Raw genomic sequence first — 57,671 nt, 5'->3', positions numbered from 1 at the left:
CGGCTCACCACCACCGAAGCTGCCCTGGATATCATGGGAAAAGCACACGCTCTCTTGGAATCACTTTCCGAGAGAGCGGACTCGGACGACAAGCCGACCACGCGTTGACAGCGGCGTGGAACGAATTGACCGAGGCAGGGGTGTCGACGAGAACGGCCAGCGCGTTGACCGGTGTGGTCCGTTCAACGGCGGTCCGGCACCGCACTGCCGCGACCGCACCGACACCGCCGGCGACGCCCACACCCACACCCGCAGTCGAGCCGCCGAACAAGCTCACCGCACTCGAACGCCTGCGCATCCTCGAGGTGCTCAACAGTGATCGGTTCGTCGACCAGGCGCCGCTCGAGATCTACGCCCAGCTACTCGACGAGGGCATCTACCTGTGCTCGGTGTCGACGATGTACCGCATCCTGCGTGAGAATGCCCAGGTCAACGAACGTCGCAGGGTTGCCAGGCATCCAGCGAAGGCATGCCCCGAACTGGTCGCGACCGCGCCCCGGCAGGTGTACTCGTGGGACATCACGAAACTCGCCGGGCCGGTGAAGGGCCAGTACTTCGACGCGTACGTGATGATCGACATCTACTCGCGTTACATCGTCGGCGTGCACGTTCACGCGCACGAATCAGGTGTACTGGCAAGAGAACTGATGGAACAGATCTTTGCGGTACACGGCATCCCGCAGGTGGTGCACGCCGACCGCGGTACGTCGATGACCAGCAAGTCCGTCGCGACGTTGCTCGCGGACCTCGAGGTCACCCGATCGCATTCACGGCCACGGGTCTCGAACGACAACCCGTATTCGGAGGCGGTGTTCAAGACCCTCAAGTACGGTCCCGGTTTCCCGGAACGGTTCGGATCACTCGGTGCGGCAAGGGAATTCATGATGCAGTTCGCCGAATGGTACAACCACGAGCATCGCCACAGCGGTATCGGGCTGCATACCCCGGCCGACGTCCATTTCGGTCTGGCGGCCGGCAAGGCCGCTGATCGCCGGCAGGTGCTCGATGCGGCCCGTGTGCGGTACCCGCACCGCTTCGGCACCACGGCGCTGCCGAAGATCCTGGCCCTGCCCGATGCAGTGTGGATCAATCAGCCGGCCGAGGATTCTCTGGCCGCTGTGGAGGCTGAAATGACAGTCGCGTAACACCTGCTGGACTCAACTCCCTTGACAAGTTCCGCGACAACGTCAACACACCATTATCGACAGCCACATCTATCGAACCAGGATCCGCACCAGGAAGATCAGCGACCAACATGTAGTGATCGTCGACCTTGTACAGATCCAACGGCATGAATCGTGGCGTGCGCGCTGTACCGGCAACAGCACCGGTCATCAATCCACGAGCCAGAGCATCGACATCGTTGAACGGATCAAAACGAAGCACAGCTACTCACCTCCTGAACATCAGGCTGCCCGCCACCCGTTGACGAGCAGCTCACGCTGTACGACACCAAAATAGCACCACAATCCCCCGTGCGCTAGCACTCAGCCACATCGAGTGCTAAAACAGGGGTGCCTGCTTCTGATGGCCGAGTCACGTGTCAAATACCAAGGAGGGCAGCATGACTGGACACGAAGACCCGACTCTTGACATGGTGGTCACCTGGCCAGAACCATCGCCATTGCATCACTGGTGGGCTACTGTGATGGCCACCAGCGACCCGGGCCAGTTGGGCAGAGATCACCGACACCACACCCACGATCTGCGGCACGGAGCGATTCGATGAGGCCAGCCCTGGCTACCGTTTCCCCACACCGAACACATCGGTTCGCGCTACCGCGGCGTCGCCTACTGCCGGCGAAGTCGCGCCGCCACGCGCACCCGCCGTACACCCCGCCGTGGGAGAAGCGGCAACGGTGGGACCCCCTGGATGCGCTCCTTGCCGCACTCCTGGCGACCATCGGATTCGCCGTCACCGTTCTTCTCATCCTCACCGGCTCAACCCCCGCTGCGGTGCTCACCGCGATTGCCATCGCATTCGGCTCCACCGCTCTGGAAATCTATATCCTGCACCGACTCCCCTAGCCTCGATGTTTCGTCGGGGGTCGCCCGGTGTTTGAGCGGGCCCGGAGTGGTGGTCTGAGGACCGGATTCCGGACCGGGGCCGTGAGTGGGTGGCCGAGCGTCGGTGGGCGTCGGGGTTCACGGCCCCGAAGTGCGTTGTCCTTTCAGTCGGTGGGTCAGGCTGGCCGGGGGTCAGCCGGGGTCGGGAAGTGCTGCGAGTCGGGTGAGTCCGTCGAGCAGTAGCTGCCGGTGGGGTGCGGTGGCGGCGAGTGTGAGTCGGGTCCGCCGCGCGTGACGGGTCAGGCGGGCAGCGATCGAAAACAGTTGTAGTCGTATCCGTTTGGGTTCCCACCGTCGGGCGGGGGTGGTGTCGAAGGCGAGCATCTGCGTCCAGGCGATCACCTCACACGCCACCGCGACGATGGCACACCAGATGCGGTTCTGATCAAAACCGTGCAGCGGAAGGTTCGTCAGGCCGCAGTCTTTGGCGGTGCGGATGCGGTCCTCACAGCGGGCCCGCCGCCGGTGGCGTAGTTCGAGTTCGGCGAGCTGGCCGCGGGGTGTGTTGGTGGCGAACGCGGTCAGCCGCATCCCGTTGCAGTCGGTGAACCGCAACTGCGCTCCCGGATGCGGTGTCTCTTTCCGGACGATGACCCGCATCCCGGCGGGCCAGCCCGACAGGTCCAGCATGCCCGTCAGTTCCGCGACCCACGCCCCGTCACGCTCGACACCGTCGGCGTCGTAGGCCGGGGTCCACGCCTCGGGTAGTAGTCGGTCGACGATCTCGGCGATGGCCTCGGTGAGTCCGAACCCGACCGAGTAGGCCAACCGCCGCCTGGTCAGATACTCCAGGAATTCGTGGGTACCGCCAGCCGAATCGGTACGGATCAACACCGTCTTGCCGATCCGATAGCCATCGACGCCGGGTACCTGGACCAGGGCCTGCTCGACGACGGCGATGTGATCAGCAGCGGTGTTCGACCCGGCATTACCGGGCCGCAACATGATTGCGAGGGGTTCGCCGGTGCCGGCGGCTTGGTGGTCGGCGAACGCGCACAGCGGGTGAAATCCGTAGCCTTTCTTCCAGTTTGGGGTGGCGTGTTCTTTGTCGGAGTGTGCGGTCACCAAGGTGGCGTCGAGATCGATGATCAACGGATGACGCGCATCGCGGTCGTGGTCGGGGGCTGCGGTGCCGGCCGCGGTCCACGCCTGCGCCCGGGCGGCGGCGCGGGCGGAGTTGATCGCCGACAAGGCTGCCGGTGCTTCGGTGGCCAGTGTGGAGATCAGCCGCGACACCGTCGGATCCGAGGCCACCGGCCCGAACACGCCCGGGTCGGCACGGATCTGGTTGATATCAGCCAGACAGTCGCCGCCCAAGGCGACCGCGACGGCGAGGTCGAGCAGGATCTTGCCCGGATCGTGAGTGGCCAGAGGCTTGCGCCACGGCGTCAACCCGGTCGACAAGTGCCTGCTCAGACCGGTTTTCTCGGCCGCCCGCAGCAGGACCGTCGCCCCGGCGTGCGACACCACCCCGGTTCGGGAACCATCTACAGACAACGACGGGTACCACGACGTAGACTTACTCACCTGAATGGTGCTCCTCGAACTGGTCCGATTGAAACTGTGGTAAGTCCAATCATCCCAGGTCAGGGCACCATTCTTCATTCACGACACGGAATCAGCGTGAAAGCCCGAGGCTAGACGGTATCGCGAGGACTGCTAGCGAGGCCGACCGTCCGTCGAAACCTCTGCAACGTCACGCCGGAACGCACCCACCCCCGACCTGTGCCCACCACCCGACATCAGCCGCCGGAGATTTCGACACGCCTCGTCGCTCCGCTCCTCACCGGCTCAATCGACGTAGTTGGTGCGCGGCACTCGTCGCTACGCTCCTCATCGGCTCAATCACCCACAGCCACACGATGGTTGAGCAGGCCGTCCTCGCACAGCGAGGCCGACCGTCCACGGCACGCGACGATGGAGTCGGCGCCGACAAACACCGTTGTCTCACAGTGAGACGTATGTGAGCCACGTCACGCGATTGTATGAATGCGCCTGAAGTCCACCCGGTCGGCAGTCCCGCCGGCTTCATCTGAGGAGGCGCACATTGAGCAGGCAGAGCTTGACCAAAGCCCATGCGAAGATCACCGAGTTGTCGTGGGAGCCCACCTTCGCCACCCCCGCCACCCGGTTCGGCACCGATTACACCTTCGAGAAGGCCCCCAAGAAGGACCCGCTCAAGCAGATCATGCGGTCCTACTTCCCGATGGAGGAGGAGAAGGACAACCGTGTGTACGGTGCCATGGACGGCGCGGTCCGCGGCAACATGTTCCGGCAGGTCCAGGAGCGGTGGCTGGAATGGCAGAAGCTGTTCCTGTCGATCATCCCGTTCCCGGAGATCTCGGCGGCCCGTGCGATGCCGATGGCCATCGACGCGGTCCCCAACCCGGAGATCCACAACGGTCTTGCGGTTCAGATGATCGACGAGGTCCGCCACTCGACGATCCAGATGAATCTCAAGAAGCTGTACATGAACAACTACATCGACCCGGCCGGTTTCGACATCACCGAGAAGGCCTTCGCCAACAACTATGCGGGCACCATCGGCCGGCAGTTCGGTGAGGGTTTCATCACCGGTGACGCGATCACCGCGGCCAACATCTATCTCACCGTCGTCGCCGAGACCGCCTTCACCAACACCTTGTTCGTCGCGATGCCCGACGAGGCCGCGGCCAACGGCGACTACCTGCTGCCCACGGTGTTCCACTCGGTACAGTCCGACGAGTCGCGCCACATCTCCAACGGCTACTCGATCCTGCTCATGGCACTCGCCGACGAGCGCAACCGTCCGCTGCTCGAACGCGACCTGCGCTACGCCTGGTGGAACAACCACTGTGTGGTGGATGCCGCGATCGGCACGTTCATCGAGTACGGCACCAAGGACCGCCGCAAGGACCGAGAGTCCTATGCGGAGATGTGGCGTCGCTGGATCTACGACGACTACTACCGCAGTTACCTTCTGCCACTGGAGAAGTACGGCCTGACCATCCCGCACGACCTGGTCGAGGAGGCCTGGAACCGGATCGTCAACAAGCACTACGTCCACGAGGTGGCCCGCTTCTTCGCCACCGGCTGGCCGGTCAACTACTGGCGGATCGACGCGATGACCGACGCCGACTTCGAGTGGTTCGAGGAGAAGTATCCCGGCTGGTACAACAAGTTCGGGCGCTGGTGGGAGGCCTACAACCGCCTCGCCTACCCGGGTCGTAACAAGCCGATCGCCTTCGAGGAGGTCGACTACGAGTACCCGCACCGGTGCTGGACGTGCATGGTTCCGTGCCTGATCCGCGAGGACACGGTGATGGACAAGGTCGACGGCCAGTGGCGGACCTACTGTTCGGAGACCTGCGCCTGGACCGACAAGCTGGCCTTCCGTGGCGAGTACGAGGGTCGTGAGACGCCGAATATGGGTCGGCTCACCGGCTTCCGCGAATGGGAGACCCTGCATCATGGCAAGGATCTCGCCGATGTCATCACCGATCTCGGCTATGTCCGCGACGACGGACAGACGCTGATCGGTCAGCCCCACCTGAATCTGGATCCCGACAAGATGTGGAAGCTCGACGACATCCGCGGCATCACCTTCAACAGCCCCAACGTGCTGCTGAACGAGATGGGCGACGCCGAGCGCGAGGCCTACATGGCGGCCTATCGGGCCAACCGCAACGGTGCAGTGCCGGCCTGACGCCGACCACCGCACCGCACCCGGCGCCGGCCGGGCGGCCACTCACCGACACCTCCGCGTCGGTGAGTGGTCGGGGCCGGCGCGCCCACATCCCGGAGATCCCACACCCGTAGGAGACATCGTGGCCGACTCCCACCGCATCACCTTCGAACCCGTCGACATCGAGATGGAGGTCGACGAGGACGAGACCATCCTCGACGCCGCCTTCCGGCAGGGCATCCACCTGATGCACGGCTGCCGCGAGGGCCAGTGTTCGGCCTGCAAATCCTTTGTCCTCGACGGCGACATCCAGATGGACGACTATTCGACGTTCGCCTGCAACGACGCCGAGACCGAGGAGGGATATGTCCTGCTGTGCCGTTCGTATGCCTACGGCGACTGCGAGATCGAACTGCTCAACTTCGACGAGGACGAGTTGCTCGGCGGTGCCCCGATCCAGGACATCACCACCACCGTCACCGCGATCGAACCGATGACCGCAGACATCGTGTCGCTGCAACTGCAGGTGTCCGGGACCGACGGATTCCAGTTCAAGGCCGGACAATACGTCGATCTGAGGATTCCCGGCACCGATCACACACGGTCGTTCTCACTCGCCACCACGCCGGCCACCCCGGACCGGCTCGAGTTCCTGATCAAGAAGTACCCGGGTGGGTTGTTCGCCGGAATCCTCGACAGCACACTGCAAGTCGGTGACGAGATCGGTCTGACCGGACCGTTCGGGAACTTCACCGTCAAGGACGGCCGGGTCCTGCCGATCGTGGCAATCGGCGGCGGAGCGGGCATGGCCCCGGTACTGTCGCTGCTACGGCACGCCGCACAGACCGGCCTGTCCCGACCGATGCATTTCTACTACGGTGCACGCACCGCGGCAGATCTGTTCTATCTCGACGAGATCGTCTCTCTCGGTGCACAACTCGAGACCTTCTCGTTCACCGCGTGTCTGTCGGAGTGCGCCGACGACGCCCCGGCCGGGATCACCGTGGAAAGCGGCAACGTCACCGACATCGTCGCCCGCACCCAACCCGACCTGGCCCGTACCGAGGTGTACTTCTGCGGTCCCCCACCCATGGTGGACGCCGCCCTGGCCCTGGCCGATTCCGCCGGGGTGCCCAAGGACCAGGTCTTCTTCGACAAGTTCAACAGCCCGGCGTTCTCCACCCCCGCCGTCTGACCCAGCCCCGCGATCACCGGCACCAGCCATCACCGGTGATCACCGAAGAGAAGGAACGAAAGGCATGTCTGCACCAGCACAGCCGCGGGAGCGCAGCTTCCCCTCCATCGAGTTCACCGACGCCGAGGCCGGCGCCGCGGTGTTCCCGAGTTCCACCAGCCGCAGGTACAGCTACTACACCCCGGCCCGCAAGCGGTCCACCATGTACGAGGACGTCACCGTCGACGTCCAGCCCGATCCCGAACGTCACCTGACCCAGGGCTGGATCTACGGCTTCGGGGACGGCCCCGGCGGCTACCCCAAGGAGTGGACCGTCGCCCGCTCGAGCAACTGGCATGCCTTCCTCGACCCCAACGAGGAGTGGGACCAGACCATCTACCGCAACAACTCTGCGGTGGTGCACCAGGTGGACCTGTGCCTGCAGAACGCCAAGCGGGCACGTGCCTATGACTCGTGGAATGCGCCGTGGCTCAAGTTCATCGAACGCCATCTCGGTGCCTGGATGCACGCCGAGAACGGCCTGGCGCTGCATGTGTTCACCTCGATCCAACGGTCGGGGCCGACCAACATGATCAACACCGCGGTCGCGGTGAACGCCGCCCACAAGCTGCGGTTCGCCCAGGATCTGGCCCTCTACAACCTCGACATCTCCGAGGCCGAGGACGGATTCGACGGCTCGGCACACCGCGACACCTGGATGAATGCCCCGGAGTGGCAAGGGGTCCGGGAGACGGTGGAACGGTTGACCGCGGTCGGCGACTGGTGCCAGCTGCTGTTCGCCTCCAACATCGTCTTCGAGCAGCTCGTCGGCTCCCTGTTCCGCTCGGAGCTGGTCATGCAGGTGGCCGCACCCAACGGCGACTACATCACCCCGACCATCGTCGGCACCGGCGAGTACGACTACGACCGCGACCTGGCCTACACCCGCAACCTGTTCCGGATGCTCGCGCGGGACGAGGAGTTCGGCCAGGCCAACCGGGAACTGTTCGGCGAGTGGATGTCGGAATGGGTTCCCCGTTGCCTGGACGCCGCCCGTGCGCTGCAACCGATCTGGTCGCAGCCGGCCGACAAGTCGGTGACCTTCGCCGCCAGCCTCGACGCCGCCACCGCCAAGTTCCGCAGCGTCCTGGAATCCATCGAAACCGAGATCCCCGAGGAGTTGAACCAGTGAGCACCATGCAGTTCGGCGCACAGACCGAGTTCTCCAACATGTGCGGAGTGACGCTCATGAACACCCCGATCGGCCGGGTCGTCGCCGATGTCATGGGGGCCAAGGAGGGCGTCTCCCTCACCGAGTACCCGTCGATGATCCGGGTGGACGGGGTCAACCGCCTCGACTTCGACTACGACGAGCTCACCGACGCCCTCGGACAGGACTTCGACGGCTCGATCTTCGAGGAGATCAGCTCCACCCACTACGGACGGATGGTCCACCTCGACGACCGGACCATGCTGTTCGCCAGCCCGGAGGACGCCGCGGAGTTCATCGGCTTCGACCTCACCGCCTCCTCCTGAGACCACGCCGCCGGGACTGCGCCCCCACGGTCCCGGCGGCGTCTTCCAACCCCGCACAACCCGCACCACCAGCCCAGCCCAAACAGCACCACCACAGCCCAACAGCGCCATCGCTGCCATCGGAGAAAGCGAGCGAGAGATGTACGAGAAGAACGGCGAGCAGTACTTCATCGTCGATGCCCATGTGCACCTGTGGGACGGACGCGAGGCCAACCAGCGCAACATCCACGGCAAGCAGTTCATCGACTGCTTCTACGACTATCACCGCAATCTCAGCCCCGAGAACGAGGTCTGGGACTACGACACCTACTGCTACTACGGCCCCGACCGCCTCATGCGCGACTTGTTCGAGGACGGCCCCGCCGACCACGCCATCTTCCAGGCGACCATCCTGAAGGACTTCTACGTCAACGGATTCGCCCAGGTCGACGACTCGCTCAAGCTTGCCGCCGACAACCCGGACAAGCTCACCTACAACCACGCCTACGATCCGCGTGACGGCGAGGACGGCCTGGTACAGCTGCGCAAGGACGCCGACGCGATGCAGCTCAAGGGGGTCAAGCTCTACACCGCCGAATGGCACGGCGACTCCCGCGGTTACAAACTCGACGACCACTGGTCGCGGCGCTACCTCGAGGAGTGCATCAACCTCGGGATCACCAACGTCCACGTCCACAAGGGCCCCACCATCCGCCCGCTCGACCGGGACTCCTTCGACGTCGCCGACGTCGACAAGGTCGCCACCGACTACACCGAGCTCAACTTCATCATCGAGCACGTCGGCCTGCCCCGGCTGGAGGACTTCTGCTGGATCGCCACCCAGGAGTCCAACGTCTACGGCGGTCTGGCCGTGGCGATCCCGTTCATCCACACCCGCCCCCGGTACTTTGCCCAGATCATCGGCGAGCTCATGTACTGGATCGGCGAGGACAAGATCCTGTTCTCCAGCGACTACGCCCTGTGGACCCCGCAGTGGCTCGTCGAGAAGTTCGTGGACTTCCAGATCCCCGAGGACATGACAGAGTACGCCCCGCTCACCACCGAGGCCAAGAAGAAGATCCTCGGCCTCAATGCGGCGAACCTGTACCCGCACATCGAGGTTCCCGACCATCTGCGGCTGCCGGGCGAGAATCCCGATCCCGGTGCGGAGGTGGCGGCCGGCGCGCCGGAGGCGGTGACCGCATGACCGCCCTCATCGACCGGGGGCGTGACCCCGCCGGTACCGCCGATCCGACACATCCCTCCGACACGGCCGTCGCCCTCACCGACGCCGTGATGGCCGCCCTCGACACCGTGTCCGATCCGGAGCTCGACCAACCGATCACCGAGTTGCGTTTCGTCCGTTCGGTTCTCGTCGACGACGAGGGGGTGACCGTACACCTGCGGCTGCCGACGTCGTTCTGTTCCCCGAACTTCGCCTATCTGATGTGTTCGGATGCGCTGGACGCACTCGAGGACATCGACGGTATCGGCCGGGTGCAGGTGATGCTCGACGACCACCACGATTCGGACAAGATCAACGCTGGTCTGGCGGCCCATGCAGGCTACAAGGGCACGTTCACCGTCGAGGCCGAGCAGGATCTCGACGAACTGCGGATGACGTTCCTGCGCAAGGCCCACACGGCCGCGATGGAACGCGCGGTGAGCCCGATGATCGCCGCCGGCACCACCTGCGTCGACGACTGTGCGCAGCTGCTGCTGCGGGATCTGCCGGAGAACCCCGCCAAGGTCGCGCTGCTGCGCCGGCGCGTGCAGATCGGACTCGGCGTCTGCCCCAACTGCCGGGTGGTGGTCGACGAGGACGGCAGTCCCCTTCCCGCCGAGGCCATCCCGATGCGCCTGCGATTCGCCCGGTCGGTGCGGATCTCGATGGAGGGCAACGGCCACTTCTGCCGGGGGCTGCTGGCCACCCGCTATGCCGACGACACCGACTGCGACGGCACCTCCGGACCGGTGGTCACCGATCTGCGGATGCTGCCCATGCCCACCACGCGCACCGCACACACCCCGGAACCGGCCACCCCCGGCGCCCACACCGGAGTCCCGGACCCACACACAGAGAGGTCAGCATCATGAGAGCCGTCCAGGTGGTCGGATACCACGACAAGTTGCAGCTCAACGAGGTCCCCGACCCGCAGATCACCGGACCGTTCGACGTGATCGTCCGGATCGGCGGTGCCGGTGTGTGCCGCACCGATCTGCACATCCTGGAAGGCCAATGGGAGGCCAAATCCGGTGTCGCCCTGCCCTACACGATCGGCCACGAGAATGCCGGCCGGGTGGAGGCGATCGGCGACGAGGTCACCAACGTCGCCGTGGGCGACAAGGTGATCCTGCATCCGCTGATCACGTGCGGGCTGTGCCGGGCGTGCCGCGCCGGTGACGACGTGCACTGCGAGAACAGCAAGTTCCCCGGTATCGACACCGACGGCGGATATGCCGAGTTCCTGAAGACGTCGGCGCGCAGCGTGGTCCGGATCGACGACTCGCTCGAACCGGCCGACGTCGCGGCCCTCGCCGACGCCGGACTCACCGCCTATCACGCGGCCGCCAAGGTCGCCCGGATGACCCGGCCGGGCGACACCTGTGTGGTGATCGGCGCAGGTGGACTGGGGCACATCGGAATCCAGGTCCTGGCCGCCATCTCGGGGGTCCGGATCGTGGTGGTCGACCGCAACCCCGACGCCGTCGCCCTGGCCGTCGAGGTGGGTGCGCACGTCGGGATCACCGCCCCCGCCGGCGAGAGCGAGGCGAACGGCCCGGTGGAACAGGTCCTCGAGCTGACCGGCGGACACGGTGCCGAGGCGGTGCTCGACTTCGTCGGCGAGGGCGGGGCGACCGCCGAGGGCGTGGCGATGCTGCGACGGGCCGGCAACTACTTCGTGGTCGGCTACGGCGAGAACATCGACGTCCCCACCATCGACATCATCTCCACCGAGATCAACTTCATCGGCAACCTGGTCGGCTCCTACAACGATCTGAACGAGCTGATGATCCTCGCCGCGCAGGGAAAGGTGAAGCTGCACACCGTGACCTATCGCCTCGACGACTTCCAGCAGGCGCTCGACGATCTCGACGCGGGCCGGGTCAGGGGGCGCGCCATCCTGATCCCCTGACCGCAGTCCACCCGATCATCGTCACTCGATCCCGCCCGGCGCCGGCACATCCGGCCTCGCGGACCCACTCGGAGAACCACACCTTCCCCACCGGGAAGCACCAGAAAGGTTGGAGAACATGGCCAAGGAGTTGCGCTACAACGCCGAAGCGCGGCTGCGACTGGAGCGGGGCGTCAACGCCCTCGCCGACGCGGTCAAGGTGACATTGGGCCCGAAGGGCCGGAATGCGGTGCTGGAGAAGCTGACCGGACCACCGACCATCACCAACGACGGTGTGACGATCGCCCGTGAGATCCAGCTGCGCGATCCGTTCGCCAACATGGGTGCCCAGCTGGTCAAGGAGGTGGCGATGAAGACCAACGGAGCGGTCGGCGACGGCACCACCACCGCCACCGTCCTCGCCCAGGCGATGGTGCGGGAGGGATTGCGCGCGGTCGACCAGGGCGCCAACCCGATGCGGGTGCGTCGCGGGATCGAACGTGCGGTGGCCGCGGTCGTGGAGTCCCTGGGTTCCCAGGCGGTCCAGATCGGCGGCCGCTCGGATCTGGAGCGGATCGCCGGACTGGCCGCCAGCGACGACGAGGTGATCGGCGAGGTGATCGCCACCGCCGTCGAACACGTCGGCAAGAACGGGGTGATCACCACCGAGGAGAGCGACACCATCGGTCTCGCCGTCGACGTGGTGGACGGCATCGAGTTCGACCACGGCTACATCTCCGGCTACATGGTCACCGACCACGACCGGATGGAGGCCGTCCTCGACAATCCGGTGGTGCTGCTGACCAACAAGAAGATCACCGGCGTGCAGGAGATCATGCCGACGATCGAGGTGGCCAAGCGTGCCGACCGTCCGCTGCTCGTGCTCGCCGAGGACGTCGACGGGCCCGCGTTGCAGCTGCTCGTCGGCGGCAACATGCACAAGACGATGCAGTCGGTCGTGGTGCGCGCACCGGGATTCGGGCATCGGCGGGTGGCCGAGCTGGAGGATCTCGCGGTCGCGCTCGGCGGGCATGTGATCGCCCGCGACACCGGGATCGAACTCACCGAGGTGAGCATCGACCACCTGGGCACCTGCGATCGGGTGACGGTCACCGAGAACCAGACCACCCTGGTCGGCGCCCACGGCGAGCAGTCGCTGGTCGACGCCCGGGTCCGGCATCTGCAGGCACAGCTGGACCGCGCGCGGATCGACGCCGACCGCGACAGCCTGGAACTGCGGATGGCCCGGCTCACCGGCCGCGTGGCGGTGATCCGGGTGGGCGGGGTGACCAGCGTCGAACTCAAGGAACGCATGCTCCGCGTGGAGGACGCGCTCGCGGCCACCCGCGCCGCGGTGGAGGAGGGCATCGTCTCCGGCGGCGGCACCGCCCTCGCCCAGGCGCACCGGGTGCTGACCCCACTGGAGGCCACCGGTGACGAGCAGGTGGGCATCCAGGTGGTCCGCAACTCGCTCGCCGAACCGCTGCGGTGGATCGCCACCAACGCCGGCTTCGACGGCGACGAAGTGGTGGAGGTGGTCGGCGAGCTCCCCCTCGGCCACGGTTTCAACGCGCTGACCGGCCGCTACGGCGACATGTTCGACGAGGGGGTGATAGATCCGTGCAAGGTCACCAAGGCCGCACTGGTCAGTGCCGCGTCGATCGCCGCACTGCTGATCACCACCGAGACGGCGATCGTCGAGGAGGTGGCCGGCAATCCCGGCGCGATCCCCGCCCCCCGGTTTCGGTGATCTGGCCGAGGGGATGGTCCGTCCCTCCAACATCTACTGATCGACGGCGGGGGACCGGACTCGTCAGCCACCGGTCCGGCCACGATCTGGGCCGGTCACGATCCGGGCGACTCCGACGCCCACGGCGTTGATCGTGACCGGCCCTCCCCCGTACACTCGGACCAGATGTGAGACCCACATCACACAGGAGTCGTTTGCTCGGTGACCTCACAGCCCATCACCCCGACCGTCCACCGACGGGTGTCGTCCACACCTCCCGCGATCGCGCGTGCGCGGGAGGACTTCCTCGCCGACAACCGTCTCGACGATGCCGTCCGTGACCCGATCTCCACGTCATGGCAGCGGTCACGCGCCTTCAACGTCGACGCCGACCGTCTGCAGTTGCCGTTCGTCCGCGAACCCAACCTGGAGAGCCCCCTGGTCAGCGCCGCGCAGCCGGTCATCGACCAGCTCGCCGACGACCTGGCGGCCGAACCGGTCAGCATCGTCCTGACCTCCCCGGACGGCATGGTCTTGTCCCGGACCACGGCACACCGGCGGCTGCGCACCCTGCTCGACGACGTGAGTCTCGCCCCCGGTTACTGCTACAGCGAGGAGTTCGTCGGCACCAACGGGATCGGCACCGCACTGGAGAGCCGGCAGCCGACCCTCGTGATCGGCGCCGAACACTACGCCGAGGCCCTCAACCGGCTCTCGTGTGCCGGTGTCCCGATCGTGCACCCGATCTCGGGCGCGGTGGTCGGCGCACTCGACCTCACCTGCACCGAGGAGCATCCGTCGAGCCTGCTGCTGTCGCTGGCCAAGTCGGCGACCTCGCAGATCGTGCAACGGATGCTCTCCCAGGCCAGTGAACGCGAATCGCGGCTGCTCAACGCCTACCTCGCATCGTGTCGCCGGGCGCCGCAGACCATGGTGCTCGGGATCGCCGGCGACGTGGTGCTGATGAACCGCAGGCTGCGCCACAGCGTCGACGCCGCCGACCAGCTCACCCTGCTCGAGTGCGCCGTCGACCCCTCGCCCGGACCCGCGGGCAGCCGGATCGGCACGCTGCCCTCCGGCCGGGTCGCCCGGCTGACCCCGGTGACCGATCACTGCGATCCCGAGGGCCAGGTGTCGGTGTTCCGGGTGCACCTCGTCGATCCGGGTCCGACGCCACCGTCGGCGCCGGTCCGCACCGAGGACTCCGTCCTGCCCGGCATGGTGGGCCGCAGTTCGTCGTGGCGGCAGTGCTGTGCGCGCGTCGTCGGACATGTCCGCGCCGGACATTGGATCGCGGTGTCGGGGGAGGCCGGATCGGGCCGCACGGCGATCCTGCGTGCCGCCGCAGAACGCCTGCTGCCCAACACGGTCCGGGTGTTCGCCGCCGAGGACTTCGATTCCGACGACACCGTCGACGCACTGGCCGCCGAGCTCGAGCGGGACGGTTTCGGGGTGATCATCCGGGATCTGGACCGCCTCTCCCCGCAGACGCAGGAGGCCATCGCCGACCTGTTGCCCGGCCGTGAGCATGCCGGTCTCCTCGGCGTGACGACCCAGGCCGCACATGGCGATCCGTCGTCGATGCTGCTCCCGTTCTTCGGTCACACGGTGGAGGTCCCGCCGCTGCGGCACCGGATCGAGGACCTGCACGAGCTGGTGCCGACCCTGTTGCGGCAGTTGACCCGTGGCCGTGAACTCACCGTGGCCCGCGAGGCGATGACGGTGCTCGGCAAGTACTCGTGGCCGGGCAACGTGGCCGAGTTGCGCCAGACGCTGCGCGAGGTGGTCACCCATCAACGGTCGGGGGTGATCGGCGTGGGGCAGTTGCCACCGCGGTGCCGCACCACCGGACGCCACACCCTCACCCGTATCCAGGCCCTCGAACGCGACGCGATCGTGCGCAGCCTGGAGGAGAACGGCAACAGCAAGGCGGCCGCCGCCGAGGCGCTCGGCATCTCCCGGGCGACGGTGTACCGCAAGATCAAGGAGTTCGGGATCGTCACCTGACCCCGTGCGAGGCGTGACACGACCACCGCTAATATAAATGACAACCACTTTCACTAAGGAGTTGTCATGAAGGTTCGTTCGTCCCTCCGCTCACTGAAGAAGCAGCCGGGCTCACAGGTCGTGCGCCGCCGTGGACGTGTCTTCGTCATCAACAAGGGGAACCCCCGTTTCAAGGCACGTCAGGGCTGAGGGTTCGCACTTCGTGAATCAGGCAAACGGTCTACCGTCGGATGGGTGGACATCGACGATCAGCGGGCCTCCCTGTGTGCGGCAGCCCATCAACTCGCCGCCGCCGGGCTCGCGACCGGGACCAGCGGCAACCTGTCGGTGCGCGTCGGCGACCAGGTGCTGATCACCCCGTCGGACTCACGGCTGAAGTCCCTCGATCCCGAGCAGCTGGTGGTGGTCGATCTCGACGGCACGGTGTCCGTGCCGACCCGGTACCGCCCGAACTCCGAGCTGCACATCCACCTCGGCATCTACCGCACCTCGTCGGTCGCCGCGGTGGCGCACGCCCATCCGGCGTCGTCGGTGGCCGTGGCCAACATCGTCGACGAACTGCCGCCGATCCACTACGCCGCGGCCACCCTCGGCGGATCGGTGCGAGTGGCCCCGTATGCGGTCTTCGGCAGCACCGAGCTCAGCGAGGTCATCCAGGTCGCACTCTACGAGCGCACCGCGGCACTGATGCGTAACCACGGGTCGGTGGCCGTCGGCGGAACCATCGAAACCGCCTGCGACAACCTCGAACTCGTGGAGTGGCTCTCGGATGTGTACCTGCGTTCGGTGGGCGGGGGCACACCCGCCGTCCTCGACGGCGCCGCACTCACCGAGGTGGTCGCCGCCGGCGCCCGCCGCCACTACACCCCGTTCCCCGGTCGGAATCGGTAACCCCGTCCGATACCGACGCCCTCACCCAGAGCGCGCGGATCCGCCGACGATCCGCTCGGCCGTGCGGGCATAGGCCTGCCCCAGCGCGACCGGATCCCGGTGTGCGCGACTGGGAAACCATCGGCACACGTCGACGCACAGCGACGAGATGGCGAGCACCGCGTCGTCGGCGTCGTCGACGGTGAACTCCCCCGTCTCGGCACCCCCGCGCACGATCTCGTCGAGCCGCGCGGTGATCTCCCGGCGCAGCCCCGCGATGACGCGGAAATGATCGGGGGTCAGGGCGCGCATCTCGTACTGCACCACCCGGGCGAGCGCGTGATGCTCGGCCTGCCAGCCGGCGAAGGCCGCAACCACCAGTCGCAGGCGATCCCGGTACGTCCCGGCCGGGTCGTCGACCGCGGCGATCGCATCGTTGACCTGATGATGACCCTCGAGTGCGATCGAGTAGAGCAGTTCTTCTTTGGACCGGAAGTGCGGATACATCGCCGCAGCACTCATGTTGAGCCGCGCGGTGATCTGACGCGTCGAGGTCCCGGCGTAGCCGTGCTCGGCGAAGGACTCGATCGCCGCGTCGCGGATACGTTGCGCCGCAGCAGATCCGGCCGCACCGGACCGACCCGGTCCGGCATTGCGCACCTCGGTCACCCGACCACCTCCCTCGTCCCGACCCCTGCGTCGGTATCCGCATGGTTGACGTCACACCACCGTCGAGGCAGTATAAGCGAGTGCTCATAAAATGAGCACTCGCTTAGGAAACGCATCACCCTCGGAGGAGAGTCATGGCCGACGCCCTGTCCCGTCGCGATCTGGAGTTCCTGCTCTACGAATGGCTCGACGTCGAATCGCTGACCACCCGGCCGCGCTTCGCCGAACACTCCAAAGAGACCTTCGACGCAGTCCTCGAGCTCTCCGCCGACATCGCGACCAGCCGCTTCGCGCCGGTCAACCACCTCGGCGACGCCAACGAGCCCTACGTCGGCGACGACGGACGCGTCGTCCTCCCCGAGGAGATCACCTCCGGGATCACCGAATTCCTCAAGGCCGGGCTGATCGCCGGCACCTTCGACGAAGAACTCGGCGGCATGCAGCTGCCGGCCGTCGTCGCCCGCGCCTCCCAGGCCTGGTTCCAGGCCGCCAACGCCGCGATGTCGTCGTATGCCTTCCTCTCGATCGGCAACGCCAACCTGCTCACCGAGTACGGCACCCCCGAACAGATCGACACCTGGGTCAAACCCATCGTCGAAGGCCGCTACTTCGGCACCATGTGCCTGTCCGAGCCGCAGGCCGGCTCCTCACTCGCCGACATCACCACCAAGGCCGTCCCCGCCGACGACGGCACCTACCGCATCACCGGCACCAAGATGTGGATCTCCGCCGGCGACCACGAGATCGGCGAGAACATCGTGCATCTCGTGCTGGCCAAGGCACCCGGCGGCGGCCCCGGCGTCAAGGGCATCTCGCTGTTCATCGTCCCCAAGTTCCTGCCCGACGGCACCCGCAACGACGTCGCCCTGGTCGGCCTCAACCACAAGATGGGCAACCGCGCGACCACCAACTGCCTGCTCAACTTCGGCGACGGCACCTTCGCGCCGCCCGCTCACTCCGTTCCCGGCGCGGTCGGCTACCTCGTCGGCGAAGAACACCAGGGCCTCTCCTACATGTTCCACATGATGAACGAGGCGCGGATCGGTGTCGGCTTCCTGGCCACCACGATCGGCTACGCCGGCTACCTGGCCTCCCTCGAATACGCCAAGGTGCGCACCCAGGGGCGCCCCGTGGACCAGAAGGACCCCGAGTCCAAGCCGATCCCGATCATCGAACACGCCGACGTCAAGCGCATGCTGCTGGCCCAGAAGTCCTACGTCGAGGGCGCCCTGGCACTCGGGCTCTACTGCAGCAAGCTCGTCGACCTGCAGCAGACCGGTGACGACGCCGAACGTGAGCGGGCCGGCCTCCTGCTCGACGTACTCACCCCGATCACCAAGTCGTGGCCGTCGCAGTGGTGCCTGGAGGCCAACAACCTCGCGATCCAGGTGCACGGCGGCTACGGCTACACCCGCGAGTTCCCGGTGGAGCAGTACTACCGCGACAACCGGCTCAACCCGATCCACGAGGGTGCGCACGGCATCCACGGCCTGGACCTGTTGGGCCGCAAGGTGATCATGCGCGGTGGCGCGGGCCTGCAACTGCTGGTCGAGACCATCGGCGAGACCCTCACCCGCGCGGCCGCACAACCGGCCCTGGCCGCCTACGCCGACGACCTGCGCAGCCGCGTCGAGACCCTGGTCGCCACCACCGCCAAGGTCTGGTCCACCGGCGACCCGGCACTGGCGCTGGCCAACGCCACCGCCTACCTCGAGGCCGCCGGACACCTCGTCATCGGCTGGATGTGGCTCGAGCAGCTACTGGCCGCCGGCGACAAGTCGGGCGACTTCTACGACGGCAAACGCGCTGCGGCCCAGTACTTCTTCCGGTACGAGCTGCCCAAGACCGCCGCCCAGTTCGAGCTGCTCGCCGCCCTCGATCGCACCACCCTCGACACCGATCCCGCCTGGCTGTGATCGGCGAGCAGGGTCCCGACCGAACGCACGCTCGGTTCTAGTACTCTGCATGTCACGCAGGGTGCCGCACGTCACAGATGTGCCGCACCACTCCACACACGACCCAAGGAGCTCCACCAGTGTCCGTGCTCGACATGTTCTCCCTGACCGACAAGGTCGTCGTGGTGACCGGCGCGTCGTCGGGCCTCGGCGTCTCGTTCGCCACCGCCTTCGCCGAGGCCGGCGCCGACGTGGTGCTCGCCGCCCGCCGCACCGATCGGCTCGCCGAGACCGCGGCCAAGGTCGAGGCCCTCGGCCGCACGCCGCTGTCGGTGGCCACCGACGTCGCCGACCCGGATGCCTGCCGGCGCGCCATCGACTCCGCGATGGAGACCTTCGGACACGTGGACGTGCTGATCAACAATGCGGGCGTCGGGACGGCCGTGCCCGCCACCAAGGAGACCCCGCAGCAGTTCCGCGACGTCGTCGACATCAACCTCAACGGCTCGTACTGGATGGCCCAGGCGGCCGGGCGGGTGATGCAGCCGGGTAGCGCGATCATCAACATCTCGTCGATCCTCGGCATCACCACCGCCGGGCTGCCGCAGGCGGCCTACAGTGCGTCGAAGGCCGCGATCATCGGTCTGACCCGTGACCTCGCCCAGCAGTGGGGCACCCGCCGCGGCATCCGCGTCAACGCCCTGGCCCCCGGCTTCTTCAAGTCGGAGATGACCGACGGCTACGCCCCCGGCTACCTCGACTCGCAGATGCCGCGACTCCTGTTGGGCCGCACCGGCGATCCCGCCGAACTCGCCGCCACCGCGGTGTGGCTGGCATCGCCGGCCGGTGGGTACATGACCGGCCAGACCATCGTCGTCGACGGCGGACTCACCGCCACATAGCCGCCAGACCGTCCACAGTTCCACAGAAACGCCGCCCCGGAGGCGGCGTTTCTGCGTATGTGTGGAGGGTCTGTGCGAATCAGACGCGTGCGGTGGCGATGAGGGTGTCGCAGTTGACCTCGGTGATGTGTTCGGCGGCAAGGCGTTCGACGAACCGGTCCCGGATTCTCCGGCGCGTCTCGTCGTCGAGCTCGGTGAGCGCACCCCGATAACCACTGCCCAGCACCAGCTTCCACGCGAACTCCGGGGTGCATGCCACCCGCAGCCGCACGGTGGTGACCTCCACGTCGTGTCCGCCGACGTCGGACAGCCACGCGGCCAGCGTCTCCTCGGTGTTGATGCGGTCGATCGGTCGCGGGCCGCTGCCGGGTGCCCTCGGCCCCTGATGCCCGGTGTCTCCGGCGATCTCGCCCACCGTGGCGAAGTAGGCGGCGGCGAAGTCGGCCATCGCATCGGCGTGCCACACCGACACACCGACCTTGCCGCCGGGACGGACCAGTCGGAGCAGTCCCCGGGCGGCGTCGTCCATCTCCGGCAGGAAGAACACCCCGAAGGCACATGCGAGGACGTCGAAGGCGTTCTCGCAGGGCGCGATCCCGGGTTCGAGGGTGGTCACGTCCGCCACCGCGACGTCGACGTTGCCCAATCCCTCCGCACCGGCCTTGGCGCGGGCGACGTCGAGCAGCGCGGCGGAGAAGTCCACCGCGAGCACGCGGCCGTCGGGCCCCACCGCCTTCGCCGCGGGCAGCACACTCGCACCGGTCCCCGAGCAGATGTCGATCACTGCCTCGCCCGCACGGGGGTCGAGTGCGGCGATCAACGCCTCTGCAGCCGGACCCCAGACCTGCGGGGTGACCGCGTCGAAGTCGTCGGCGGCGGAATTGAACACGCCGGCCAGCCGTGATCCGGGGTCCTCGATCTCGGTGTGCGTCACGTCGTCGAGCCTAGCGACGAGCCGGGTGAGCAATTCCACCTGCGCCGGATTGAGCTTGACGGCGGCATCGGCCTGCCCGAACCATTCGGCGCGATCGACCTCCGGGAACTGCGCCAGTTGTCGCGACCGCGGTGGCCACACCATCTCGAAGGTGTTCGACGTGATGGTCGAGACGTCGAGGTCGCCCTCGACGGCGAACCCGGTGACCCGCTTGCCGCTCTTGAGCCGGACCTCACCGAGTTCGACGACGGGGCCGTCGGGGGCCGGGGAGCCGATCTCCTCGGCGAACTCCCGCCGGGCCGCGGCCAGGAGGTCCTCGCCGGGTTCGACGAGCCCCTTGGGAATCGTCCACGCCCCGTCGTCCTTACGCGCCCACAGCGGGCCACCGGGATGGGCGATGAGGAACTCGAGGGAGTCGTCGCGCCACCGGTAGACGAGCATGCCCGCGCTGATCTGTGCCCCTCGGGAAGAGGAATTTCTGCCTGCCATGCTCATATATTCTTGCGGAAACACGACCGACACACGGTTGGCGCAGGACCGCAATGTCGGACTCATAGACACTGTGCATGTCCTTTCTCCAGACGATCAAGCACGGCCGGGACGCCGACCACCCCGTCGACGACATCCCCCCGTTCCTCAAGCTCTTCCCGCTCGGGCTCCAGCACGTCATGGCGATGTATGCCGGTGCGGTCGCGGTTCCGCTGATCGTCGGCGGCGCGATGGTCGGTGCCGGGCAGATGCAGAGCAACGAGATCGTCCACCTGATCACCGCCGACCTGTTCGTCGCCGGTATCGCGACCATCCTGCAGGCGGTCGGGTTCTGGCGGTTCGGCGTGCGCCTGCCGCTCATGCAGGGCGTCACCTTCGCCGCGGTCGGCCCGATGATCACCATCGGACTCAACCACGGGATCACCGCCATCTACGGCTCGGTGATCGCCTGCGGTGTGTTCATGATCCTGGTGGCACCGATCGTCGGGAAACTCATCCGGTTCTTCCCGCCGCTGGTCACCGGCACGATCATCCTGATCATCGGCGTCTCCCTGATGCGTGTGGCCGCCGGCTGGTTCGGCGGCGGCACCGCCAAGGGTGAGGACTTCGGCGCCCCCAAGGCCATCGCCTTCGGTTTCCTGACACTGCTGCTGATCATCCTGATCGAGCGGTTCGCCCCGCCCACCATCAAGCGTGTGTCCATCCTGATCGGTCTGGTCCTCGGCACCCTCATCTCGATCCCGTTCGGGATGGCCGACTGGAGCAGCGTCGGTGAGAGCTCCTGGGTGGCGATCCCCGAGCCGTTCTACTTCGGTTTCCCGACCTTCGACGTCAGTTCGATCATCGCGATGATCATCGTCGCCCTGGTGATCATGACCGAGACCACCGGCGACATCGTGGCCGTCGGCGAGATCGTCGACAAGAAGATCACCCCGCGCAGGCTGGCCGACGGTATGCGCGCCGACGGTCTCGGCACCGTCCTCGGCGGCATCTTCAACACCTTCCCGTACACCGCCTTCGCCCAGAACGTCGGACTGGTCGCGATCACCGGTGTCAAGACACGTCACGTCGCCACGTGCGCCGGCGGCATCCTGGTGGTGCTGGGACTGCTGCCCAAGATGGCCGCAATCATCGAGGGCATCCCGCTGCCCGTCCTCGGCGGCGCCGGTGTGGCACTGTTCGGCATGGTCGCCGCGAGCGGCGTCCGGACGCTGAGCAAGGTGAAGTTCAACAACACCAACATCCTGGTGGTGGCGATCTCGGTGGGCGTCGCCATGCTGACCGAGGCCAAGCTGTACTACACATCCGACGGCGTGAGCGTCTCGCTGGATCTCTACCACCAGTTCCCGGACTGGTTCCAGACCATCTTCCACTCCGGTATCTCCGCCGGTGCGCTCACCGCGATCGTGCTGAACCTGCTGCTCAACACGCGCAGCACCTCATCCGATCCGGCCGACTACCACAACACCGGTGAGATCGACGTCGTCACCGCCGAGGGACTGGCCAGTTCAGAGGGGATGTCGGCGGCCGACGGCCCGCGTGGCGGCGCCTTCGATCCGCGCGATGCCCTCGCCGCCGCCGACCCGGCCACCCCGCCGGAAACGCTCAAGCTGCTCGCCGAGCACGATGCCGGACTGCACCGGTTCATCGTCACCAATCCGTCGGCGCCCAGCGAACTGTGCGACTGGATCAAGGAGCAGGGCGATCCCACCGTGACCCGGCTGCTCGACGTGTGGGACGACAAGACCGAGGGCCGCTTCTCCGCCCGCGGCCCCCGGTCCCAGTCCTAGCGCTGACGGTCCACGACCTGGGCGTCCACCGGCCGCACCGACATGGGCGTCCGCACCGGGTGATCGTCCCCGGGGCGGACGCCCACGTCGTGTCCCCAGGAGACGCCCGCACCGTGCCGGCAACCGGGTTCTCCCTGCCGGGTTCTCCCAGCCGGGTTCTCCCTGCCGGGGCCGTGCGGTGTCTCGGGTTGTCGCGCCCGGGCGGCCCGACGCTCCTATCGTGGAGGTATGTCCCACAGCCCCAAGCCCGAAGAGCTCGATCCCGCCGTCGACGACCCCGACATCCCGACCGAACCACCGCGTCCATCGGCGTTCGCATTCGGTGATGCCACACCGATCGGCGAGACCGACCGGATCGTGCGGGAGACCGCCGCCTACGACGCCGCACGCCACGACATCGAGGTGACCCGCGGGCACGCCGTCGGCGGGAGCGACGGCAGCACCGAAGGCCAGTGACCGACCCGCTCACATCCCGACATTCCCGACGCGCCGACGCGGTTGTCCCACGCGGTCGGCCGATGGACGTGTAGACACTTCAGGCATGGAGGTCCTCACCAGCCGCGTGCTGCTCCGGTCCGGCGATCCCGAGCGACTGCAGCACTTCTACCGTCATCAACTGCGTCTGGCCGTGGCCCGGGAGTATCCGGGCGGTGTGGTGTTCTACGCGGGCAACGGGCTGATCGAGGTGCCCGGTCATCTCACCGCCGACACCGACCCGGCCGTGGAACCGTCGGGGGCACTGTGGCTGCAGGTCCGCGACATCGCCGCCACCGAACGCGAACTCCGGCAGGCCCGGGTGGAGATCGCACGCGAGCCGCAGACCGAGCCCTGGGGTCTGATCGAGATGCACGTTCGCGATCCCGACGGCCGGCTGCTCATCGTCGTCGAGGTGCCCGCCACGCATCCGCTGCGTCTCGACAACCGGTGAGCGCCCACCCACCGGGCTACCAGAGCTGATTGGCCGCCCGGTCGAGCCGTCATGACAGACTGGACGCCATGAGCACGTGGAATGCGCCCGTTTCCGGGCCGGTGGACGCCGTCGTGGATCTCCCCGGCTCGAAGTCGATCACCAACCGTGCCCTGCTGCTCGCCGCCCTCGCCGACGGTCCGTCGACCATCACCGGCACACTGCGCAGCCGCGACACCAACCTGATGCTGTCCGCACTCACCGGCCTGGGCACCGGCGTCGCCGTCGACGCCGACGACCCGACCACCGTCACCATCACCCCGAATCCGATGCACGGCACCGACGTCTACTGCGGACTCGCCGGAACGGTGATGCGCTTCCTGCCGCCGGTCGCCGCACTGGCCGACGGGCGCGTCGCCTTCGACGGCGACGAGCAGGCCCGGCATCGTCCGCTGGCCACCATCCTCGACGCGCTGCGCGGTCTCGGGGTCGAGATCGACGGTGACGCCCTGCCGTTCACCGTCACCGGCACCGGATCGGCCCGCGGTGGCCAGGTGACCGTCGACGCATCCGGGTCGTCGCAATTCGTGTCCGGGCTGCTACTCGCCGGTGCCCGGTTCGACGAGGGCATCACGGTGGCCCATGTGGGCCCGCCGGTTCCGTCGATGCCGCACATCGAGATGACCATCACGATGCTCGCCACCGCCGGGGTCGTCGTCGACGTCTCCACCCCCGACGTGTGGCGGGTCCCGCCCACGCCGATCCGTGCCGTCGACTGGGCGATCGAACCGGATCTGTCGAATGCGGCGGCCTTCCTCGCCGCCGCGGCAGCCACCGGTGGCCGGGTGAGCGTGCCGCGCTGGCCGTCGATGACCACCCAGCCGGGGGCACAGATCGCCGACATCCTCGCCGAGATGGGTTGTGCCGTAGAGCTCGTCGACGGTCTGCTCACCGTCACCGGCCCGGAACGACTGAAGGGCATCGACCGCAATCTCAAGGAGATCGGCGAGCTCACCCCCACCATCGCCGCGCTCGCCGCACTGGCCGACACCGAGTCGAGACTGACCGGCATCGCCCATCTGCGTGGACACGAGACCGACCGGCTCAAGGCGCTGACCACCGAGATCGGACGCCTCGGCGGCGACGCCGAGGAGATCGAGGACGGACTGATCATCCGACCCGCGAAACTTCATGGCGGACAATGGGAATCGTATGCCGATCACCGGATGGCGACTGCCGGTGCGATCATCGGCCTGCAGGTACCGGCGGTACTCGTCGACGACATCGAGACCACGTCGAAGACGCTGCCCGACTTCCCCGGCATGTGGCAGCAGATGATCGGTCGCCCGTGAGCCGACGCGCGGAGAGCTACGACGAGTCCGACGTCCGGATCCGTCCCGGCAAGGGCAGCCGTCCGCGCACCAAGACCCGTCCCGCACACGAGAACGCGGAATCCGCGATGGTCGTGTCGGTCGATCGTGGCCGCTGGGGGTGCACGCTCGGCGGCGACCCCGGCCGCCGGGTGGTGGCGATGCGCGCCCGCGAACTCGGCCGCACGCCGATCGTCGTCGGCGACGATGTGGGAGTGGTCGGCGACCTCACCGGCCGGCCGGACTCCCTCGCCCGCATCGTCAAGGTGGCCGAACGCCGAACCGTGCTGCGCCGCACCGCCGATGACACCGATCCCTATGAACGGATCGTCGTCGCCAACGCCGACCGACTGCTCATCGTCACCGCGATGGCCGATCCCCCGCCCCGCACCGGCTTCGTCGAACGCGCACTGGCCGCAGCCTATGTCGGCGGGTTGGAGCCGATCCTGTGTCTCACCAAGACCGACCTCGCCTCCCCGGACGAGTTCGTCGCCGCATTCGAGGGTCTCGATCTGCCGATCGTCCACGCCGGGCGCACCGATCCCCTCGACGACGTACTGACGCTGCTCCGCGGGCATCTGACCGCCCTGATCGGTCACTCCGGGGTGGGCAAGTCCACCCTGGTCAATCGCCTTGTGCCCGAGGCAGACCGGGCCACCGGGGTGGTCTCGGGAGTGGGCAGGGGACGCCATACCTCCACTCAGTCGGTGGCATTGCCGCTACCCGGCGACGGCGAGACCCAGCGCTCGTGGGTGGTCGACACTCCGGGCATCCGCTCGTTCGGGCTGGCACATGTGGGTCCCGACGACATCATCGACGCCTTCGACGATCTGCGCGATGCCATCGAGAACTGTCCACGCGGCTGCACCCATCTGGGTGCGCCGGCCGATCCGGAGTGTGCCCTCGACGAGCTCGAAGGTCCATCGCATCGACGGGCGATGGCGGTGCGCCACCTGCTGATCGCGGTGTCGGGGGGCAAGACCGAGGAGGCAGAATCGGGTCCGAGCTCGGACTCCACCTGAGCTCGGCCCGATCCGGTGCGAGATCACGATCACGGCGGCCTGCGCGGTTGACGCGAAGCGTTCAGTCGGCCCCGGCGACACACGGCACGGTTGACCGGACGACGAGATCGATCATGCGTGGCTCGCGGTGATCTCCTTGACCTGTTCGCGCCCCATCGCCTGGTCTCGCCGCAACGGTGTGACGATCAACGCGACAATGGCGATGACCGGGAACACCGCGATGATCAGCATGGTCGACGTGGCCCCCACCGCCGACAGCAGAACCGGGAAGCAGAACAAGCCCACGATCGAGCCCAATCTACCCATGGATTCCGACCATCCCGTCCCGAGACCACGGATCTCCGTCGGGTACACCACCGCAGCCAGCGTCTTGCTCAGCGGTCCTGGACCGAAGGACGTGCCCGCCAACATGAATGCCACCAGTACCACCGGCACGATCGACAGATCCTGACCGCCGATCCCGACGAGTCCCACCGCGACCAGGCAGACCACGACGACGGTGTATCCGGCCAGGCCCAATCCACGCAGACCCAGCCGCGAGGTCAACCGCACTCCGATCAGGCCGGCCACCAGCGCCAACACCTGAGCACAGATCGTCGCGATGATCGTCGACACCATATCCTTGCCGAATATCAGTCCGGCGATCACCGGGATGTAGAAGCCGACGCCGTAGTATTGGAGCTGCTGCACGAAGGCACAGATCGACACCAGCACCGTGCGCGACCGATTCGTGTAGGTGAACAACTGCCCCACACCATACTTTCGGTTCTCCGGATCGAAGTCCCGATCATCACTACCGTCGGGTTCCACCCGCACATCGATCGCATAGGTGGAGCCCAGCACCTTGGCCGCGACGTCAAGCTTCTGGTGTTTGGCCGACCACAGCGGCGATTCCTCGGAGTATGTCAACCGCAGGACCAGCGCGACCACCGCGATCACCGCGCCGACACCGCAGGTGACCCGCCACATGTGACCGGTGGCCATGGCTACGGCAAATGGAAGAGCGATCGCCACCCCGAGAATGTTGGAGAATGAGGCGACGGGCTGCCAGAGGTTGATGAACTTGGCCTGTGTCTCCTTTGTCAACAACTCAGCCATGAAACTGAATGCGGCTCTTCCTAATTCAGAGTGCGCGCAGGCTTTCTGCGAGTTGGCCGGAGTGGATGAGCGACCGCAAGATGTAGTGGGTGAGGTTACGGAACCCGAGGGCGATGCCGCGCAGATGCTCGAGGCGCCCGTTGATGGCTTCGACTGGGCCGTTGGAGGCGCCGGTGTCGAAGTAGGCGAGGATCTCGGCCCGTCGTGACCACAACGAACGCCCGAGTTGGGCCAGCTCTGATAGTCCGGCGGGCACGCCGGTCTTGATCTTCTTGAGCAGCTTGTACATTGCGATCTTGCTGTCCCGCTTGGTGGGTTGCTCGTAGGCATCGATCAACTCCTGGTAGATCGCGTAGGTGACCGCAACGGCCACGTGCTCCTCGCGGGCATCGAGGCCGCCGCGCAGCCGAGTCTTCTGCTTGTCGGTGAGCAACCCGATCCGGGTCAACAAGGTGCGACGGATGCCGTAGAGCGGATCCCCGGATCGACCGCGATGCCCGCACGTATCTTGTTGCACGCGTTGACGACACAAGGTCAATTTCTCCGCTGCCAGATGCACGACGTGGAAGGGGTCCATCACCACACGCGCCTTGTCGAGGGCTTCGGCAGTGGCGGTGCGATACCCGGTGAACCCGTCCATCGTGACCACCCGAATCCGGTCGCGGAACCCCTGATCCCGCGCGCCGAGCCAGTCTTTGAGCGCGGCTTTGGAGCGGCCGGCGACCATATCCAGCAACCGGGCCGGGCCGGTTCCATCCACGATCGGGGTGAGATCGACCAGGACGGTCACGAAATTCGGATCACCCTTGCCGCGAACGTGTTTCCACTTGTGCTCATCGACCCCGAGGACCCGCACACCGGCCAACCGGGCCGGTGCAGCAGCCAGCTTCTTGACCGCGGCCAGGGCGAGGGTGTTGACGGTGTTCCAGCTCAACCCGACCGCAGCCGCGACGGCCTTCACACTCATCTTGTCGCTGATCATCGCTCGCATGATCCAGGTGGTGGTGCGGCGGGTGACCTGCGCCCTCGGCGCCACGATGGCGCTGATGTCGGCACGAAACACCGACGTCGTGCAGTCGGTGGTGGCACACACATAGCGCGGCACCGACAGGTGCAGCCGGGTCGGATGCCCGACGATGGGCAGATCGGCGACCTCACGGTCGACATGATCACGCAGCCGACCCGCCTGCCCGCACGTCGGGCAGGTGTTCTTCGGGTCCAGGAGCTGGCAAAACAAGTGGGTACGGTCCTCGCCGTCGATGGCGGCATCGGTGATCGTGACGCCGAGTTCGATCGTGCGGCAAATCGTGTCGGCAATAGCGCTACGCTGCGTCATGGGTCCTGTTGGTGTTCGGATTGGGTGTGTGAGAGCTTTCATCTTCACACCACAGGACCCGCCACGAGCCCAGCGGCTCACCACCGAATCGGACCTACATCTAGTGGACTCGCACACCCATTCGGGCACTCTCAATCAGGAAGAGCCCTGAATGCGACCGGAATGTCCAGGCCGACCGCGATTCCGAGGAGTATCCGGAAGAACAGAATCATCCAGAAGTTCACCGAGAGCGCCACACCCAACGGTGCGATGACAAGCAGGACCGCACAGATCACGAACAGGCGATAGCGACCGGTCCGATCTGCGATGATGCCGCCGGCGAGGGCACTGAGCAACGCGCCAACGGCCGTCGACGACGTGACTATTCCGACCTGGGTGGGCGTGAGTCCGAGCTCGGCGGCCATCGAGCTGACCCCGATACTCAGACTGCCCAGGTCATAGGCATCGGCGAACACCGAGGTCATCGCGATCGCGAACAGGATTCCCGCGCGCTGGGTGTTGCGTGGATTGTCCTCGATGTAGCGGATGATGTCGCGCCGATTGCGAACCACCAGTGTGGACATCAGCCCACCTCTCCGACGACGGTCCGACCGAAACCTACTGCAATGCAGTTCATCGTCGCACCTCTGCCTGCTGGTCGATCTCTCGTCCGGCGTACGCAGGAATCGTGCAGATCTCGCGATCATAGGCTCGAATCTCGTAGACACCGACCGCCGGATCACCGTTGGTGGACAATGCGACCAATCGCAGCCCACGGGTCCTCTCGGACCGATCGAGCGTGTGCACCACCCGAGTGGCAGTGTTGTCCTCGACCCGAACCACCGTCCGCCACCCGTTGGCGTCGGCGACCTGGAGTTCGTAGTCGCGCAGGCACTGCGGGTCACGATAGAACGCCGGATAGGCGTGATACTCGCGAAGCAGATGGCCGGCGAAGGTGAGCTGGACCTGCTTGATCTCGTGCTCGACCGGCCAGGTCAGTTCAATCCAGGCGGGCAAGGGTACCGCCGGGTCGGAACGCCACTGATTGGTCGAGCGATGCGGTCGAGCCTCTCCCGAGATCACCTGATCCGGTTCGTATCCGCGCTGCGGCGGCACCACCTCGAAACCGAGGGTCTGACCGCTGCCAAATCGGCGATAGTGCCCTGGATTGTCCTCGAACGCGGCGATCTGCCCGGGCGCTACAGCCGGCGAGATATGCCATTCGACATCCTCGGCAGGAGCCAGATCGACTCGCACGAAAGATGATCCACCCACCTCGGGGAGTCCGATATCCCAAGTGACCCAGGCAGGGCCGCCAACGGGAACCTCGATTTCTTCCTTGGCCAGTACCATGCCCGTGTCCACCCGATAGTCCCAGATGTCATCGACGGCGTAGAGCGTGGCAGCCACCCGCGCCGACGCGGTCCCATGATTGCTCAGACACAACCGGATCGCATCGAGCGGCTGGCCCGCCCCGCGGATGATCCACTGCGCGACCCGACGTTCGAGATTGCCACGGAAGGGGAACAGCGGATAACCACGCCAGTAGTCGATTCCGCCGGTCCGGTCGGTGCTCGACGGCCCGACCCCGCGCACGAGGTCGGTGGAACTGGCCGAGATCGTTGCACTTCGGGCGAGGTCAACGGGGTCGGAGTTGGCCACGTTGACCAAGAAGGCACCATCGCGGAGGATCGTCTGCTGAATCCGGGCAATGTCATCCGCTGCCGCCTCGACGACGTGATCCGCCGAGAAGTTCAGTGCGGCAGCGATACCCACCGCTTCGCCCATGGACGCACAGGTACCCATCACGCGCGTTGCCCCCATCGCGACATGGGTGGCGCTCATGTTGCGGCCGGCGAAGAACAGATTGTCGATGACGGCAGAGGACAATGCCCGCAGAGGAATCCCAAACGGCGGGACGTACTTCGACCCCATGGAGGCCTTACCCGGGTCTTTCCACTGATCCTGGGTCGACGGTTCGGCGATGTCCTTCAGCAGCCCGCCGATGGTGTGCAGATCCATGTACCAGCCGCCGAAGGCGACCTCGTCGTCGAACTTCGTCCCGTCGATCAGGTCGGATTCGGTGAGCAGGTAGCGTCCCTCAAGCCTGCGACTCTCCCGCTTTCCCGGTACCTGACCGATCCAGTCGAGTGCGAGCGTCGACGCGCGCGGCGACCAGTAGGGATGACGATTCTTCAGATAGTCCCAGATACCCAGTACATGCCTGGTCAGCTCATGCCGCAAGATCTCGTTGTCGTACAGACTATTCCACGGTGCACCGAGTTCGATCCACCAGTATCCACTCTCGAGCGTCGGGATCTTCCTGCCACCGCCGGTGAAGAACTCGTCGCTGTCATATCGAACCGCCCACTCCGGTGCATGGAACTCGGTGGGCACCCCGGTATCCACAGTCTTGAAATGCAGCGAGGAGCCCATCGTGTCCGCGGATGACTCGGCGGGAGCATGTGTTTCACCGAACTCTGCGGATGCCTCGATACCGAATCGGGACGGATTCCCGGCCAGATCCCCGACGGTGCCGTCGCCAGTACAGTCGATGAACACCGATCCGCGGATCTCCCGGATCATCTCCGCACCCCACGTCCGGGCGGTCACCGAGGCGATGTGCCCGTCGCGCACCTGCACCCCCTCGACCCCGGTGTTCAGGTGAAGGGTGAGATTGTCGGTCCGGACCGCCATGTCGTAGAGGACCATGTCCCAGACCGAGTTGGTCCACCCGTTCTCCTCGATCTTGGCATGATTGCGAACGCGTTCCTCGATGAGAGCCTCCGAGATCACCCCTGTCTCCCGCGCGTAACCGTGAAACGCAGCTGCACCATGCGGGGTCACGCGGATCTCGGATGATGAGTTGCCACCCAGCACAGGTCGATCCTGCACCAATGCGGTCTTGGCGCCGTGGCGAGCCGAGGCAAGGGCTGCCGAGAATCCGGCGAGCCCTCCCCCGCAGACCACGACATCATAGTGTTCAGCGACAGTGCGCATCGGAGTCGTCTCCATCCTCATAAATTGTGACCCACATCATGTGGACCGGTCCACATCGTAAGCCGCCACATATGTCCGGTCAATAGCTCATAGGCCTTTCGCTGGGCGTCAGCCCCGCTGCGCGACCCCACTGGAGCTCGAACGCACAACCAGCGAAGGCTCGACCCGCATTTGCCGCGACCCCTCACCAGCTTCGGTGGTTTCGTCGAGCAGCACCTCGGCCGCTCGCGCGCCGATGGTCTGGTTACCGGGATCGACCGAGCTCAGATCCGCAAGATGAAAGGACGCGGCCGGAGTGTTGCCGTAGCCGACGACGGCGATCTGGGCTCCGGCCGCACGAATCGCCGCAAGCGCCCCGATCGCGGCCGAATCACCGGCGGCGGTCACCGCGGTCGGTGGCTCGGCCTCGGCGAGCAGACGTCGCATCGCGTGAAATCCCGCCCGCTCCTCGAAATCTGAATGTTCGACCCGGATCTCGGCAGCGAGATCGTGGCCGACCATCGCGCGTCGGTACGCCGCCGCGCGGGCCGCTCCCACCTTCCCGATACCCGCCAGATGCGCTATCCGACGGTGACCCTCCGAAACCAGGTGTGATATCGAGAGATCAAGTCCACGATCATCATTGGTGAACACCTCGGCGACCCCGGGAATACCGACGTCACGGGCTCCGGCAACGACGGTGGGTATCCTCGCCGCGAGGGCTTCCAACGCCGACATGTCGACAACCGCGCCGACGATCAGTAGCCGAGCAGGCCGCAGATCGCCGAGAAAGGCGATCGACGCCGATTCAAGCACGGCATCGGCCCCGGGCTCGCTGAAGCTCGCCGGTGACAGGAGGACCTCGAGCCCGGCCTCGTCAAACCTGCGCGATGCCCCGATGACGATTGGGGCCAACGCCGCCGAGTACAGATCGGCCACCACGATCCCGGTGAAGCCGCCGTCGGAGTTGTTCAGCGTCCTGGCCGACCAACTCGGGCGAAATCCCAACTCCGTTGCAGCGGCCATGATCTTCTCCAGGCTGTGTGCGCCGACCCGACGTGGCTCCACGAAGGCGCGCGACACCAGCGACTTCGAAACCCCGGCCACCTCGGCGACATCCCGAATCGTCGGGCGTTTGTCCGCACGCCCCTTCCCAGTACCCACTCCGCCAGCCTAGTCGCGGCCTTTCCCGCAACCGGCGTGACAGGGCCCCGACCAGTCATTCATCTTGGCGGTGGGGTGGGATGACGGCGTGTATGCCTGCTTCTCTGGTGGTGGTCCGTGATGACGATTCGCGTACGGTGTTGGAGTCGTGGACACGGTCGACGACGTTGAGTGCGGGTCTGGCCGCGCGAAGCTGCGATCGTATCGGTGGCCTCGGGTGTGGGGACCATGGCAACAGCTCGGGCACCTTCGGGAGCTCGGCCGACGGTGACGTACCGGTCGACCCGGTTGTTGGCAACCCAATCGTGGTGCCGTCAGCTGGATGCGGTCAGCCCTTGTCGTCGGTCGTGTAGTCGTAGAAGCCGTGACCGGTGGCCATACCGAGCCGGCCTTTGTCGATGTAGTTCTCCTTGAGCCAGCGTCCGAGCTCCTGCTGGCCTTCGTCGCCGTTCATCATGATGTTGTACGGGGTATTGAGTCCGACGATGTCGTAGATCTGGAACGGCCCGATCGGCGCGCCGGTGGCGATACGCCACACGTTGTCGACGTCCTTCGGGTCGGCATAGTCACCGGCGGCCAGTTGCGCCGCGGCCGAGAGGAACGGCACCAGCAACGAGTTCAGGACATAGCCCGCCTTCTCCTTGTGCATCGGGATCGGAACCATGCCGATCTCGGAGGCGCAAGCGACGACGGCGTCGAACGAATCCTTGCTGGTCTCCGGGGTGCCCATGATCTCGGCCGTGTTGAACTGCCAGACCCGGTTGGCGAAGTGCATGGCGAGGAAGCGGTCCGCTCGACCACTCGACGGCGCGATGTCACTGGGCAGCAGCGTCGACGAGTTGGTGGCGAAGATGGTCTTCTCCGGCGCCAACGCGTTGAGCTTGGCGAAGGTGTCCTGCTTGATGGACAGCACCTCCGGTACCGCCTCGATCACGAGGTCGGCATCGGCTGCGGCGACCGAGAGATCAGAAGTGAATGAGAGATTCGCGAGCGCGGCGTCGACCTTGGACTGCGAAGCGCCCGGAACCTCGGCGAGGTAGGTCTTCGCGAGTCCGTGCGCGCGCTCCTTTGCCTTGACGAGAATGTCGTCGTCGATGTCATATGCGACAACCTTTTTGCCGCTGTACGCGGACTGGAAAGCAATCTGAGATCCAAGAACACCGGTACCGAGCACTGCAATGGTTTCGATTGTCGACATGGCCCGAAGCTATCGCGGTCCCACACCACTGTCAACCGATTCCCAAGAGGCTGCCATCACATTCATCGGCAGTAATGAAGCCGCTCAAATCCACCGGTTCGAGGGTTCAGAACGGACAGGAATTCGATTGATCTGTGCCTGATTCGGATCGCCCTGAACCTCCTGGAGACTTTCTCACGATCGGTCCATCAGGCCTGCCGGAACCGCGATTTCACGAGTTGTTCGGCGAACGTTGACGTCTCGAGATCATCGAGGTCTCCGAGGACGCCTGGCCCGGAAGCCTCACCATTCATATTCTCTGATCATTTCCGGAGAAATGTGTGGAACCGTCCGAGGACTTCCGTCGCAAGCAACTTCCGGATTCCTGCCGAACTACCGGTCCACCACTGTCGTCTCGAAGAAGTAGCGGTCGGCCCGATATGCGTGCCGGCCGACCTCCACCACCTTGCCCGCATCGTCGAAGGCGGTGCGCTGCATGGTGAGCAGCGGCGACCCGACCTCCGTCTCGAGCATTGCCGCCTCATCCGGTTCGGCCGCCTTGGCGCCGATCACCTGACGGGCCAGCCGGATGTGCACACCGCGTGCGCGCAACCCCTTGTAGAGACCGCCGTCCTCGAGCTCACCTGCAGGCGGACAGATGTCGGCGGGCAGATGATTGGTCATCACGGCCAGGGGCTCGCCACCCGCACTGCGCAGGCGGCGGATGGTGACCACCTCGGCGCCGGCAGCGAGGCCGAGATCGCTGCGCAGTTCCTCGTCGGCCACCGATCGCCGGTACTCGAGCAGCTGCGTGGTGGGATACATCCCCGCGGAACTGAGGTCGTCGAAGAGGCTCGTCAGTTCCACCGAACGGTTCACCGGACTCAGGACGACCTGCGTGCCGACGCCGCGCTTGCGGACGACCACACCCTTGTCCACCAGCTCCTGGATCGCCTGCCGGATGGTCGGTCGCGACAGCCGGAGCCGTTTTGCCAGGTCGAGCTCGTTCTCGAGCCGGTCACCGGGCGCGAGATCACCGCGGATGATCGCCGCCTCGATGCCCTGCGCGAGCTGGTGGTACAGCGGCACGGGGGTGGAGCGGTCGAGATCCACCTGCAGTTGCCTGGCCTCTGTCATGCTCTCCAGTATGTCATAACAAGCAAACATGAATGGCATCATCGTTCGACTCAATCCGGCGGCATGTTGTATGGGGTGATCACGCCGATCTCGGAGGTCTGTGGCCGATACTCCCCCGCGACCGCGCCGTGGTAGCTCATCACGGTCTGCGCAACCCGTCGCATATCCGCCCGAAGATCGTGGTGAAGCACCGCCGTCAGGTGCCCGCTGCGGAGCAGGGCGCGGTTGGACGGACCCAGATCGTGGCCGATGAAGACCTCGCACGTGCGGTCGGCGCCGGCGAAGGCGCCGGCGATCCCCTTGTTCCCGCCACCGATCGAATACACCGCGGTGATCGTCGGATCTTCTTGCAGTGCAGCAGATGCCAGAATTCGACTCGTGACGTCGAGGCCGTCGGATCCCGACACGTCGACGATCCGCCGGTGCGGGTCGCCCCGACGCATCGCCGCGCGGAAGCCCATCTCCCGTTCCTCCTCGCCCCGGAACATCTCACTGCTGGTCATCACCAGCACCGCCGCGTCGACATGCCGCAGCCACTGGCACATCAGAAATGCCGCGGTCGCTCCGGCCGCGCGGTTGTCCATCCCCACATAGGCCATTCGCGTACTCATCGGGACGTCGGTGACGAAGGTGATCACCGGGATCCGGACAGTGGTGAGCCTGCCGATCGCGGCCGCCACCTCCGGGGTGTCGGGGGCCTTGAGGACCACGCCCTGACTGCCGCGCCGGGCGATGCCGTCGAGTGTTGCGATCAGATCGTCGATCGGCCACGTCTCGTGGAGGTGATACCGCGCGCGGAAGATGGCCGGTCGCAATCCGGGTAGCTCGGCCTCCAATGCGGCCCGGACCATCGACGAGAACCGCCGGGGCGTCTCCATCACCAGGTCGATCATGAACTGCCGTCCCGACAATCTCAGCTGCGACCGCTGCCGGTCCAGGTCGGCGATGGCCTGCTCCACCTGCAGGACCGTGCCCTCGCGCACACCCGGCCTCCCGTGCAGTACACGATCGACCGTCGCCTCGCTCACCCCGGCCTGTCGGGCGATCTCGCGCATGGGATATCGGTGTGGCATGGCCCACTCCTGAGGGAATCTTGATGGATATCTGATCTTGTTCGGACAATAGGATCTTGCCATTCTGAGTCCGGATGTACGCCCCGATCGCCCGGCCGGACGCGGCCGCATCGACGGACACACCCCACCGACCCCAGATCCACCCCGACGACGAGAGGAAGCCCTGCGATGACGACCTCGAGCACCACTCCCACCACAGCCGGCCGGCGTGCCGACCGCTTCTCCCCCGACGAATGCCGGATCGACGACTTCATCGCCTCGATCGGCACCGAGACCGATCTCGCGGACTACCCCTACGCGACGTCGGTGCAGAGCAATGTCCTGGTCTACGACGCCCCCGCACTCCGTTCACAGATCGTCGACCCCGACACTCGGGCGAGCGTCGGTGACGAGCTCGCCCGCGCGTTGCTGACCGGCCCCGGCATCGTCGTCTTCGCCGGCGCCTTCGACGAGGACACCGCGCTATCGGAGTCCACACAGATCTACACCGACATCATCGACGCACAGCACGCCGCCGGGCAGAGCTTCGGTGACCACTTCGCCACGCCCGGCGCCAACGACCGGATCTGGAATGCCCTGCAGAAGCTCGCCCTGCGCAACCCCGAGACGTTCGTCCGCTACTACCGCAACGACATCCTGGCCCTGATCTGCGAGGCCTGGGTCGGCCCGATGTATCAGGTGACCTCGGCGATCAACGTCGTCAATCCCTTGGGGGCCGCGCAGAATCCCCACCGCGACTACCACCTCGGCTTCATGTCCACCGACACCGCGACCCGATTCCGCGCCCACCAGCACCGACTGTCGGCCGCGCTGACCCTGCAGGGGGCGGTCGCCCATGTGGACATGCCGCTCGAGTCCGGACCGACGATGTATCTGCCCTACTCCCAGCGCTACGAGCAGGGCTATGTCGCGTTCAACCTGCCGGAGTTCCGACAGTACTTCGCCGACAACCACATCCAACTTCCGTTGCGCGCAGGCGATGCCGTCTTCTTCAACCCGGCGCTGTTCCATGCCGCAGGCCACAACACCTCAACCGACATCAAGCGCATGGCCAACCTGCTGCAGGTGTCGTCGGCGTTCGGCCGGGCGATGGACGCCGTCGACCGATCGGCGATGCTCCGCTCGCTCTACCCGTGGATCCTCGATCTTGCCGAGACCGGCGACGATCACAGTGTCGGCAACGTGATCGCCTCGGCAGCAGAGGGTTACGCGTTCCCCAGTAACCTCGACCTCGATCAGCCGCTCACCGGTCTCGCCGGCGAGACCCAGGCCGAGCTGGTCCGGCGCGCCGTCGACGGACGCTTCGACGTCGACCAGTTCGATCGCGAGCTCGCCGAACTCGATCGTCGCCACACGCCGTAACCGGTTCGTCGACCGCCATTGACCACCGGGCCTTCCACACACCCGGCTTCCCAGACCCATTCCATCACGACGAGGTACGCACCATGATCACGACCCACCCCCGCATCGCCGCCGCACCCATCTCCTGGGGTGTGTGTGAGGTACCCGACTGGGGATATCAACTGCACGCCGAGCGCGTGCTCGGTGAGATGCGTGACCTCGGCGTCACTGCGGCCGAGACCGGACCGGACGGATTCCTCCCCACCGATCCGGCGGCGCTGCGCGACACCCTCGCCGCCTACGACCTGCAGTGTGTCGGTTCTTTCGTCCCGGTGGTCCTCCATGACGCCGACCATGATCCGGCTCCGGCGGTGCGGGCGGTGATCACACGTCTGCTGGTCTCCGGTGGCGATGTGCTGGTGCTCGCCGCGGCGACCGGCACCGACGGCTACGACAGCCGGCCTGAACTCGATGACGACGCCTGGCGCACCCTGCTGACCAACCTCGACCGCCTCGACGCGATCGCCGCCGAGAGCGGGATCGTCGCCGCCCTGCATCCGCATGTCGGCACGATGATCGAGCGAAATCCGGAAGTCCTTCGGGTGCTGGAGGACTCGTCGATCGGGCTGTGTCTGGACACCGGCCACCTGCTCATCGGCGGCACCGACCCTCTGGAGATCAGCGAGGCGTTCGCCGGCCGTGTCCGGCACGCACACCTCAAGGATGTGCGCGCCGACCTGGCCCGTCGCGTGCAGCACGGCGAGCTCACCTACACCGAGGCCGTCGCCGCCGGTATGTACGTCCCCCTCGGCGCGGGCAATGCGCGCATCGAGCGGGTGGTCCGCACGTTGCGCGACAACGACTACGACGGCTGGTTCGTCCTCGAGCAGGACACCATCCTCGCCGACGAGGCGGCCGGCGACTCCGCGGCCGCCGACGTGGCGGTCTCGATGTCGTTCCTGCGTAGCGCCTGCCGCCCGGAGATTCGGGCGTGACCGATCAGCCGTTGCGGATCGGTGTACTGGGCGCATCCCGGATCGCGGAGGCGGCGATCGTCGGACCGGCCCGCGAACTCGGCCATCGCCTGGTGGTGGTCGCTGCCCGTGATCGGGGACGTGCCGAGACGTTTGCCGCAACCCACGGGGTCGAGCGGGTGGCGGATTCATACATCGACGTCGTACAGGACACCGAGATCGATCTGGTCTACAACCCGTTGGCGAATTCGCTTCACGGGCCGTGGAATCTGGCCGCGATCGCGGCCGGGACCCCCGTTCTCAGCGAAAAGCCGTTCGCGCGCAACGCCGTGGAGGCGCTGGAGGTGGCCGACGCGGCGCGCTCGGCCGGGGTCCCAGTACTCGAGGGCTTCCACTATGCCTTCCACCCGCTGATGGAACACACACGCAAGCTGATCGGCGACGGCACCATCGGGACTCTGCGCCGTGTGGAGATCGAGATGGGTATGCCCGAGCCCGGTCCATCGGATCCGCGGTGGGACTACAGGCTCGCGGGCGGCGCGATCATGGACCTCGGGTGTTACGGCCTGCATCTGCTCCGAGCCCTCGGCACGTTCGCGGGCGGGGCGCCGGTCATCACCGGGGCCACGGCCGTGCTGCGCGGCGAGCAGATCGACGAGTCGGCCCGGATCGAGGTCGAGTATCCCGACGGCGCATCCGGGATGAACGTCAACTCGATGGTCGCCGGCGAATTCACCTTCCGCTGCCGGATCGTCGGTTCTGCCGGGGAACTCGTCGTGCACAACTTCCTCGCTCCCACTCGCGACAACCGGCTGACCGTCGTCACGGGCACCGAGACCCGTGTGGAGGAGGTCAGCAGCCGCTCCACCTACACCTTCCAACTCGAGGCCTTCGCGGCCACGCTCCGCCATGACGCACCCCTCCCGATCGACCTCGACGATGCGGTCACCAACATGACCTACATCGACGAGGCATACCGCAAGGCAGGCATGGAACCGCGCTGATCGTCCGGCTCGAACAGCACCTGCCACGTTCTGGTCGAGCAGGACATCCCACCTACCTCCAGATGTGGTCGACCACCCCGCCAATCCTTCTGCCACCCGCGGTCGGCGCCGTCGTCGAACGCCTCGACAAGGGACGGACCGAACGGTCGTCGACGACACTGCCGACCGAACTCGGGGGCAACGCGACCAGCACCTCGTCGATGTCGGGGTCGTCGCGGGGGGACTCCGACCAGGACGACCGCCGCACATCCCAGGCCGATCAGATCGGCGACGGCCCGCCGCCGGTCGCGGCCACGACCGTACACACCGAGGACGAGCCGAGGCGGTGGGGCGCCGTCGGTCTGCGCCCCGCGGCATCGGCAGCCTGGTACAGCGCGTCCACGGGATCGACCTCGAACGAGCTGGACGCGTCGAAGACGACACCGACCGGAGACGGTGTCTGCGTGCTGGGCGTCATGACGGTTCCTCGGGTGTCGCGGGGACTCTGGGGTGTCGCGGGGACTCTGGGGTGCCGCTGGGGCTCTGGGTGTCGCGGATTGTGCGGGGGCTGGAGCGGGAGGCCTGGGGCGAGGGTCTGGCGCGTGGCGACGGCCGTCGGGCGTGGACCTCGCACCCGACGCCGCCCCTGAGTGGAATACCTGTCACACGCCGAGTCCGTCGTTTGTCCTGACATATGGAGCTTTCAGACTCGCTCCGAGTGCCTGCGCACCCACCCCGACCGCCAAGGACACCGCGCCTACCGCGCAGACCGCCATCACGGTCGCGATCACCCAGTGTCATGGACAGCGAACCGGCACCCAGAAGGGCGAGGGCACGTGGGCAACCCGCCGCTGCCGACCAGTGCACATCCGCCCGGTCGGTCACGCCCGGGTCGGCGTCCCGACCGGCAAGACCCAACGTCCTTCGCGCACCGAGGCGGTCATGGCGTCGCGGGCCTCCGCGGCCCGCACCGCGGCATCGATGGTGGCTCCTGCGCCGACCGTGGCGACCTGCTCCGGTCCGCCGACCGACGCGCGGAACCGTGCGGCCTCGATCACCTCGAGGCCGTCGTATCCCAACGCAGCGGCCGAGCCGGACTGCAAGGCCGCATACTGCCCGTGCCCGGGACCGACGAACAGCGTCAACACGGCGAGATCCTGGATCGCACCGGACACCGGGCTGCGCCCGATCTCGAGTTCACCCCGATCGCACGATGCGGGAGGTCCGGGGCGGTCACGCTGGCGGCGGCAGCGACGGATCGGCCACCACCTCACGCCAGGCACCTACGCCACACGCACCGAACTGGTCGGCGGCGGCCGCCCACTCGGCGATCTCGTCGGCGATCATCGCCAGACGGGGCGACGGCCCTGGTGCCGGATAGTGGTGCGGCACCCGCGCAGACGCCAGGGCGTGCGCACGCCCGTCGAGCCGAATCCGATGACACCGACCGGCAGTTCAGGCGACTGCGCACCGGTGACGGCGGTCCTCTCGGGCAATGCGCTCGCCGTCATGGGAGTCCCTTCCTCAACGTGCCAACCATCATGACAGGTCCGTATGTCCAGACAAAGTCTTGACATTCGCATGTGGTGTGCCGCACTGTGGAGAAGCACCACCGGTCCTCCGCGCCCGACCGGCGCAGCCCGCCGCAAACACGCACACCGCATACCACTCACGAGGAGCAGTCCGTGACCACAGCCCGACCAACACCCGTCGTCGACGTGCTGGCGATCGGCCGCAGCGGCGTCGACATCTACCCGCACCAGATCGGAGTCGGCCTTGACGAGGTCACCAGCTTCGGCAAGTTCCTCGGCGGCAGCGCGGCCAACGTCACCGTCGCGGCGGCCCGCCTCGGACGCTCGGCCGCGCTGATCTCCGGGGTCGGCGCTGATCCGTTCGGGCGTTTCGTACGCGCCGAGATCGCCCGTCTCGGCGTCGACAACCGCTTCATCGGCATCGACCAGAGGTATCCGACCCCGGTGACGTTCTGCGAGATCTATCCGCCCGACGACTTCCCGCTGTACTTCTACCGCAAGCCCACCGCCCCCGACCTGCAGATCGAGGCCGACGACATCGACACCGCCGCCGTCGCACAGGCCCGGCTGTATTGGTCGACGGTCACCGGATTGTCCGAAGAGCCTTCGCGCAGCGCGCATTTCGCCGCGTGGGCCGCCCGTGAGCGTCGTCCGCTGACCGTCCTGGACCTCGACTACCGGCCGATGTTCTGGGAGTCGCCCGCGGCCGCCGGCGAGCAGGTGCGACGCGCCCTGAGTCAGGTCGTCGTCGCCGTCGGCAACCGCGAGGAGTGCGAGGTCGCCGTCGGCGAGACCGATCCCCACAAGGCCGCCGACGCGCTGCTCGACCTCGGCGTCGAACTGGCCGTGGTCAAGCAGGGTCCGCGCGGCGTGCTGGGCAAGACCCGCCACGAGACCGTCGAGGTGGCCCCGATTCCGGTCGACGTCGTCAACGGACTCGGCGCGGGCGACAGTTTCGGCGGTTCGCTGTGCCACGGCCTGCTCGAGGGCTGGCCACTGGAGAAGGTCCTGCTGCACGCCAACGCCGCCGGCGCGATCGTCGCCGGCCGGCTCGAATGTTCCACCGCCATGCCGACCGCCGACGAGGTGGCCGCGCTCGCCGTCGACCCTCGCCGGACCCCCCACACCACAGCCCAGGAGGCCCAACATGTCTGACCTCGTCACAGCGATCACCTCGACGTCACCGCGTGACCTGATCACCGAGGTGCCCGTGTGCTCCGACTACGCCGACGTCACCACCGTGCGCGCGCAGCAACCCGAGGCGATCGCTGCGGCGTGGGCTCGGCGGCGTCGCCGCGACACCGCCCGCGGCGACGAGCGGCTGATGATCGTTGCCGCCGACCACGCGGCGCGCGGTGCGCTGTCGGTGGGCGCCAACGTAACCGCGATGAACAGCCGCACCGACCTGCTCGACCGGCTGCGGACCGCACTCGCCAATCCGGGTGTCGACGGCGTGCTCGCCACCTCCGACATCCTCGAGGACCTATTGCTCCTCGGCGCACTCGAGGACAAGGTGGTGTTCTCGTCGATGAACCGTGGCGGTCTGGCCGGGGCGTCGTTCGAACTCGACGACCGGATGACCGCGGCTACTGCATCCTCGACCGTCGCCGCCGGCCTCAACGGAGCAAAGATGTTGTGCCGCATCGATCTCGACGATCCGGGTACCCTCAATATGCTGACCGCCTGCTCCCGTGCGGTGGACGAACTCGCCGCCGGCGGTGTGATCGCGATGCTCGAACCGTTCCTGTCGCGGCGGGTCGAGGGCAAGGTGTGTAACGACCTCACCGCCGACGCGGTGATCAAGTCGATGCATATCATCCAGGGACTGGGTTCCACCTCCGCCTACACGTGGCTCAAGCTGCCGGTGGTCGACGAGATGGAACGCGTCATGGACGCCACCACCCTGCCCACCCTACTGCTCGGCGGCGACCCACAGACCGCACCGGAGGAGACCTATGCGAGTTGGGAACGGGCACTGACCATTCCGTCGGTCCGCGGGCTCATCGTGGGTCGCACGCTGCTCTATCCGTCCGACAACGACGTGGCTGCCGCGGTCGGTACCGCCGTCGACCTGGTGAGCTGAGGCAGACCATGGCCAGCAAGTACTACATCCCCGCCGGCAGCGCGACGCGCCCGCTGACCGTCGACGTCACCCCGGAATCGGCCGGATGGACCGAATCCTCGCTCTGGGTGGCCGAATTGGCGCCCGGAGGCTCCATCACGCGGGCCACCGGACCCGACGAGGTCCTGGTCGTCCCACTGGCCGGTGCCGCCGTGGTCTCCTGCGACGGACGGGCATTCGAGCTCGAGGGCCGATCCGGGGTCTTCACCGGCCCCACCGATTTCGCTTATGTGGGACGCAACTGCGAGTTCACCGTGACCAGTGCCGACGGCGGACGCTTCGCCCTGTGCGGTGCGCGCGCATCGGCGACCCTGCCCTTCCGGTACGGTCCGCGCGCCGAGGTGGCCGTGGAGCTTCGGGGTGCGGGCAACTGCAGCCGGCAGGTGCACAACTTCGGCACCGTCGACTCGTTCGATACCGATTCGATCATCGCGTGCGAGGTCATCACCCCCGGCGGCAACTGGTCGAGCTACCCGGCCCACAAACACGACGAGAACTCCGAACTGGAATCGCAGCTCGAGGAGATCTACTACTTCGAGATCGACGAAGGACCGGACGGCACAAAGGGTTTCGGCTATCATCGCGTGTACGGCACCCCCGAGCGACCGATCGAGGTGCTCGAGGAGGTCCGCAGCGGCGACGTCGTCCTGGTGCCACACGGCTATCACGGGCCGTCCATCGCGGCCCCCGGCTATCACATGTACTACCTGAACGTGATGGCCGGTCCGGGTACCGAACGTGCCTGGAAGATCTGCGACGATCCCGCACACACCTGGCTGCGTGGCAGCTGGGAGCACCAGGAGATCGACGCACGTCTTCCCCTGCACGACAATCTCTGACCCACCATCGAGAAAGAAGTCATCGTGGCACCGATCAACCAAGGGCGGGCAGGCGGCGTGACCGGCATCCGCACTCCACACGGTGAACCGACGGTCCGTCTGACCGTCGCGCAGGCGACCGTGCGCTTCCTGGCCAACCAGTATGTGGAGCGCGACGGCGAACGGTCGAAGTTCTTCGCCGGCTGCTTCGGCATCTTCGGACACGGCAACGTCGCGGGCCTCGGCCAGGCGCTGCTGCAGCAAGAGGTCGACGATCTCGCCGCCGCCGGTCCCGACGGTCCCGCCCGGCCGTCGCTGACATATGTGCTGGGCCGCAACGAGCAGGCTATGGTGCACTCGGCCGTCGGCTACGCCCGGATGAAGGACCGCCTGCAGACCTGGGCCGTGACCGCCTCGGTGGGACCCGGTTCCACCAACATGCTCACCGGCGCCGCGCTCGCGACCATCAACCGGATCCCGGTGCTGCTGTTGCCCGCCGACACCTTTGCCACCCGCGCCTGCGCCCCAGTGCTGCAGGAGCTGGAACTGCCGTCGTCGGGGGACATCACCGTCAACGACGCGTTCAAGCCGGTCTCGCGGTACTTCGACCGTGTGTGGCGTCCCGAACAGCTGACCGGTTCACTGCTCGGTGCGATGCGCGTGCTCACCGACCCGGTGGAGACCGGCACCGCCACCATCGCGATCCCGCAGGATGTGCAGGCCGAGGCCTTCGACTTCCCGGAATCCCTGTTCGCCGAACGCACCTGGCATGTGGCCCGCCCGCTGCCCGAGCGCCGCGTGATCGCTGAGGCCGCCGAGATCATCCGGTCGGCCCGCCGTCCGCTGATCGTCGCCGGTGGCGGCGTCATCTACTCCGGTGCCACCGAGGCACTGGACCGCTTCTGTGCGCGCACCGGAATCCCGGTGGGCCAGAGCCAGGCCGGCAAGGGCGCCCTGCCCTACGATCACCCCCAGTCGGTGGGCGCGATCGGCAGCACCGGCACCACCGCCGCCAACGCCCTCGCCGCCGACGCCGACGTGGTGGTCGGTATCGGCACGCGCTACAGCGATTTCACCACCGCATCCCGCACCGCCTTCACCGGCGAGGGGGTGCGCTTCGTGAACATCAATGTGGCATCACTGGATTCGGTCAAGCACTCCGGTCTCAGCGTCGTCGCCGATGCACGAGAGGCGATCGAGAGTCTGGACGAACTGCTCGCCGGCCACCACGTGGAGCCCGCGTACCGCGAGCGCACCGGCGCACTGGCCGCGGAGTGGGATCGCATCGTCGACGACGCGTACTCCCCCACTGCTGTCGGCGTGAACGTCGCCACCGGCGCCGAGGCCCTCACCCAGGGTGCGGTGATCGGCCTGGTCAACGAGACCTCCGATCCCCGCGACGTGGTGGTGTGTGCCGCGGGCTCGATGCCCGGTGACCTCCACAAGCTCTGGCGCACCCGCGATCCCAAGGGCTACCACGTCGAGTACGGCTACTCGTGCATGGGCTATGAGGTCGCCGGCGGACTCGGGGTCAAGATGGCATGCCCCGACCGCGACGTGTTCGTGATGGTCGGCGACGGTTCGTACCTGATGATGGCGACCGAGCTGGTCACCGCGGTCCAGGAGAACCTCAAGGTGATCGTGGTGCTGGTGCAGAACCACGGATTCGCCTCGATCGGTTCATTGTCGGAGTCGCTGGGATCACAGCGATTCGGCACCGGCTACCGGTACCGGGGCGAGCGCGGCCGGCTAGACGGTTCCACCCTGCCGATCGACCTGGCCGCCAACGCCGCCTCCCTCGGCGCCGGCGTCATCCGCGCCACCACCGCCGCCGAACTCGCCGACGCGATCAAGGTCGCCAAGGCCGCCGAACGCACCACCGTCATCCACGTCGAGACCGACCCGTTGATCGGCGCCCCCGACAGCGAGTCCTGGTGGGACGTGCCAGTTTCGGAAGTAGCCACCCTCGACTCCACCCAGCAGGCATACCACGTCTACTCACAGTGGAAGTCCGTCCAGCGGTCCTACCTGACCCCTACAGAGAGCGATCCGGGCGCCTCCTCCCCCAGCTCCCCCACCTCACCGAGCGACGGAGACCGGTGATGTCGAAGATTCTCGTGGGCTCTGCCCCCGACCACTGGGGAGTATGGCGTGGTCCGGCGACCGGTGCGGTGCCCGAAGACCGCGAGTACACCGACGGCGAGTTCGTGGACCTTGCCTCGACACCGGGCACGTGAGCCACTGCGGCGGCGACACCATCGCGATCATCCGTCGCCATCCGGAGCGCATCGGCCACCTGCACCTCGAGCAGGTCGACGAGGAGGCCGATCGACCAGCGCACCCAGAAGAACCTCGGCTCGTGCGGGTGTCCCCGCCGTTGCGTTCCGTCAGGGTGTGTCTCCCAATTCTTCAGGGAGGGATCTGTGGAATTGATGGTTCTCGCCGCGAGGAGGGAGCGGTGGCGGCAGCCATCGTGACCGACAACGCAGCCAGGGCACCATCGAGCCGCGAAGACCCGCACAGGGAATGGGGAGACGCACCCTGGTCCTCATCTGCACATCACCCAGTCCGCCAACACATCCCACGGAGAAGACCATGACCGATCTACGTAACACCGACGTGCGAGTTGCCGTCCTGGGCGTCGGTATGATGGGCGCCGACCACGTCGCCCGCATCACCGAACGCATCAAGGGTGCCACCGTCACCGTCGTCAACGACTACGTGACGGCGAAGGCCGAGGAACTCGCGGCCACGATCCCCGGGTGCCGGGCGATCAACGATCCGCTCGACGCGATCGCCGATCCCGACGTGGACGTCGTCATCCTGGCGACCCCCGGCCCCACCCACGAGAAGCAGCTGCTGGCCTGCCTCGAGGCAGGAAAGCCGGTGATGTGCGAGAAGCCGATGACCACCGACGCCGCCACCTCGCTCGAGATCGTCAGGCGTGAGGCCGAACTCGGACGCAAGCTCATCCAGGTGGGCTTCATGCGGCGCTTCGACGCCGAGTACGAGCGGCTGAAGAACCTGATCGACGACGACGTCTTCGGCAGGTTGCTGGTGGCCCACTGCGTCCACCGTAACCCGGCGGTGCCGCCCAGCTTCGACTCGGCGATGATCGTCAAGGACTCCATCGTCCACGAGGTCGACGTCACGCGGTTCCTGTTCGACGAGGAGATCGCCACGGTGCAGATCATCACCCCGGGATCGAATCCGCGGGCGCCGCAGGGCCTCAAGGACCCGCAGATCGCGATCTTCACCACCGAATCCGGCAGGCATATCGACGTCGAGTGCTTCGTCACCACCGGGGTGGCCTACGAGGTGCGCACCGAGATCGTCGGCGAATACGGTTCTGCCTTCATCGGACTCGACCAGGGTGGGGTGATCCGCAAGCAGCGCAACCCGACCCAGGACGGAACGGGCGCCGGGAGCAGATCGAGCGGGCCCAATCCGAACAGCGACGGTCGTAAGGTCGCCGGGATCTGGGGTGGCGACATCACGCCGTCGTTCGTCGAGCGGTTCGGCGGGGCCTATGACACCGAGATCCAGCGGTGGATCAACGCGGTGCGCGCCGGCACCAACGTCGACGGCCCGGGCGCCTGGGACGGCTACGCCGCCGCCGCGGTCTGTGCGGCCGGGGTGCGGGCACTCGAGACCGGTGAGATCGTCGCCGTCGACATGGTCGACCGCGCCTCCATCGAGGGGGCGTGAACACGACGATCGCGCTCGATCCGACCCCGTTCCACCACGATGCCCGCTGGTGGAGCCGCCGCGCGGTGTCGGAGGCGCGGTGATCCAGATCACCGTCGGCCTCGGAGTGAACATGATGAACACCGAATTCTCCGGTCGTCCGGAGGAGGCCGAGGAATCCGCCCGCCACAGCTTCCACAGGGGTGGCAGCATGCGCGAGATCTTGACCGCCGCCGGTGACATGCAGTGTCCGACCCACGTGACCAACACGATGGATCACCATGCCTCGCATGGCCTCCGGTAGATCGCCACCCTCCCGGGCAACGCGGTGCGCGTGCATCAGGACCTCTAGATCGGTGACGTCGACTGGGACGAGTTCTTCGGCACGCTCGGCGAGATCGGCGATTTCTACGACCGTGACGACTCAGGCACGGTGTCGAGTGTGTTCGCCGAGAACGAGAACCGCGCCGAGGTCTCGCGATATCAGCTCGCGACGGTGACCGACTACGTCACCAGATTCGGCAACTGACGACGACTCCGGCCATCGACATGTGATCCGGCAACCGACCCCGTCTTCCACATTCATCCACTGACTTCCGATCCCCGGAGAACAGGAGTAACCCATGTCCACCCCACCGTCCGCCACCGTCGTCCACTGGGCCGGAAACAAGCCCTTCCCTGGTACCTCGAACGCCACCGCCCCGGTCACCAACCCGGCCACCGGGCACGTCACCGGCCGGGTCGCACTCGCCTCGGTCTCCGACGCCCGCGCCGTGATCGACACCGCCGCAACCGCATTCCCCACATGGCGCGATACCAGCCTGTCCAAGCGCACCACGATCCTGTTCCGCTTCCGCGAACTGCTCAACGAGCGCAAGAGCGAGCTGGCCGCGATCATCACCGCCGAGCACGGCAAGGTCCTCTCCGATGCCCTCGGCGAGATCTCGCGCGGCCAAGAGGTCGTCGAATTCGCCTGCGGCATAGCACATCTTATCAAGGGAGGCCACACCGAGAACGCCTCCACCAACGTCGACGTCCACTCGGTGTGCCAGCCCCTCGGGCCCGTCGCGATCATCTCCCCCTTCAACTTCCCCGCCATGGTCCCGATGTGGTTCTTCCCCATCGCGATCGCCGCCGGCAACACCGTGGTTCTCAAACCCTCAGAAAAGGATCCGACGGCCTCGATCTGGCTGGCCGAACTATGGAAGGAAGCCGGCCTGCCCGACGGCGTGTTCAACGTCCTCCAAGGCGACAAGGCCGCCGTCGACGCACTACTCACCGACCCCGCCATCAAAGCCGTCAGCTTCGTCGGCTCCACCCCCATCGCCCAGTACGTCTATGCCACCGGCACCGCCACCGGCAAACGCGTGCAAGCCCTCGGAGGCGCCAAGAACCACGCGATCATCCTCCCCGACGCCGACCTCGACCTCGCCGCCGACGCCATGGTCAACGCCGGCTTCGGCTCCGCCGGGGAACGCTGCATGGCCATCTCCGTGGCCGTCGCCGTCGGCGACATCGCCGACACCCTCGTCGACAAGATCGCCGAACGTGCCCGCTCCATCGTCACCGGCGACGGCACCCGTAGCAGCGACATGGGCCCCTTGGTCACCGCCGCCCACCGCGCCAAGGTCGCCTCCTACGTCGACGCCGGCGAGGCGGCGGGTGCCACCATCGTCCTCGACGGCCGCGGAGTCCAGGCCGACGGTGACGCCGACGGATTCTGGCTCGGCCCGACCCTGTTCGACCACGTCACCCCCGACATGAGCATCTACACCGACGAGATCTTCGGTCCTGTCCTCGCCGTCGTCCGCGTCGCCTCCTACGACGAGGCACTCGAACTGATCAACACCAACCCGTTCGGCAACGGCACCGCCATCTTCACCAACGACGGCGGCGCCGCCCGCCGCTTCCAGAACGAGGTCGAGGTGGGCATGGTCGGCATCAACGTGCCCATCCCCGTCCCGATGGCCTACTACAGCTTCGGCGGCTGGAAAGCCTCACTGTTCGGCGACACCCACGCCCATGGCACCGAGGGCATCCACTTCTTCACCCGCACCAAGGCCATCACCACCCGCTGGCTCGACCCCAGTCACGGCGGCCTCAACCTCGGCTTTCCCCAGAACGCCTGAGAACACAGAGCGCCTGGGACTCCGGAGCGGCTGGGACTCCAGCATGACCGGGGCATGGGCGAGAGACCCGATGCATCGGCAGACGGCGGCTTACCCGAGTCGATGACATCACACGAGATCCGCCGGTGGTTCGTCACCGGCGGGATCGGACACTCCCACCCGGAGGACGTCGATGGCGGCCATCCCGCCCTCGACGCCCCCACACTCGACGCCCGCGATCCCACGTCGCGTGCCTCACATCGCTGACCACCGTCTGCACCGGGGTCGAGGGACGATGACCGGCAGCCTCACCGATCCCGAGGGCGCCTCGTGGCCTGCCGTATGTGGGCGAGATCCAGGTGGCCGACGTCACGGGGCGATGGGAACCCGGCACCGGCGAGATCCACTGTCCGGCCATCGCCGCGGCGCTGCGCAAGCGGGCTACGCCGGTGTGATCGGTCGTGAGGGCTGGGTGCGCACCGAGCTGGCTGCCGCATCCGATGCCTTCGTCACGGCGTTCGCCTGATCTTGCCCGGCGACCTCACGCACGATCTCGAGGACGGCACACGCCGCGGATGATGGCGTCAGGTCGGCGGAGTGCGCGATCCCGATGTGCCAGAACATCTCCCGGTCGCGGCACGTCAGCACGGACACTTCCCGCTGATCACGGGCCACGCTCTGGGGCACCAGCGTCACCCCGAATCCCCTGCGCGCCAACTGGGTACCGAATTCCTGATCGGCCACCTCGATCACCGAAAGACGCTGCGGTACATACCGATCGACGACGGCCCGGATCCCCCACCCGGGCGGATGGTCGATCACCCGCTCGTCGACGAGATCGGCGACCACGAAGCCACCTCGCTTCGCGAGGCGGTGATCGGGATGACAGACCAGCACCAACGGCTCCACAGCGAGCCATTCGACGGTGGCGCCGGGGATGTCGTCGTCGTTTCCACCGAACAACGCCAGATCCAGGGAGCCGTCACGAATCCCGCGGATGTTGCCCGCACTGCCGCGCGGATTCTGCCGCATCGCGATGGTGATCCCCGGATGGCGGCGGTGCACCATGGCGAAGGCCTCGGCGAGGTCGATGGCACCGCCGATGTTCACCAGTGCGCCGAGCGACACCCCGCCGGCGATGTCGCCACGCAGGGCCGCCACCGCGTCACCGACCTCCGCACGCGCGCGCAGGGCGGTCCGCGCGGGGACGACGATCGCCTGCCCGGCCTCGGTGAGCACCAGACTGGTGGCGGTGCGGTCGAACAGTCGGGCACCCACCTCCCGCTCGAGTCGGGCGATCGACGTCGACACCGCCGACTGCACGACATGCAGCGAACGGGCGGCCGCGGTGAACGTGCCGTGATCGCAGCACGCGAGAAAGTACTCGAGCTGACGCAGTTCCACGAGACCACCCTCCACCATCATCACCAAAAGAGATATGGACATCGAAATCCATCGCTTTTCATCATGCCCGCTGCAACGGAAGATGTGGAGTATGAGCGATGCGAACGCACCTTCAACCGCCACACGGGCCGACCCGGCTCCCGACGCCGGGACATCACCCGCGGCGACGACCACGGCGAGTACACCGTTGACCCGTGTGGTCGTCTTCCTCTTCGCCGTGACCGCGGGTTCCTCGGCGGGCTGTCTCTACTACCTGCAACCGCTACTCGATCGGGTCGGCGCCGACCTCGGTGTCACCACCACCGCTGCAGGCCTGATCATCTCCATGACCCAGGCCGGGTATCTGGTGGGACTGGCCCTGGTGGTTCCGCTCGGCGACTTCGTCGACCGGCGGCGGCTGGTGGGCGCCCTGCTGCTCATCTCCTGTGCCGGACTCGCCGTTGCCGCCGCCGCACCCGGCTACGCGGTGCTGATGGTCATGGTGTTCGCGGTCGGCGTCTCCGCGTCGGCAGCGCAGGTGGTCGTCCCCTGGGCCGCCGCCGTCGCCGCACCCGGCGACCGCGGCACCGTGGTCGGCACGGTGATGAGCGGATTGCTGATCGGCATCCTCGCGTCACGGGTCTTCGCCGGCCTGATCGCCCAGGTCGGCGGCTGGCGCACGGTCCTGGTGGTGGCGGCCGTCGTGCAGGCGGCGATGGCCCTCGCCATCTGGCTGCGGGCGCCGCGGACCGCGGTGAGGCGACCCTCGGGCACCACCTATCCGCGGGTCCTGGCCTCCATCGTCACGCTCATCCGTACCGAATCCGTTCTGCGCCACCGCATGCTGCTCGGCGGACTGAACATGGCCGCGTTCAGCGCGCTCTGGACGGCCATCGCCTTCCTGCTCGCCGGTTCACACGGGTCGTCGTATCACTTCTCCGACGCGGCGATCGGGCTGTTCGGCCTGGCCGGGATCGCCGGTGCGCTGGCCGCACCCCGCGTCGGCCGCCTCGCCGACCGCGGGTACCTGCGGCACACCCAGTACGGGGTCTGGCTCGTCCTGCTGGCCGGATGGGTGCTGCTCTGGCTCGGGGGCGGGCAGGTGATCGTGCTGATCGTCGCGCTCGTCGTCTTCGACTTCGGCGTGCAAGGGGTCCAGATCGCCAACCAGGCGGCGGTGTACTCGCTCGACGACACCGCCCGGTCACGCCTGACCACGGCCTACATGGTGTCCTACTTCGCCGGTGGCGTGGTGGGATCGGCCTTCGGCGCATGGGCGTATCAGACTGGCGGCTGGACCCTGGTGTGCGCGACGGGTGCCGGCACCGCGATCGCCGGCATGGCGCTCTGGGGGCTGTTCGCCTTCACCGAACGCCACCACCAGGTCCAGGGAGTCCTCGCCCACGCGGCCCTCCGCAACCCTCACCGCCGGTGAGGGGCCGAGGGACCGACGCGCGGGGTCAGGCCCGGCGCGCCCGGCGCCGTTCGCGACGGGTGCGGCGCAGCTCGGCGATCGCGGTCTTGAGCCCCCTGGTCCGCGGCATCCCGGCGAAGCGCCGCTCGGAGGCGGTCTCCGGGGCGTCGTCGGCGGTGTCGTGCAGGAACCGATCCGGCAGGGCCAGCTTGTTGATGGTGCGCAGGGTCTTGAGGTACTGCACCCACAACGGGCCGGTGGTGTAGGGCAGGTCGTACTTGTCGCACAACTCACGCACCCGGACACCGATCTCGGCCATCCGATTGCTCGGCAGATCCGGATACAGGTGGTGCTCGATCTGGTAACAGAGGTTGCCCGACAGGAAGGCCAGCGCCGGGCCCGCCTCGAAGTTGGCCGACCCCAGCATCTGCCGGAGATACCACTGCCCCTGTGTCTCGTCCTCGAGGCTGTCGACGGTGAACTTCTCGGCACCGTCGGGGAAGTGACCACAGAAGATCACCACATAGGCCCACAGGTTGCGCACCAGGTTCGCCGTCATGTTGGCGGTGAGGGTGTGCAGGAAGTTCGGACCGGTCAGCGCCGGGTAGAGCAGGTAGTCCTTGGTCACCTGCTTGCCGATCTTGCGGCCGAACTCCTTGAGCTGCGGCCGCGCGATCTCCATCGGCTTCTCGCCCTTGATGACCTCCTTGAGCGCGAGATCGTGCAGACCGATCCCCCACTCGAAGGTGAGGGCGAGCAGCACGTTGAAGATCGGCTGCAGTGCGCGGCGCGGCTCCCACGGCTCGTCCCGGGTGACACGCAGGATCTTGTAGCCCACGTCGTCGTCCATGCCGACGACGTTCGTGTACTTGTGATGGATGAAGTTGTGGGAATGCTTCCAGTGCGGCGAGGCGCACACCATGTCCCATTCCCAGGTGGTCGAATGCACCTCGGGATCGTTCATCCAGTCCCACTGCCCGTGCATCACATTGTGCCCGAGCTCCATGTTCTCGATGATCTTCGACAACGAGAGCGCCGCGGTACCCAGCAACCACAGCGGACGGCGGTGGCTGCCCAGCAACGCGACGCGGCCGATGACCTCGAGGCTGCGTTGCGCGGCGATCGTCCGTCGCAGATAGCGGACGTCACGCGGCCCGCGATCTGACTCGATCTCCCGACGCAGGGTGTCGAGTTCGTGCCCGAGGGCCTCGATGTCCGCGTCGGTCAGATGTGCGTACTCAGAGATGTCCGTGATCGCCATTGGCACCCATTATGCCCTCGCGAGCGGGAAGTCGGCCACGCGGCCTCAGGCCGCCGCCGCGTCGATGACCTGGGACGATCGTCCAAGTCGGCTCTTACGGCCCCGAAGTGCACCGATCGCCGACCGCAGGCCGCGCCGCCGTCCGGTCAACGGGTCGAGACTCGACTCCAGGCGCACACCGGTCGGCAGATCCTGCTTGAATCGCCGCTCCGAGGCGGTCTCCGGGGCGTCGTCGGCGGTGGCCTTCAGGTACTTGTCCGGCAGTGACAGCTTGGCGATGGTCCGCCACGACTTGAGGTACTGCAGCGGGAACGATCCGGTCGTGTACGGCAGGTCGTACTTCTCGCACAGGGCGCGCACCCGCACCGAGATCTCGGCGAGGCGGTTGCTCGGCAGATCCGGGAAGATGTGGTGCTCGATCTGGTACGAGAGGTTGCCGGACATGAAGCCCAGCACCGGTCCGCAGCGGAAGTTCGCGCTGCCCAGCATCTGACGCAGATACCACTCGGCCTGGGTCTCGCTGTCGACGTCCTGCTTGGTGAACTTCTCGGCACCGTCGGGGAAGTGTCCGCAGAAGATCACCGCGTTGGTCCACAGGTTGCGGATCAGGTTGGCCAGCGCATCGGCCGACGCCGCCTTGCCGAATGCCTTTGCCGCAGAAGCGGAATCGCCACCGGGCAGGGCCGCGGCCAATGCTGCGGCCAGACCCGGGAAGACCACGTAGTCCTTGCCGACCTGCTTGCCGACCTTGGTTCCCACGTCGGCCAGGTCGCGCCGGAACTGTTCCTTCTGCTCCGGCGTGCGACGCTTCTTGCCCAGTTCGAGATGCTGGGCGGCCACACCCCACTGGAAGAAGACCGCGAGCAGCGTGTTGTAGGCGATGTTCCCGAGGTAGAACGGCTGCCAGCGCTGATCACGCGTGACGCGCAGCAGGCCGTAGCCCACGTCGGCGTCCATCCCGAGGACGTTGGTGTACTTGTGATGGATGTAGTTGTGGGTGTGCTTCCAGTGCGCCGACGGATCGGTGTTGTCCCATTCCCAGGTGGTCGAATGCACCTCGGGATCGTTCATCCAGTCCCACTGCCCGTGCATCACGTTGTGCCCGAGCTCCATGTTCTCGACGATCTTGGCGACGCCCAGCGAGGCGGCACCGGCCCACCACAGCGAACGCTTGCGCGACCCCATGATCATGGCGCGGCCGGCGAGCTCCAGGCCACGCTGGAAGCGGATGGTGTTGCGGATGTAGCGGGCATCGCGTTCACCGCGAGCAGCCTCGATATCCGCCCGGATCGCATCGAGTTCGGCACCGAGGGCCTCGACGTCGGCCTCTGTCAGGTGGGCGTACTCGGGGATGTCGCTGATCGCCATGCTCGACCTTCCGCGTCATGCCGCGGCCGAATCCGTATCGTCCGGCCCGCGGCTACGTTACCGTAACCTACGATAGCGTAAGTTACGGTCCCGTCGGCTGTCCAGTGGGTGTGACGGAGCAGCCGCCCACAGGCCGCCGGGTGATCGCGGTGATCGCGGTGATCGCGGTGATCACGCAGAGCGCCGCTACCGGTCGCGCAGGAGCTCGAAGCAGACCAGGTCCTCGATCTCGCCGCCGGAGTCGGCGGCCAGCGGCTGCACGCCGAACTCGCGCATCCCCGCCGAGCGGGCCAGGGCGATGCTGCCCTTGTTGGATTCCGCGGCGAACAAGGTCAGCCGCCGCATGTCCAGCTCGGTGAAGGCATGCTGCACCGCGGCCGGGAACGTCTCCCCCAGCACCCCGCGTCCCCGGGCCTCGGGATGGGTGTAGAAGCCGGCCTCGGCGCCGGTGGTGGGGTCGATCTTGAACAACGAGATGTCGGCGAGGTAGCGGTCGTCCTCCTTGTCGGCGACCGCCCAGGTACAGGTCTGGCCACACGCGGCCGTCCACCACTTGCGGGTGCGTTCGGCACCTGCATGCTCGACGGTCAGCGGATCCGGCCTACCGAACAGATAGGTCCGCGACGCCGGGTCGTCGAGGGTCTCCCGGATGCGTTCGTCGTCGTCCTCGACCAGCGGCCGCATCCGGAACCGATCGGTCTCGAACGAGGTCGATCGCCATGTGGACGTGGGCTCGAAGCCGTCGCCGGCACGCCAGATGGCGGTCCAGGCATCGACCACCTTGCTGTTCATCTCCAGCCAGTCGGGCATGCGCGAGAGGAGGGTGAACCCGGCCGCATGCGCCGCACGCAGGCTCGTCAGATTGCCCTCGGCGGCCTCCCAGCGCACCACCTCGACATCCCGCTCGGTGGAGGCATACCGCATCGCCAGCTGCATCGCGCGCCGCGCGACCCCCTGGCCACGGGCATCGGGATGCAGCACGAACCCCACGTCGACGACCCGTCCGGCACCCTCGAGGGCGAGGCTGCCGACGAATCGGCCCTCGAACTCGATGGCCCAGGTCATCCCGAGACCGGTGTCCCAGCCACGCAGGGCGCCGACGATGAACCGCTCGGCGTCGGAGCGGCCGTACGGCGACGGCATCCGCGCCCAGCGCATGGTCAGCGGATCGGTCGCATAGCCCACGATCCGATCGACGTCGTGGTGGGCGTGTTTGCGGAGTGTGACGACCCCGTCGGTCAGTGCCGGCACGGTGATCGTTTCGGACAGTTCGAGAACCTCAGATCGCACGCGGAAAACCCTCCGTGGTCGATTGCTGTCGGATCCGAGCCTAGCCGGATCCGACGACCACCGGGCGGTAGCAGGCGCGATGTCCCTCAGACGTCGAGGGTGCAGTCCCCCGCCGCAGCGCTCACACAGGTCTGGATCCGTTCGCCCTCGACGTGCTCGGTCCCGGTCCGCAGATCGCGGACGCAGCCCTTGTCGAGCATCACCACACAGCTCTGGCAGATGCCCATCCGGCAGCCGAACGGCATCAGGACGCCCGCGTTCTCGCCGGCCTCGAGCAGAGTGGTCGCGCCGTCGGCCTCGACGCTCTGCCCGTTGCGACCGAAGGTCACGGTGCCGCCCTGCGCACCCACCGCGCCGCGTTCGAGCGCGAATCGTTCGATGTGCAGCAGCTCGGGGTGGCCGCCGGTCTCGAAGAACTGCGACACCATGTCGAGGAAGGCCGACGGGCCACACGCCCACGTCTGGCGCTCCGACCAGTCCGGGCACAGTCCGGGCAGGGTGTCGGCGGTGACCTTGCCGTCGGCGCGGGTGTGCTGGATGTGCAGGTCGACGAAGCCGGCGGCGGCCAGACGGTCGAGCTCGTCGGCGAAGAGCACGTCGTCGGGGGTCGGGGCGGAGTGGATCACCCGGATGTCGGTGCGCTGCCCACGGTGGGCCATGGTGCGCAGCATCGCGATGATCGGGGTGATACCACTGCCCGCGGTCACGAACAGGATCTTCTCCGGCAGCGGTTCGGGTAGCACGAACTCGCCCTGTGGGGCCGCGAGCCGCACGATGGTGCCCGGCTGCAGGCCGTTGACCAGGTGCGACGAGAGGAAGCCCTCGGGCATCGCCTTGACCGTGATCGCGATGGTCTTGTCGGTGGCCGTGGAGTCGGGCACCGAGGTCAGCGAGTACGAACGCCACGTCCAGCGGCCGTCGACGAGTACGCCGATGCCGATGTACTGGCCGGGGGCGTAGTCGAGGGAGAACCCCCAGCCCGGGCGGATCCGGATGGTCGCCGAATCGTCGGTCTCGGCCACCACCGACACGATCCGACCCCGCAGCTCACGGGCCGACCACAGCGGATTGGCCAGGTGCAGATAGTCGTCGGGCAGCAACGGGGTGGTCACGCGGGCCACCGCGGCGCGGACCCACTGACCGCCGCGGCTACGTGCGGCGATACCCGACACCGGTGCCTCAAATCGTTCGCGCCAACCCACGCCGAACACCATCCTCCGACTCACCGGCGCACCGCGCCGAAAACACAACCTACGCTTCCGTAGGTTACGCGACATCCACGCCCGTCCGCGACCGGCGTGCGATCACCACCACACTTCGTGGCGAG

At 66.9% G+C, this 57,671-nt stretch carries 49 protein-coding genes and 4 pseudogenes (1 of these 53 cut by a window edge); 34 read left to right on the top strand and 19 right to left on the bottom strand.

Translation table 11 applies throughout. The features are described 5' to 3' along the window. A protein-coding gene (locus Q9K23_RS20135) for an IS3 family transposase (protein ID WP_305950258.1) occupies positions 1 to 1,145 on the top strand; the annotation gives its coding sequence in 2 pieces (ribosomal slippage) (positions 1 to 43 and positions 43 to 1,145; 1,473 coding nt in all) (it extends 327 nt beyond the left edge of the window). A gap of 34 nt (positions 1,146 to 1,179) precedes the next feature. Here Q9K23_RS20135 and Q9K23_RS20130 read toward each other — a convergent pair. After that, positions 1,180 to 1,386: pseudogene (locus Q9K23_RS20130) on the bottom strand (Hsp20/alpha crystallin family protein); the annotation flags it as partial. 339 nt (positions 1,387 to 1,725) lie between these two features. On the opposite strand from Q9K23_RS20130, the gene Q9K23_RS20125 reads away from it, so the two are divergent. After that, on the top strand, positions 1,726 to 2,028 hold the full coding sequence (locus Q9K23_RS20125; protein ID WP_020794390.1) for a hypothetical protein: 303 nt from the start codon (positions 1,726 to 1,728) through the stop codon (positions 2,026 to 2,028). A 171-nt stretch (positions 2,029 to 2,199) separates the two neighbouring features. On the opposite strand, the gene Q9K23_RS20120 is transcribed toward Q9K23_RS20125, so the two are convergent. After that, on the bottom strand, positions 2,200 to 3,594 hold the full coding sequence (locus Q9K23_RS20120) for an IS1380 family transposase (protein WP_305950257.1): 1,395 nt from the start codon (positions 3,592 to 3,594) through the stop codon (positions 2,200 to 2,202). A gap of 520 nt (positions 3,595 to 4,114) precedes the next feature. On the opposite strand from Q9K23_RS20120, the gene Q9K23_RS20115 reads away from it, so the two are divergent. From Q9K23_RS20115 to Q9K23_RS20065, 11 genes and pseudogenes are all read left to right on the top strand, one after another. Further along, a complete protein-coding gene (locus tag Q9K23_RS20115) occupies positions 4,115 to 5,752 on the top strand; it encodes an aromatic/alkene/methane monooxygenase hydroxylase/oxygenase subunit alpha (protein ID WP_053777165.1) in 1,638 nt (545 codons plus the stop codon). 121 nt (positions 5,753 to 5,873) lie between these two features. Further along, positions 5,874 to 6,926 (top strand): 2Fe-2S iron-sulfur cluster-binding protein, encoded by a 1,053-nt coding sequence (locus Q9K23_RS20110; protein ID WP_020791743.1) that lies wholly within the window; start codon positions 5,874 to 5,876, stop codon positions 6,924 to 6,926. Positions 6,927 to 6,990: 64 nt separating this feature from the next. After that, positions 6,991 to 8,097 (top strand): aromatic/alkene monooxygenase hydroxylase subunit beta, encoded by a 1,107-nt coding sequence (locus Q9K23_RS20105; protein ID WP_020791742.1) that lies wholly within the window; start codon positions 6,991 to 6,993, stop codon positions 8,095 to 8,097. A gap of 5 nt (positions 8,098 to 8,102) precedes the next feature. Further along, a complete protein-coding gene (gene mimD, locus Q9K23_RS20100; RefSeq protein WP_174519075.1) occupies positions 8,103 to 8,441 on the top strand; it encodes a propane 2-monooxygenase effector subunit MimD in 339 nt (112 codons plus the stop codon). A 139-nt stretch (positions 8,442 to 8,580) separates the two neighbouring features. Next, on the top strand, positions 8,581 to 9,627 hold the full coding sequence (locus Q9K23_RS20095; protein ID WP_020791745.1) for an amidohydrolase family protein: 1,047 nt from the start codon (positions 8,581 to 8,583) through the stop codon (positions 9,625 to 9,627). An 89-nt stretch (positions 9,628 to 9,716) separates the two neighbouring features. Then, on the top strand, positions 9,717 to 10,517 hold the full coding sequence (locus Q9K23_RS20090) for an iron-sulfur cluster assembly protein (protein ID WP_261977877.1): 801 nt from the start codon (positions 9,717 to 9,719) through the stop codon (positions 10,515 to 10,517). Continuing rightward, positions 10,514 to 11,557: an NAD(P)-dependent alcohol dehydrogenase gene (locus Q9K23_RS20085; RefSeq protein ID WP_053777164.1), complete on the top strand. Its 1,044-nt coding sequence runs from the start codon at positions 10,514 to 10,516 to the stop codon at positions 11,555 to 11,557. The genes Q9K23_RS20090 and Q9K23_RS20085 overlap by 4 nt, the downstream gene beginning before the upstream one ends. A 118-nt stretch (positions 11,558 to 11,675) precedes the next feature. After that, positions 11,676 to 13,326: pseudogene (groL, locus tag Q9K23_RS20080) on the top strand (chaperonin GroEL). A gap of 161 nt (positions 13,327 to 13,487) precedes the next feature. Next, on the top strand, positions 13,488 to 15,272 hold the full coding sequence (locus tag Q9K23_RS20075; RefSeq protein ID WP_305950256.1) for a GAF domain-containing protein: 1,785 nt from the start codon (positions 13,488 to 13,490) through the stop codon (positions 15,270 to 15,272). Positions 15,273 to 15,338: 66 nt separating this feature from the next. Further along, on the top strand, positions 15,339 to 15,461 hold the full coding sequence (gene ykgO / locus Q9K23_RS20070; RefSeq protein ID WP_020790990.1) for a type B 50S ribosomal protein L36: 123 nt from the start codon (positions 15,339 to 15,341) through the stop codon (positions 15,459 to 15,461). A gap of 45 nt (positions 15,462 to 15,506) precedes the next feature. After that, entirely contained in the window at positions 15,507 to 16,163 is a 657-nt protein-coding gene (locus Q9K23_RS20065; RefSeq protein ID WP_053777163.1) for a class II aldolase/adducin family protein, read from the top strand. 21 nt (positions 16,164 to 16,184) lie between these two features. On the opposite strand, the gene Q9K23_RS20060 is transcribed toward Q9K23_RS20065, so the two are convergent. Beyond that, positions 16,185 to 16,811 (bottom strand): TetR/AcrR family transcriptional regulator, encoded by a 627-nt coding sequence (locus tag Q9K23_RS20060; protein WP_020791816.1) that lies wholly within the window; start codon positions 16,809 to 16,811, stop codon positions 16,185 to 16,187. Positions 16,812 to 16,945: 134 nt separating this feature from the next. Here Q9K23_RS20060 and Q9K23_RS20055 point away from each other — a divergent pair, with 134 nt between their 5' ends. After that, positions 16,946 to 18,727, top strand: a complete 1,782-nt coding sequence (locus tag Q9K23_RS20055) for an acyl-CoA dehydrogenase (protein ID WP_020791815.1) — start codon at positions 16,946 to 16,948, stop codon at positions 18,725 to 18,727. Positions 18,728 to 18,846: 119 nt separating this feature from the next. Then, positions 18,847 to 19,608 carry an SDR family oxidoreductase gene (locus Q9K23_RS20050; protein ID WP_053777162.1) on the top strand — a complete coding sequence of 254 codons (762 nt, stop codon included), beginning with the start codon at positions 18,847 to 18,849 and terminating at the stop codon, positions 19,606 to 19,608. 79 nt (positions 19,609 to 19,687) lie between these two features. Here the strand turns inward: Q9K23_RS20050 and Q9K23_RS25200 are convergent, their stop codons facing one another. Then, positions 19,688 to 21,031 carry a class I SAM-dependent methyltransferase gene (locus tag Q9K23_RS25200; RefSeq protein ID WP_315972005.1) on the bottom strand — a complete coding sequence of 448 codons (1,344 nt, stop codon included), beginning with the start codon at positions 21,029 to 21,031 and terminating at the stop codon, positions 19,688 to 19,690. Positions 21,032 to 21,108: 77 nt separating this feature from the next. Between Q9K23_RS25200 and Q9K23_RS20035 the strand changes: the two genes are divergently transcribed. From Q9K23_RS20035 to rsgA, 5 genes are all read left to right on the top strand, one after another. Then, positions 21,109 to 22,821 (top strand): nucleobase:cation symporter-2 family protein, encoded by a 1,713-nt coding sequence (locus tag Q9K23_RS20035; protein ID WP_053777161.1) that lies wholly within the window; start codon positions 21,109 to 21,111, stop codon positions 22,819 to 22,821. A 228-nt stretch (positions 22,822 to 23,049) separates the two neighbouring features. Further along, positions 23,050 to 23,277 (top strand): hypothetical protein, encoded by a 228-nt coding sequence (locus Q9K23_RS20030; protein WP_020793453.1) that lies wholly within the window; start codon positions 23,050 to 23,052, stop codon positions 23,275 to 23,277. Between the two features lie 85 nt (positions 23,278 to 23,362). Beyond that, positions 23,363 to 23,749, top strand: coding sequence for a VOC family protein (locus Q9K23_RS20025; protein ID WP_020793454.1), 387 nt, complete (start codon positions 23,363 to 23,365; stop codon positions 23,747 to 23,749). Between the two features lie 68 nt (positions 23,750 to 23,817). Continuing rightward, the gene (aroA, locus tag Q9K23_RS20020) at positions 23,818 to 25,080 is read left to right on the top strand and encodes a 3-phosphoshikimate 1-carboxyvinyltransferase (RefSeq protein ID WP_053777160.1); all 1,263 of its coding nucleotides are present in this window, start codon (positions 23,818 to 23,820) and stop codon (positions 25,078 to 25,080) included. Further along, positions 25,077 to 26,120 carry a ribosome small subunit-dependent GTPase A gene (rsgA, locus tag Q9K23_RS20015; protein ID WP_053777159.1) on the top strand — a complete coding sequence of 348 codons (1,044 nt, stop codon included), beginning with the start codon at positions 25,077 to 25,079 and terminating at the stop codon, positions 26,118 to 26,120. The genes aroA and rsgA overlap by 4 nt, the downstream gene beginning before the upstream one ends. A gap of 111 nt (positions 26,121 to 26,231) precedes the next feature. Here rsgA and Q9K23_RS20010 read toward each other — a convergent pair whose 3' ends face one another. From Q9K23_RS20010 to Q9K23_RS19975, 8 genes are all read right to left on the bottom strand, one after another. Beyond that, positions 26,232 to 27,218, bottom strand: a complete 987-nt coding sequence (locus Q9K23_RS20010) for an MFS transporter (protein ID WP_020790091.1) — start codon at positions 27,216 to 27,218, stop codon at positions 26,232 to 26,234. A gap of 25 nt (positions 27,219 to 27,243) precedes the next feature. Continuing rightward, positions 27,244 to 28,554, bottom strand: a complete 1,311-nt coding sequence (locus tag Q9K23_RS20005; RefSeq protein WP_305950137.1) for an ISL3 family transposase — start codon at positions 28,552 to 28,554, stop codon at positions 27,244 to 27,246. Positions 28,555 to 28,685: 131 nt separating this feature from the next. Further along, positions 28,686 to 29,117 carry an MFS transporter gene (locus Q9K23_RS20000; protein ID WP_020790223.1) on the bottom strand — a complete coding sequence of 144 codons (432 nt, stop codon included), beginning with the start codon at positions 29,115 to 29,117 and terminating at the stop codon, positions 28,686 to 28,688. Positions 29,118 to 29,166: 49 nt separating this feature from the next. After that, positions 29,167 to 31,533 carry an FAD-dependent oxidoreductase gene (locus Q9K23_RS19995; protein ID WP_053778067.1) on the bottom strand — a complete coding sequence of 789 codons (2,367 nt, stop codon included), beginning with the start codon at positions 31,531 to 31,533 and terminating at the stop codon, positions 29,167 to 29,169. Positions 31,534 to 31,641: 108 nt separating this feature from the next. Continuing rightward, positions 31,642 to 32,451 (bottom strand): LacI family DNA-binding transcriptional regulator, encoded by an 810-nt coding sequence (locus Q9K23_RS19990; protein WP_305950255.1) that lies wholly within the window; start codon positions 32,449 to 32,451, stop codon positions 31,642 to 31,644. A gap of 553 nt (positions 32,452 to 33,004) precedes the next feature. After that, positions 33,005 to 33,874, bottom strand: a complete 870-nt coding sequence (locus tag Q9K23_RS19985) for a 3-hydroxyacyl-CoA dehydrogenase (RefSeq protein WP_020790216.1) — start codon at positions 33,872 to 33,874, stop codon at positions 33,005 to 33,007. A 372-nt stretch (positions 33,875 to 34,246) separates the two neighbouring features. Then, positions 34,247 to 34,990, bottom strand: a complete 744-nt coding sequence (locus Q9K23_RS19980; RefSeq protein ID WP_053778065.1) for a GntR family transcriptional regulator — start codon at positions 34,988 to 34,990, stop codon at positions 34,247 to 34,249. Positions 34,991 to 35,040: 50 nt separating this feature from the next. After that, on the bottom strand, positions 35,041 to 36,063 hold the full coding sequence (locus Q9K23_RS19975) for a LacI family DNA-binding transcriptional regulator (RefSeq protein ID WP_053778064.1): 1,023 nt from the start codon (positions 36,061 to 36,063) through the stop codon (positions 35,041 to 35,043). Positions 36,064 to 36,231: 168 nt separating this feature from the next. On the opposite strand from Q9K23_RS19975, the gene Q9K23_RS19970 reads away from it, so the two are divergent. From Q9K23_RS19970 to Q9K23_RS19960, 3 genes are all read left to right on the top strand, one after another. Beyond that, positions 36,232 to 37,425 carry a phytanoyl-CoA dioxygenase family protein gene (locus Q9K23_RS19970; protein WP_020790217.1) on the top strand — a complete coding sequence of 398 codons (1,194 nt, stop codon included), beginning with the start codon at positions 36,232 to 36,234 and terminating at the stop codon, positions 37,423 to 37,425. 83 nt (positions 37,426 to 37,508) lie between these two features. Beyond that, complete coding sequence (locus Q9K23_RS19965; RefSeq protein ID WP_020790224.1) at positions 37,509 to 38,399, top strand: sugar phosphate isomerase/epimerase family protein; 891 nt, start codon at positions 37,509 to 37,511, stop codon at positions 38,397 to 38,399. Then, positions 38,396 to 39,382, top strand: a complete 987-nt coding sequence (locus Q9K23_RS19960) for a Gfo/Idh/MocA family oxidoreductase (RefSeq protein ID WP_020790219.1) — start codon at positions 38,396 to 38,398, stop codon at positions 39,380 to 39,382. The genes Q9K23_RS19965 and Q9K23_RS19960 overlap by 4 nt, the downstream gene beginning before the upstream one ends. Positions 39,383 to 39,641: 259 nt before the next feature. Here the strand turns inward: Q9K23_RS19960 and Q9K23_RS19955 are convergent, their stop codons facing one another. Together Q9K23_RS19955 and Q9K23_RS19950 are read right to left on the bottom strand one after the other, a co-directional pair. After that, a complete protein-coding gene (locus tag Q9K23_RS19955) occupies positions 39,642 to 39,839 on the bottom strand; it encodes a hypothetical protein (RefSeq protein WP_053778062.1) in 198 nt (65 codons plus the stop codon). A 403-nt stretch (positions 39,840 to 40,242) separates the two neighbouring features. Next, positions 40,243 to 40,536: a hypothetical protein gene (locus tag Q9K23_RS19950; RefSeq protein ID WP_053778061.1), complete on the bottom strand. Its 294-nt coding sequence runs from the start codon at positions 40,534 to 40,536 to the stop codon at positions 40,243 to 40,245. 510 nt (positions 40,537 to 41,046) lie between these two features. Here Q9K23_RS19950 and iolC point away from each other — a divergent pair. The 10 genes and pseudogenes from iolC to Q9K23_RS19900 form a co-directional block, all read left to right on the top strand. Continuing rightward, positions 41,047 to 42,048: a 5-dehydro-2-deoxygluconokinase gene (gene iolC / locus Q9K23_RS19945; protein ID WP_020794150.1), complete on the top strand. Its 1,002-nt coding sequence runs from the start codon at positions 41,047 to 41,049 to the stop codon at positions 42,046 to 42,048. Beyond that, positions 42,041 to 42,976 (top strand): aldolase, encoded by a 936-nt coding sequence (locus tag Q9K23_RS19940; RefSeq protein WP_082366018.1) that lies wholly within the window; start codon positions 42,041 to 42,043, stop codon positions 42,974 to 42,976. Before iolC ends, Q9K23_RS19940 begins: the two co-directional genes overlap by 8 nt. 8 nt (positions 42,977 to 42,984) lie before the next feature. Continuing rightward, on the top strand, positions 42,985 to 43,854 hold the full coding sequence (gene iolB, locus Q9K23_RS19935; protein WP_053778060.1) for a 5-deoxy-glucuronate isomerase: 870 nt from the start codon (positions 42,985 to 42,987) through the stop codon (positions 43,852 to 43,854). A gap of 24 nt (positions 43,855 to 43,878) precedes the next feature. Beyond that, positions 43,879 to 45,936, top strand: a complete 2,058-nt coding sequence (iolD, locus tag Q9K23_RS19930) for a 3D-(3,5/4)-trihydroxycyclohexane-1,2-dione acylhydrolase (decyclizing) (RefSeq protein ID WP_053778059.1) — start codon at positions 43,879 to 43,881, stop codon at positions 45,934 to 45,936. Further along, positions 45,936 to 46,070: a hypothetical protein gene (locus Q9K23_RS19925; RefSeq protein ID WP_261978035.1), complete on the top strand. Its 135-nt coding sequence runs from the start codon at positions 45,936 to 45,938 to the stop codon at positions 46,068 to 46,070. Before iolD ends, Q9K23_RS19925 begins: the two co-directional genes overlap by 1 nt. A gap of 358 nt (positions 46,071 to 46,428) precedes the next feature. Next, positions 46,429 to 47,541: a Gfo/Idh/MocA family oxidoreductase gene (locus Q9K23_RS19920; protein ID WP_305950254.1), complete on the top strand. Its 1,113-nt coding sequence runs from the start codon at positions 46,429 to 46,431 to the stop codon at positions 47,539 to 47,541. 82 nt (positions 47,542 to 47,623) lie between these two features. Further along, positions 47,624 to 48,049 (top strand): annotated as a pseudogene (locus tag Q9K23_RS19915) (sugar phosphate isomerase/epimerase); the annotation flags it as partial. A gap of 94 nt (positions 48,050 to 48,143) precedes the next feature. Continuing rightward, positions 48,144 to 49,649: a CoA-acylating methylmalonate-semialdehyde dehydrogenase gene (locus Q9K23_RS19910; RefSeq protein ID WP_053778057.1), complete on the top strand. Its 1,506-nt coding sequence runs from the start codon at positions 48,144 to 48,146 to the stop codon at positions 49,647 to 49,649. 102 nt (positions 49,650 to 49,751) lie between these two features. After that, complete coding sequence (locus Q9K23_RS19905; protein WP_020793673.1) at positions 49,752 to 49,895, top strand: hypothetical protein; 144 nt, start codon at positions 49,752 to 49,754, stop codon at positions 49,893 to 49,895. A gap of 62 nt (positions 49,896 to 49,957) precedes the next feature. Continuing rightward, positions 49,958 to 50,154: pseudogene (locus Q9K23_RS19900) on the top strand (hydroxypyruvate isomerase); the annotation flags it as partial. On the opposite strand, the gene Q9K23_RS19895 reads toward Q9K23_RS19900, so the two are convergent. Continuing rightward, positions 50,070 to 51,074 carry a LysR family transcriptional regulator gene (locus tag Q9K23_RS19895; RefSeq protein WP_261978033.1) on the bottom strand — a complete coding sequence of 335 codons (1,005 nt, stop codon included), beginning with the start codon at positions 51,072 to 51,074 and terminating at the stop codon, positions 50,070 to 50,072. The pseudogene Q9K23_RS19900 and the gene Q9K23_RS19895 sit on opposite strands and share 85 nt — an antisense overlap. Before the next feature lie 49 nt (positions 51,075 to 51,123). On the opposite strand from Q9K23_RS19895, the gene Q9K23_RS19890 reads away from it, so the two are divergent. Further along, positions 51,124 to 52,446 carry an MFS transporter gene (locus Q9K23_RS19890; protein WP_082366017.1) on the top strand — a complete coding sequence of 441 codons (1,323 nt, stop codon included), beginning with the start codon at positions 51,124 to 51,126 and terminating at the stop codon, positions 52,444 to 52,446. A gap of 25 nt (positions 52,447 to 52,471) precedes the next feature. On the opposite strand, the gene Q9K23_RS19885 is transcribed toward Q9K23_RS19890, so the two are convergent. The 4 genes from Q9K23_RS19885 to Q9K23_RS19870 form a co-directional block, all read right to left on the bottom strand. Continuing rightward, positions 52,472 to 53,686: a fatty acid desaturase gene (locus tag Q9K23_RS19885; protein WP_053778055.1), complete on the bottom strand. Its 1,215-nt coding sequence runs from the start codon at positions 53,684 to 53,686 to the stop codon at positions 52,472 to 52,474. A 45-nt stretch (positions 53,687 to 53,731) separates the two neighbouring features. Then, on the bottom strand, positions 53,732 to 55,054 hold the full coding sequence (locus Q9K23_RS19880) for a fatty acid desaturase (protein WP_020792407.1): 1,323 nt from the start codon (positions 55,052 to 55,054) through the stop codon (positions 53,732 to 53,734). A 186-nt stretch (positions 55,055 to 55,240) separates the two neighbouring features. Continuing rightward, the gene (locus tag Q9K23_RS19875) at positions 55,241 to 56,344 is read right to left on the bottom strand and encodes a GNAT family N-acetyltransferase (protein ID WP_020792405.1); all 1,104 of its coding nucleotides are present in this window, start codon (positions 56,342 to 56,344) and stop codon (positions 55,241 to 55,243) included. Positions 56,345 to 56,430: 86 nt separating this feature from the next. Beyond that, positions 56,431 to 57,558 (bottom strand): ferredoxin reductase, encoded by a 1,128-nt coding sequence (locus Q9K23_RS19870; RefSeq protein WP_020792404.1) that lies wholly within the window; start codon positions 57,556 to 57,558, stop codon positions 56,431 to 56,433. Positions 57,559 to 57,671: the final 113 nt, after the last annotated feature.

It is taken from the genome of Gordonia sp. NB41Y, from assembly GCF_030718915.1.
GTDB lineage: Bacteria > Actinomycetota > Actinomycetes > Mycobacteriales > Mycobacteriaceae > Gordonia > Gordonia desulfuricans.
The sequence above is the reverse complement of the archived record's forward strand: the minus strand, read 5'-3'. Positions and strand labels throughout refer to the sequence as shown.

Bases quoted from the DNA above. Each gene is read 5' to 3' on its own strand.
- Q9K23_RS20125 (WP_020794390.1), top strand. From the start codon at position 1,726: ATGAGGCCAGCCCTGGCTACCGTTTCCCCACACCGAACACATCGGTTC.
- Q9K23_RS20105 (WP_020791742.1), top strand. From the start codon at position 6,991: ATGTCTGCACCAGCACAGCCGCGGGAGCGCAGCTTCCCCTCCATCGAG.
- mimD (WP_174519075.1), top strand. From the start codon at position 8,103: ATGCAGTTCGGCGCACAGACCGAGTTCTCCAACATGTGCGGAGTGACG.
- Q9K23_RS20095 (WP_020791745.1), top strand. From the start codon at position 8,581: ATGTACGAGAAGAACGGCGAGCAGTACTTCATCGTCGATGCCCATGTG.
- Q9K23_RS20090 (WP_261977877.1), top strand. From the start codon at position 9,717: ATGGCCGCCCTCGACACCGTGTCCGATCCGGAGCTCGACCAACCGATC.
- Q9K23_RS20085 (WP_053777164.1), top strand. From the start codon at position 10,514: ATGAGAGCCGTCCAGGTGGTCGGATACCACGACAAGTTGCAGCTCAAC.
- ykgO (WP_020790990.1), top strand. From the start codon at position 15,339: ATGAAGGTTCGTTCGTCCCTCCGCTCACTGAAGAAGCAGCCGGGCTCA.
- Q9K23_RS20055 (WP_020791815.1), top strand. From the start codon at position 16,946: ATGGCCGACGCCCTGTCCCGTCGCGATCTGGAGTTCCTGCTCTACGAA.
- Q9K23_RS25200 (WP_315972005.1), bottom strand. From the start codon at position 21,031: ATGGCAGGCAGAAATTCCTCTTCCCGAGGGGCACAGATCAGCGCGGGC.
- Q9K23_RS20035 (WP_053777161.1), top strand. From the start codon at position 21,109: ATGTCCTTTCTCCAGACGATCAAGCACGGCCGGGACGCCGACCACCCC.
- Q9K23_RS20030 (WP_020793453.1), top strand. From the start codon at position 23,050: ATGTCCCACAGCCCCAAGCCCGAAGAGCTCGATCCCGCCGTCGACGAC.
- Q9K23_RS20025 (WP_020793454.1), top strand. From the start codon at position 23,363: ATGGAGGTCCTCACCAGCCGCGTGCTGCTCCGGTCCGGCGATCCCGAG.
- aroA (WP_053777160.1), top strand. From the start codon at position 23,818: ATGAGCACGTGGAATGCGCCCGTTTCCGGGCCGGTGGACGCCGTCGTG.
- Q9K23_RS20010 (WP_020790091.1), bottom strand. From the start codon at position 27,218: ATGGCTGAGTTGTTGACAAAGGAGACACAGGCCAAGTTCATCAACCTC.
- Q9K23_RS20005 (WP_305950137.1), bottom strand. From the start codon at position 28,554: ATGACGCAGCGTAGCGCTATTGCCGACACGATTTGCCGCACGATCGAA.
- Q9K23_RS20000 (WP_020790223.1), bottom strand. From the start codon at position 29,117: ATGTCCACACTGGTGGTTCGCAATCGGCGCGACATCATCCGCTACATC.
- Q9K23_RS19995 (WP_053778067.1), bottom strand. From the start codon at position 31,533: ATGCGCACTGTCGCTGAACACTATGATGTCGTGGTCTGCGGGGGAGGG.
- Q9K23_RS19985 (WP_020790216.1), bottom strand. From the start codon at position 33,874: ATGTCGACAATCGAAACCATTGCAGTGCTCGGTACCGGTGTTCTTGGA.
- Q9K23_RS19980 (WP_053778065.1), bottom strand. From the start codon at position 34,990: ATGACAGAGGCCAGGCAACTGCAGGTGGATCTCGACCGCTCCACCCCC.
- Q9K23_RS19975 (WP_053778064.1), bottom strand. From the start codon at position 36,063: ATGCCACACCGATATCCCATGCGCGAGATCGCCCGACAGGCCGGGGTG.
- Q9K23_RS19970 (WP_020790217.1), top strand. From the start codon at position 36,232: ATGACGACCTCGAGCACCACTCCCACCACAGCCGGCCGGCGTGCCGAC.
- Q9K23_RS19965 (WP_020790224.1), top strand. From the start codon at position 37,509: ATGATCACGACCCACCCCCGCATCGCCGCCGCACCCATCTCCTGGGGT.
- Q9K23_RS19955 (WP_053778062.1), bottom strand. From the start codon at position 39,839: ATGACGCCCAGCACGCAGACACCGTCTCCGGTCGGTGTCGTCTTCGAC.
- Q9K23_RS19940 (WP_082366018.1), top strand. From the start codon at position 42,041: ATGTCTGACCTCGTCACAGCGATCACCTCGACGTCACCGCGTGACCTG.
- iolB (WP_053778060.1), top strand. From the start codon at position 42,985: ATGGCCAGCAAGTACTACATCCCCGCCGGCAGCGCGACGCGCCCGCTG.
- Q9K23_RS19925 (WP_261978035.1), top strand. From the start codon at position 45,936: ATGTCGAAGATTCTCGTGGGCTCTGCCCCCGACCACTGGGGAGTATGG.
- Q9K23_RS19920 (WP_305950254.1), top strand. From the start codon at position 46,429: ATGACCGATCTACGTAACACCGACGTGCGAGTTGCCGTCCTGGGCGTC.
- Q9K23_RS19910 (WP_053778057.1), top strand. From the start codon at position 48,144: ATGTCCACCCCACCGTCCGCCACCGTCGTCCACTGGGCCGGAAACAAG.
- Q9K23_RS19905 (WP_020793673.1), top strand. From the start codon at position 49,752: ATGACATCACACGAGATCCGCCGGTGGTTCGTCACCGGCGGGATCGGA.
- Q9K23_RS19895 (WP_261978033.1), bottom strand. From the start codon at position 51,074: ATGTCCATATCTCTTTTGGTGATGATGGTGGAGGGTGGTCTCGTGGAA.
- Q9K23_RS19890 (WP_082366017.1), top strand. From the start codon at position 51,124: ATGAGCGATGCGAACGCACCTTCAACCGCCACACGGGCCGACCCGGCT.
- Q9K23_RS19885 (WP_053778055.1), bottom strand. From the start codon at position 53,686: ATGGCGATCACGGACATCTCTGAGTACGCACATCTGACCGACGCGGAC.
- Q9K23_RS19880 (WP_020792407.1), bottom strand. From the start codon at position 55,054: ATGGCGATCAGCGACATCCCCGAGTACGCCCACCTGACAGAGGCCGAC.
- Q9K23_RS19870 (WP_020792404.1), bottom strand. From the start codon at position 57,558: ATGGTGTTCGGCGTGGGTTGGCGCGAACGATTTGAGGCACCGGTGTCG.